40 protein-coding genes and 3 pseudogenes are annotated in these 50,766 nt (G+C 43.2%); 5 read left to right on the forward strand and 38 right to left on the reverse strand.

Translation table 11 applies throughout. From position 1 onward, the window contains the following. The first annotated feature begins 274 nt into the window (after window positions 1-274). A complete protein-coding gene (locus tag AB5170_RS15345) occupies window positions 275-523 on the forward strand; it encodes a helix-turn-helix domain-containing protein (protein ID WP_118579639.1) in 249 nt (82 codons plus the stop codon). A 37-nt stretch (window positions 524-560) separates the two neighbouring features. Here AB5170_RS15345 and AB5170_RS15350 read toward each other — a convergent pair whose 3' ends face one another. From AB5170_RS15350 to AB5170_RS15385, 8 genes are all read right to left on the reverse strand, one after another. After that, complete coding sequence (locus tag AB5170_RS15350) at window positions 561-1,025, reverse strand: signal peptidase II (protein ID WP_178090597.1); 465 nt, start codon at window positions 1,023-1,025, stop codon at window positions 561-563. Window positions 1,026-1,038: 13 nt separating this feature from the next. After that, entirely contained in the window at window positions 1,039-1,563 is a 525-nt protein-coding gene (locus AB5170_RS15355) for a zinc ribbon domain-containing protein (RefSeq protein WP_148461720.1), read from the reverse strand. 107 nt (window positions 1,564-1,670) lie between these two features. After that, window positions 1,671-3,104 (reverse strand): ATP-dependent Clp protease ATP-binding subunit ClpX, encoded by a 1,434-nt coding sequence (gene clpX, locus AB5170_RS15360; RefSeq protein ID WP_118579648.1) that lies wholly within the window; start codon window positions 3,102-3,104, stop codon window positions 1,671-1,673. Between the two features lie 164 nt (window positions 3,105-3,268). Further along, a complete protein-coding gene (locus AB5170_RS15365) occupies window positions 3,269-4,954 on the reverse strand; it encodes a S1C family serine protease (protein ID WP_173734900.1) in 1,686 nt (561 codons plus the stop codon). Between the two features lie 216 nt (window positions 4,955-5,170). Next, window positions 5,171-6,091, reverse strand: a complete 921-nt coding sequence (locus AB5170_RS15370) for a glycosyltransferase family 2 protein (protein WP_118579651.1) — start codon at window positions 6,089-6,091, stop codon at window positions 5,171-5,173. 153 nt (window positions 6,092-6,244) lie between these two features. Next, window positions 6,245-7,657, reverse strand: coding sequence for an LCP family protein (locus AB5170_RS15375; protein WP_118579654.1), 1,413 nt, complete (start codon window positions 7,655-7,657; stop codon window positions 6,245-6,247). A gap of 14 nt (window positions 7,658-7,671) precedes the next feature. Then, entirely contained in the window at window positions 7,672-9,075 is a 1,404-nt protein-coding gene (locus AB5170_RS15380) for an undecaprenyl-phosphate glucose phosphotransferase (RefSeq protein WP_173734901.1), read from the reverse strand. A gap of 94 nt (window positions 9,076-9,169) precedes the next feature. Next, window positions 9,170-9,310: a DUF6783 domain-containing protein gene (locus tag AB5170_RS15385; protein ID WP_306467763.1), complete on the reverse strand. Its 141-nt coding sequence runs from the start codon at window positions 9,308-9,310 to the stop codon at window positions 9,170-9,172. Between AB5170_RS15385 and AB5170_RS15390 the strand changes: the two are divergent. Continuing rightward, window positions 9,248-9,412: pseudogene (locus AB5170_RS15390) on the forward strand (DUF6783 domain-containing protein); the annotation flags it as partial. The gene AB5170_RS15385 and the pseudogene AB5170_RS15390 overlap by 63 nt on opposite strands. 65 nt (window positions 9,413-9,477) lie before the next feature. On the opposite strand, the gene AB5170_RS15395 reads toward AB5170_RS15390, so the two are convergent. Next, window positions 9,478-10,434: a glycosyltransferase family 2 protein gene (locus AB5170_RS15395; protein WP_148461724.1), complete on the reverse strand. Its 957-nt coding sequence runs from the start codon at window positions 10,432-10,434 to the stop codon at window positions 9,478-9,480. Between the two features lie 9 nt (window positions 10,435-10,443). Beyond that, window positions 10,444-12,312 carry a glycosyltransferase gene (locus tag AB5170_RS15400; RefSeq protein WP_173734902.1) on the reverse strand — a complete coding sequence of 623 codons (1,869 nt, stop codon included), beginning with the start codon at window positions 12,310-12,312 and terminating at the stop codon, window positions 10,444-10,446. A 262-nt stretch (window positions 12,313-12,574) separates the two neighbouring features. Between AB5170_RS15400 and AB5170_RS15405 the strand changes: the two genes are divergently transcribed. After that, window positions 12,575-13,828, forward strand: a complete 1,254-nt coding sequence (locus AB5170_RS15405; protein ID WP_148461726.1) for a D-alanyl-D-alanine carboxypeptidase family protein — start codon at window positions 12,575-12,577, stop codon at window positions 13,826-13,828. Between the two features lie 63 nt (window positions 13,829-13,891). Here AB5170_RS15405 and AB5170_RS15410 read toward each other — a convergent pair whose 3' ends face one another. The 22 genes and pseudogenes from AB5170_RS15410 to AB5170_RS15515 all read right to left on the reverse strand — a co-directional run bounded on the left by AB5170_RS15410 (window position 13,892) and on the right by AB5170_RS15515 (window position 42,390). Next, on the reverse strand, window positions 13,892-16,366 hold the full coding sequence (locus AB5170_RS15410) for a glycosyltransferase (RefSeq protein ID WP_243243764.1): 2,475 nt from the start codon (window positions 16,364-16,366) through the stop codon (window positions 13,892-13,894). A 1-nt stretch (window position 16,367) separates the two neighbouring features. Further along, entirely contained in the window at window positions 16,368-17,603 is a 1,236-nt protein-coding gene (locus tag AB5170_RS15415) for a hypothetical protein (protein ID WP_173734903.1), read from the reverse strand. Beyond that, window positions 17,600-18,529, reverse strand: a complete 930-nt coding sequence (locus AB5170_RS15420) for a class I SAM-dependent methyltransferase (protein ID WP_148461728.1) — start codon at window positions 18,527-18,529, stop codon at window positions 17,600-17,602. The genes AB5170_RS15415 and AB5170_RS15420 overlap by 4 nt, the downstream gene beginning before the upstream one ends. A 6-nt stretch (window positions 18,530-18,535) precedes the next feature. After that, window positions 18,536-19,819, reverse strand: coding sequence for an ABC transporter ATP-binding protein (locus AB5170_RS15425; RefSeq protein ID WP_226855032.1), 1,284 nt, complete (start codon window positions 19,817-19,819; stop codon window positions 18,536-18,538). Window positions 19,820-19,926: 107 nt separating this feature from the next. After that, a complete protein-coding gene (locus AB5170_RS15430) occupies window positions 19,927-20,742 on the reverse strand; it encodes an ABC transporter permease (protein ID WP_148461729.1) in 816 nt (271 codons plus the stop codon). Between the two features lie 10 nt (window positions 20,743-20,752). Then, entirely contained in the window at window positions 20,753-21,307 is a 555-nt protein-coding gene (gene rfbC, locus AB5170_RS15435; RefSeq protein ID WP_118579668.1) for a dTDP-4-dehydrorhamnose 3,5-epimerase, read from the reverse strand. 191 nt (window positions 21,308-21,498) lie between these two features. Continuing rightward, on the reverse strand, window positions 21,499-23,064 hold the full coding sequence (locus tag AB5170_RS15440; RefSeq protein ID WP_173734904.1) for a GH25 family lysozyme: 1,566 nt from the start codon (window positions 23,062-23,064) through the stop codon (window positions 21,499-21,501). Between the two features lie 260 nt (window positions 23,065-23,324). Next, complete coding sequence (locus AB5170_RS15445; protein WP_227198880.1) at window positions 23,325-25,910, reverse strand: L,D-transpeptidase family protein; 2,586 nt, start codon at window positions 25,908-25,910, stop codon at window positions 23,325-23,327. A gap of 32 nt (window positions 25,911-25,942) precedes the next feature. Beyond that, window positions 25,943-26,206 (reverse strand): HPr family phosphocarrier protein, encoded by a 264-nt coding sequence (locus tag AB5170_RS15450; RefSeq protein ID WP_118579680.1) that lies wholly within the window; start codon window positions 26,204-26,206, stop codon window positions 25,943-25,945. A gap of 77 nt (window positions 26,207-26,283) precedes the next feature. Further along, the gene (locus AB5170_RS15455; RefSeq protein WP_148461731.1) at window positions 26,284-27,579 is read right to left on the reverse strand and encodes a YbbR-like domain-containing protein; all 1,296 of its coding nucleotides are present in this window, start codon (window positions 27,577-27,579) and stop codon (window positions 26,284-26,286) included. After that, entirely contained in the window at window positions 27,557-28,444 is an 888-nt protein-coding gene (gene cdaA, locus AB5170_RS15460) for a diadenylate cyclase CdaA (protein WP_118579686.1), read from the reverse strand. The genes AB5170_RS15455 and cdaA overlap by 23 nt, the downstream gene beginning before the upstream one ends. Window positions 28,445-28,488: 44 nt before the next feature. Continuing rightward, a complete protein-coding gene (locus AB5170_RS15465; protein WP_118579689.1) occupies window positions 28,489-29,607 on the reverse strand; it encodes a hypothetical protein in 1,119 nt (372 codons plus the stop codon). After that, window positions 29,604-30,038 (reverse strand): hypothetical protein, encoded by a 435-nt coding sequence (locus AB5170_RS15470; protein WP_118579692.1) that lies wholly within the window; start codon window positions 30,036-30,038, stop codon window positions 29,604-29,606. Before AB5170_RS15470 ends, AB5170_RS15465 begins: the two co-directional genes overlap by 4 nt. Window positions 30,039-30,130: 92 nt before the next feature. After that, window positions 30,131-30,871 carry a ComF family protein gene (locus tag AB5170_RS15475; RefSeq protein ID WP_118579695.1) on the reverse strand — a complete coding sequence of 247 codons (741 nt, stop codon included), beginning with the start codon at window positions 30,869-30,871 and terminating at the stop codon, window positions 30,131-30,133. After that, window positions 30,768-33,044, reverse strand: coding sequence for an ATP-dependent RecD-like DNA helicase (locus AB5170_RS15480; RefSeq protein WP_195699130.1), 2,277 nt, complete (start codon window positions 33,042-33,044; stop codon window positions 30,768-30,770). Before AB5170_RS15480 ends, AB5170_RS15475 begins: the two co-directional genes overlap by 104 nt. Before the next feature lie 36 nt (window positions 33,045-33,080). Continuing rightward, window positions 33,081-33,137: pseudogene (locus AB5170_RS15485) on the reverse strand (DUF6783 domain-containing protein); the annotation flags it as partial. Window positions 33,138-33,263: 126 nt separating this feature from the next. Then, window positions 33,264-34,253, reverse strand: a complete 990-nt coding sequence (locus AB5170_RS15490; RefSeq protein ID WP_148461733.1) for a rod shape-determining protein — start codon at window positions 34,251-34,253, stop codon at window positions 33,264-33,266. Between the two features lie 210 nt (window positions 34,254-34,463). Then, window positions 34,464-37,301 (reverse strand): excinuclease ABC subunit UvrA, encoded by a 2,838-nt coding sequence (uvrA, locus tag AB5170_RS15495; protein ID WP_368361578.1) that lies wholly within the window; start codon window positions 37,299-37,301, stop codon window positions 34,464-34,466. Window positions 37,302-37,460: 159 nt separating this feature from the next. After that, window positions 37,461-38,597 (reverse strand): radical SAM family heme chaperone HemW, encoded by a 1,137-nt coding sequence (gene hemW, locus AB5170_RS15500; protein ID WP_173734907.1) that lies wholly within the window; start codon window positions 38,595-38,597, stop codon window positions 37,461-37,463. A gap of 56 nt (window positions 38,598-38,653) precedes the next feature. Continuing rightward, entirely contained in the window at window positions 38,654-39,085 is a 432-nt protein-coding gene (locus AB5170_RS15505) for a hypothetical protein (protein ID WP_173718896.1), read from the reverse strand. A gap of 101 nt (window positions 39,086-39,186) precedes the next feature. Beyond that, entirely contained in the window at window positions 39,187-40,995 is a 1,809-nt protein-coding gene (lepA, locus tag AB5170_RS15510; protein ID WP_330382770.1) for a translation elongation factor 4, read from the reverse strand. 147 nt (window positions 40,996-41,142) lie between these two features. Further along, on the reverse strand, window positions 41,143-42,390 hold the full coding sequence (locus AB5170_RS15515) for a stage II sporulation protein P (RefSeq protein ID WP_226815251.1): 1,248 nt from the start codon (window positions 42,388-42,390) through the stop codon (window positions 41,143-41,145). Window positions 42,391-42,508: 118 nt separating this feature from the next. Here AB5170_RS15515 and AB5170_RS15520 point away from each other — a divergent pair. Then, window positions 42,509-42,721: pseudogene (locus tag AB5170_RS15520) on the forward strand (DUF6783 domain-containing protein). Here AB5170_RS15520 and gpr read toward each other — a convergent pair. Further along, on the reverse strand, window positions 42,675-43,586 hold the full coding sequence (gene gpr, locus AB5170_RS15525; protein ID WP_118579888.1) for a GPR endopeptidase: 912 nt from the start codon (window positions 43,584-43,586) through the stop codon (window positions 42,675-42,677). The pseudogene AB5170_RS15520 and the gene gpr overlap by 47 nt on opposite strands. A 296-nt stretch (window positions 43,587-43,882) precedes the next feature. Here gpr and rpsT point away from each other — a divergent pair, with 296 nt between their 5' ends. Beyond that, a complete protein-coding gene (gene rpsT / locus AB5170_RS15530; RefSeq protein ID WP_330382769.1) occupies window positions 43,883-44,146 on the forward strand; it encodes a 30S ribosomal protein S20 in 264 nt (87 codons plus the stop codon). Between the two features lie 144 nt (window positions 44,147-44,290). Here the strand turns inward: rpsT and holA are convergent, their stop codons facing one another. The 5 genes from holA to AB5170_RS15555 all read right to left on the reverse strand — a co-directional run. Beyond that, a complete protein-coding gene (gene holA / locus AB5170_RS15535) occupies window positions 44,291-45,277 on the reverse strand; it encodes a DNA polymerase III subunit delta (protein ID WP_173771123.1) in 987 nt (328 codons plus the stop codon). A 169-nt stretch (window positions 45,278-45,446) separates the two neighbouring features. Next, window positions 45,447-47,825, reverse strand: a complete 2,379-nt coding sequence (locus AB5170_RS15540) for a ComEC/Rec2 family competence protein (protein WP_368361577.1) — start codon at window positions 47,823-47,825, stop codon at window positions 45,447-45,449. 61 nt (window positions 47,826-47,886) lie between these two features. After that, the gene (locus AB5170_RS15545) at window positions 47,887-48,825 is read right to left on the reverse strand and encodes a GerMN domain-containing protein (protein ID WP_173716154.1); all 939 of its coding nucleotides are present in this window, start codon (window positions 48,823-48,825) and stop codon (window positions 47,887-47,889) included. A gap of 10 nt (window positions 48,826-48,835) precedes the next feature. After that, window positions 48,836-50,263: a cell wall metabolism sensor histidine kinase WalK gene (locus tag AB5170_RS15550; protein WP_173771136.1), complete on the reverse strand. Its 1,428-nt coding sequence runs from the start codon at window positions 50,261-50,263 to the stop codon at window positions 48,836-48,838. 3 nt (window positions 50,264-50,266) lie between these two features. Further along, window positions 50,267-50,766, reverse strand: a 500-nt coding sequence (locus AB5170_RS15555) for a winged helix-turn-helix domain-containing protein (RefSeq protein WP_368365096.1), incomplete at its 5' end; no start/stop codon positions are given.

Consider the following 50,766-nt stretch of genomic DNA (forward strand, 5'->3'; position numbering starts at 1 on the left):
TCAATTTAACAAGCCCCAGCAAAAAGCCGGGGCTAATACTTCAATTATTTTAGGACATTTTCAAAAACGCTTGACACACTAATTTTCAAAAAAATTTGAAAAATTTAAAAAATATATTTTTGTATCTTTTAGGATTCCGGCATAGATTTGTTCTTAGTCCATTTTGGTCTTTTTAACTATTCCAAGGGAACCGCAATTTATAATGAAATCAACCGTTATCCACCTGTGGCTGACGGCTGATACTATTTATACTTTTACACCAGAGAAATGAAATATGACGTACAAAAGAATCAGAGAGCTGCGGGAAGATCATGATCTGACACAGAAATACATGGCTCACTATCTCAATGTGATCCAGCGTACCTACTCACGTTATGAACGAGGGGAAAGAATCATCCCTCCTGATGTCTTATGCAAAATTGCAGACTTCTATAATGTAAGTGTAGATTATCTGCTGGAACGCACAGATACAAAGCAGCCTTATCCTCCCTCACTGCTCTCCAGAAAAACAAAAGACACCTAGCGCACTGTGCCAGGTGTCTTTTGTTTTCTGTCTCAGATTATTTTTTCCTATATGAAAATAAATTTCCTGCTGCCCACAGAATGGTACCTGCAGCAATACATACGTCAGACAGATTAAATACGATCTTACGAATTTCTTTTTTCTTCACATTCAGGCTCACATAATCTGTAACATATCCTTTATTTCGACGGTCTGTGTAGTTGGCCATTCCACCACCCAGGATCATGGCAAGACCGACTCTGCTAAGCTTATTTCCGCCGTGGAGAAGCTGGTGCCAGTATTCCCCTGCCACACAGCCCATACCAGCTGCTGCAAGCTCCTGGCAATTCTCCCTGCCGATTTTTACCTTACCAAGAATCTTATCTTTATTGTGACAGTTCCGAAGGAGCAGTCTGCCTCCCAGTACTTCTTCTTTGCTTCCCTGAAGGCGGGTACTGTCAATATGTTCTTTTATCTTATAATCCAACAGAAAAATTCCGCCGGCAATTGTTAGCGAAAGCATAAATGCAGCCTCCTTATTTACCTGGAAAATCCTGACCACTTTCCTCAGTTTCTGTTGAGACCTTTTCTTCCTCTGTACCTGCCTCATTCTCTGCCTGCTTCTCTTCTGTCTCTTCTACAGGTTCTGCAGTCTCAGTGTCCACCACATCACCCTCAGCTTTCTCCGGTTCCGGAGTCGGGCATACAGAGCCACAATATGGACAAAAGGAGACACTTCTGTCTACAGATTTTCCACATGCCGGACAGATTTTCCGTCCCTTCATCTCCGCTGCTGCATCCTTATATCCATCAATAATATCCAGATGCTGCTCAATCTCTTCGCAGAACCCTTTAAGAGCTTCTTCTACTTCTGCACCTTCTTTGTACTTCTCAAAGATCACATTTCCAATGTCTGCTTTCAGTTTCTGTACCATCTGCTCTTCACTGGAAATCTTGCTTCTGATCTTCTGTGCCTCATAAAGCTGACCGGCTTTTTTTCCAAGATCCTTGGTTGTCCTTGTAATTGTGTCACTTAACTCGTCAAAAAAATCGCGTGCCATAATACCATCTCCCTTTCATATAAAAAGTGTTGTAACTATTCAGTACTTTTACGGCTAAAAGCTGTCTCCTGAACAGCTGCAAAATGATGAAACACCTGTTTCCCTGTCTACTGTGCCATCCCGATCAGGGGAATTTCCTGTCCGCGAAGCAGGATTCTCGGACCGCCTGTACCTTCAATATATTCTCTGGTAATGATCACCTGTCCAATACTGTCATCTTTCGGAATCTCATACATGATATCCAGCATATATTCCTCCAGAATGGCGCGAAGACCTCTGGCTCCAGTGTGTTTCTCCAGTGCCTTGGCCGCAATCGCGTGAAGCGCATCTTCCTCATAGTCCAGCTTCACCTCATCCAGGGCAAGGAGCTTCTGATATTGTTTCAGAATTGCATTCTTCGGTTCCTTCAGAATCTGCACTAACATATCCTCATTCAGTCCGTCCAGTGTATATATAATCGGCAGACGTCCGATAAATTCCGGAATCATACCAAATGCACGGATATCATCTACTGTCACCTTCTCCAGAATATGTGGATCATTGTCATATTTGTCCTTCAGGTCTGCGTAAAAGCCGATAGATGCCTGCTTATTCAGTCTCTCCTTGATAATATTCTCCAGATCCGGGAATGCCCCTCCACAGATAAACAGAATATTTCTGGTATTTACCGTTACCATAGGAACCATGGCATTTTTGCTGTTGGCTCCGACCGGCACCTCTACCTCGCTTCCCTCCAGAAGCTTCAAAAGTCCCTGCTGAACCGCTTCACCGCTTACATCACGCTGATTGGTGTTCTTTTTCTTGGCCAGCTTGTCAATCTCATCAATAAAGACAATCCCATGCTCTGCTTTCTCCACATCATTATCTGCTGCAGCAAGAAGCTTGGAGATCACACTCTCAATATCGTCACCAATATAGCCTGCCTCTGTAAGAGAAGTAGCATCTGCAATAGCCAGCGGCACGTCCAGAAGTCTGGCAAGAGTTTTTACCAGGTAGGTCTTTCCGCATCCGGTAGGTCCGATCATCAGCATATTGGACTTCTCTATCTCAATCTCATCCATAGTGTCTGTAGCCACACGCTTATAATGATTATAGACAGCAACAGACATTACTTTCTTGGCTCTCTCCTGACCAATTACATATTCGTCAAGGCTTGCCTTGATCTTATGTGGTGCCGGGATCTTCTTAAGATCAATCTCTGGCCTGGCATCTTCTTTTTTCTTCTTTACTTTCTTCGGACGAGGAATTGCATCCTGAATACTGCCAAGATTGATCATACTCACATTAGGCATATTAAGAAGATCGTTCAGATTCAGTCCGTTATTCATCTGCTGGGTCATGGTGTCAAAGCTTTTCTGCATACAATCATTACAGATATGTATATTGTTAGGAAGCTCGATCATTTTGCCTGCCTGGCTCTCCGGACGATGACAGAGAAAACAGAATTTCTCATAATCGCTGTCATCTTCGTGATCATCGTTCTTCTCTGTTATATCGCCATCGATGATTTCGTCTTTTTCATCGTCAAAATGTTCAGTCATATAATTATTTCCTTTCCTGCTGCTGTTATCAGGCTAACCAGCAGTCTTTCCTATCTTATGTAAAAATCATTTTTGTTTTCTTATTGTACCATACTTTTCTCTGATTTAGAAATTAACTTTTTATAAAATGTGAAAAGGGGAGCCTTATCAGCTCCCCTTGCATATTACTGATTACCATCCGGTCTTGCACTCAATGTAACAGTTACTGTCGATTCCTCATACTCTCCGTTATTTAACCGTGCCACCTCAATTTCGATTTCTTCACCAGCTGAATAATACTGAAGCTTATCGTTGATATCAGCCTTACTTGAAACCTTCTGGCCATCCAGCTTGGTAATAATATCACTTTTCTGGATTCCGGCATTATCTGCTGCCTCTCCCGGATACACATCCATAACAAATGCACCAGATGGCATATTATACATCTGGATTGCTTCTCTGGAAAGATCGGCGAATTTAACTCCCAGATAGCCAATCTGTGACTCATCTGAAACTTTATCCCTTGTCTTACGATTCATAAGTTCTTCCAGAATGGGCTGTGCCTTGGAAATCGGAATGGCATATCCGGTTCCCTCTATACTGCTTGATGCAATTTTGGCACAGTTAATTCCAATCAATTCTCCCTGCATATTTAAAAGGGCACCACCACTGTTGCCAGGATTAATTGCTGCATCTGTCTGGATCAGCTCCTCATAAGTATTGGAATCGGACTGAACAGTGCGATCCAGGGCACTTACCCAGCCAGATGTTACAGTCTGACCATAACCAAGTGCATTACCAATGGCAACCACCTGCTCACCAACAGCAAGATCATCCGAATTGCCAAGCTGGGCAATTTTAATCTGGCTCATGGTTTCTTCCGGAATGTCACTTTTTTCAACTGCAATCACCGCAAGGTCTGTATCCTCGTCAGTTCCTTTTATCTTTGCGGAAACTGCACCATCAATATTCAAGTCTCCATTTCCATTTATATAATTCTCAGTTTCCTGTTCTGCACTTACCACATCACTTCCGATAAAGCAGACACTCAGTGTAGTAGCGCCCTCCACTACATGATTGTTGGTAGCAATGAGAAGTTCATCATCATTCTCTCCGACAATAATACCAGAACCGCTTCCTGTACTGGGATATTCCATTCCATAGCCGAAAAAGCTGCGAATTTCCTGCATGCTTACTGAAGTGATTGCCACGACTGAGGGCATTGCAGCCTGGGCAACCCCTGCAACGGGACCTTTTTCATTTGCTACGATTTCTGCATTGATGCCTTCGCCTGCATCTGTGCTTTCTTCTGCCGTAGTACTGGCAGATGCTGAAGAAGTAAGTGTCTCTGCAGACCCTACTGCAGTCTGAGTTTCTTTCTTAAAATATTTATCCGACACCATATTCACTGCCTGAAATACCAGACCTGCCACCAGACCAAAAATCACAGCCAGCGTAATAGTATTTCCTGCTTTCCTTCCCAAACCGGAAGATGCTGCCTTATCATTATGAAGTCTGTGATGTCTTCCTTTCTTTTTTTCCTCAGGCTTCTTCTCCTGTTCATCAACCTGATAATGCGCATATCTGGGTTCCGAAGATTGGGACTCAAAACCGCTGTCTTTGGATGAATTTCCGGAAGTATCTGAATTATTGCTGGAAGCGTAATAATTTCCATTGTCTGTGCTTCCTGCACCATCTGAATTTCTGCTGCTGGTATATCTGTAATGATAAGTTACATTTTCATTCAATTCATCTTCGGGGGCCGCTGTCTGATCCGATGCAGCCGATCCGGATTCATCTGTATTCTCTGGCTGTTGGGAGCTGCCATCCGTTTTCTCTGGCTCCTGTCCCCAATTCCATTCATCACTCATTTTCTGCTCCCTTCTATGTTCATAAACAGTGCTGCTGTTCACGTTGGAATCTGCAGCATTCTGTAACATTTTCTTTTATTTATGATACAAGTTTAGCAAGCAATTGTGTTGAAAATGTGATAGATTCATTAAGAAAAGGTGACACGAAAAAAAGTGTCACCTTTCATAGCCACAGTCCCTATTCACGAAGTGCATAACTGTAAAAACACTGAACAGTTACTCGTTTTTCCAATATTCACGGTTCATAGTACAAAACAAAATCACCTTTTTCGGCAGCTTTTTATATCTTTTTCCAAGAAAATATCCCATATATTTGAAGCCACTTTGCCCTGCCAGCTTGGGAACCAGCCAGATATGCCCTGTTTTTATAAGATAAGCCAGGCTCTTTTTCACAAGGCGAAGTCCCTCTCCCTCTGATGGTACTCCCTCAAAAATCTCCGGATGATCTGCCTGGGAAACACCCAGATCAAAATTCCGGTGAAACTGCTGTCTGCATGAATAATTGTGTGAATGGATCACACAGGCATCTGCAGCATAGGCAATTCCATATCCCCGCTTTGCCATAGTTCCTGCATAGATCATGTCTTCATTAAAAATAGCTTTTTTTACAAAACCGCCAATTTCCTCATAAATACTTTTCTTATAAGCTGCACACACATTGGAGCAAAAATAAGTTTTTATTCCATATATGCCAGTATCTTTTTCCCATTTTATAGAAGAAGTTTCCGGATAATTAAATCTTCTGGTGTATTTTTCCAGGTAAGCACAGTCCTCCCGAGCCAGCTGTCTTGCGTAGGCAGCTCCAACTTTGGAATTTTCCTGCAGTGGACGGATCAGATTTCCAATCAGATTTCTGTCTGCCGGAACTGCATCCTGAGTCATAAATACCATAATATCTGAATCAGACAGTCTTGCTCCCCGGCATCTGGTTCCACCGTGGTCAAAATCCGCCTTTTTCAAATGTACCACGTCCACTTTTGGAAATTTTTTCTCCCAGGCCGTGTTCCAGAATTTCTCTTCTGTATTCATAACAAGAATTTTTTCCACTGGATAATTCTGTGTGGAAAGAGAATCCAACAACTTCTCAAATTCTTTTCCCGGACGGTATGCAGGAATAATTACGTCAACTGTTTCCATAGTATCTCTCCTCTTTCAGGTTCTGCACGAATAAATATACTTTCGCAATATGGTAACAATGCTGGCAGAGCGCACATCCTTTTCGCGAAAAAGGGACCACTTCCTTTCGGATGGTCCCTTTAAATTTTCAATCATGGAATATTTATCTACTGATCAATATCCGCTTCCATCTTCGAAACCGCCATCGCCGGAGCTGTCTCCACTATAATCTCCGCCGCTGTAGTCTCCTCCATTATCGTAACTGCTTCCAGAATCACTTCCACTGTCATAACTGCCATCGCTATAATCGCCGCTATCGTCTCCACTATAGTCGTTTCCGCTGTCATAGCTATTGTCGTAGCTGTTATCATAGCTGTTGTCGTAGCTGTTATCATAGCTATTGTCGTAATCGCTTCCACCATAATCGTTGTAATCATAGTTTCCGCTTCCGTCACCCTGCCATACAATATCAGAAGAATTTCCTGCTTCATTACTTGCAATCGGAGACTGGTCAACCAAGGTATCTGCACCGCCTACAAGCTCAATGATCCGGGCATTCGCCTCCACGATGTTCTGTGACGGCTGGTAATTCTCATCAGCACCATACAGAAACTTATGAAGTTCCTTTACATTATCCTCCAGCGTGTCTGCAACAACCATGCTGGCCTTCTTCACATCCGCAAATTTGTACTTGGCTGGGAAACCGGTAGTATCTGCAATGTTATACCCCATCAGCGTCGGAATCAGGTTCAGAATCTCAGTCTTCGTGATGGATGTGGAAATCATAGGAAATACCTCGTCCATAATATTGAAAATGGTGGTAATTCCTGCTGCCTTTGCTTTGTCAACCATCATTCCGATCACACGGCGCTGACGCTCAGTACGTCCCATATCCATGCTTGCAGTGTAACGGATACGACAGTAAGAAACTGACTGTACACCATTCAGATGGTATGTTCCAAGGATTTCCTCCTCGTTCTCCGGCTTGGGATCCGGCAGTTCTACTGGCGTGTAGCTTTTGCCGGTCTCCTGGGAAGTTTCTATACAATAGTCATTCATAAACACCATTTCCGCATAGGAAAGAGGAATATCAAGACCGCCAAGTGCATCTATTGCAGCTACCATTGCATTAAAATTAACAGTTACGTAATCCGTAATTTTCAGGTCAAGCATGGTATTCAGCATGGAAATGGCCTGTTCCGGACCACCATATGCGTAAGCAGCATTTGCCTTGGTATAAGTATCATTTCCAATATCCAGAAGAGTATCACGATATACGGAAGCAAGCTTCACCTCTTTGGTATCATTATTAATACTTGCAATGATAATGGTATCACTGTTCTGTGCATCAAGCGCAGCATTCTTGGAACGCTGGTCGATTCCGAAAAGTGCATAAGTTGTATAGCCAGACATCTGTGGTGCTGTCACATTCGTAACAATCTTGCTCTCATCCAGCTGAGGTGTCTCAATCTTGTTCAATCTGGAATCAATCTGTCCATATACATACAATCCGCCAATAAACAGCAAAAGACAGATAATTTCCACAATAAACAAAGCAGTCCTCTTTTTTCTACCAGGTCTTGCCATTTTTCTTTCCTTTCTCAATACGCATTCTTATTAATGAATCCTTTAAAGATCGTCATAAACATTATCTTGATATCAAGCCCTACAGTCCAGTTCTCGATATAGTAAAGATCACACTCAATCCTCTTGCGGATGGAAGTGTCACCTCTGTATCCGTTTACCTGTGCCCATCCGGTCAGCCCGGGTCTTACCTGGTGCTTCACCATATATCTCGGAATCTCTTCACGGAACTTTTCCACAAAAAATGGTCTCTCAGGTCTTGGCCCTACCAGACTCATATCTCCCTTTAAAATATTAAAAAGCTGGGGAAGTTCATCAAGGCTGGTTCTTCGCATAAATCTGCCGATTGCTGTAACCCTGGGATCATTTTTTACTGTCCAGGCTTTCTTCTCCTCTGCCTCCGGCTGAATCTCCATAGAACGGAATTTATACATCCAGAAAGTCTGATTATGGAGACCCACACGTTCCTGACGGTAGATCAGCGGTCCAGGAGAAGTGAGCTTTATCAGCGCACATAGTACCAGCATGATCGGCGACGCCACAATGATTCCAATAATGGAGCCACAGATATCCATTATTCTTTTTATCATGGCATTAAAAGTATTACTAAGAGGAACATACCGGATATTGATCACCGGAAGTCCCAGAATATCCTCTGTATATGGTTTCGTAGGAATAATCTTATTATAATCCGGAATAAATTTTGTATGCACTCCTGATTTCTCACAAAGCGCTACAATCTCCTCCAGTCGGTAATATTCACTTAATCCCAGTGTAATCGCAATCTCGTCAAGCCTGTTCTCCGGCAGGATCACGTTTAGATTGGCAATTCTTCCGATCACCTTGACGCCTTTATACATGGTACCTGCAGTAATATTGTCATCCAGAATGCCTCTTACCACATATCCCCACTGAGGGTTCTGCTGAATGCGATCAATATACTCTTCTGCTGCCCGGCTGTACCCAACCAGCACTACCTGTTTCTGGTTCAGTCCTTTCTTTCGCATTTTGCGCAGGCTGTAGAAAATGAACATTCTTGCTCCCCAGCTTGCCACAATGCAGATTCCGTAAAACATATACAGTACAGAACGGGAAATATCGCCTTCTTCAATGGTATACAAAATAAATGTAGTGATCAGAATACCAAGAGAATTGGCTTTCACAATATTAGACAGCACAAGACGTCTTCCCTGCATCCGCATTGGTTCATACAGCGAAAACGCATGATACAGCAGAATATACGCCGGCAGGATAAATACCAGTGCAGACATATACTGCTGGAAACTTCTGGCCCGGACAGCATTTGCTGCAAAAGGTCCGATAAATCTCAGCGCCCAGGCAAACATATAAGATAACGTAATTACACAGGCATCTATAACGACATGGAGCCGACTGAAGTTCTTCTGATTATCTTTAATCAATCTCTGCCACCTCTGCCCTTCTTCACATGTTGCCGGGTTTGTCACTCACAGCAACCTTCACAAACCTGTTCCTGCTGCGCGTTTCATCCACATCTTACGCTTTAGAGCGTGTTTGAAAAAGGCTTTCTGCAAGATGTGCGTCACAATTTGTGGGAGATTTTGTCCGGATGAGGGCGCCGTAGCGGGCTACGGCAACCGAATTCGGGCAAAATATACCGCAAAGTGGGGCGTGCAGATTGCGGGAATGCTTTTTCAAACAGGCTCTAAAGCCTTTTTCCAACACTCTCCGGTCTGTGACTTCCTCTATCTTATAATAGATAAAACAGAATTGCAATAAATTCTTCATACATTAACACGAAAAATAGTTACGAAATAATAACGAATCACTTCTGCACAAACTTTTTATACCATAAATCTGTAAATTATATTCCACCACAGTTCCAGCTGGATTCTGGCGTATCTTCCAAGATTTCTCATGTGGAACTTCACTTTTTTATTTCTATGACTGATCTGGAACCCATTTTTGATTCCTGCCACATACTCCCTGCCCATTCCCTTCTGGGAAAAAAACAGGATCTTCATGCCAAAGCCCGGCACCAGAAAAGGAAGATTCAAAATAATCTGAAGAACCGGCATATTTTTGTAGATCAGATAAATATTATTTCTTGAAGAATATCTGGTCTTAAACTGATTGTATCTGGATCCGCTTGTTCCGCTGCCTACATGATAGACCAGTGCAGCTGGCACATACCAGTTCTCATATCCAAAGATCCTGGCACGATAGCCCACATCAATATCTTCCAGATATGCAAAATGCTCTTCATCAAAATATCCGATTTTCTCAAAAACCTTCTTACGGTAAATAGCTGCGCCAGCGCATGAAGCAAATATCCGCCCTTCCTTCTCAAAGGAATGAATATCCTTTCCTTTGCCCCGGGCATATGCCCAGCCAAGAGCAGAATAATAATTTCCTGCATCATCCAGTTTATTCCGGTCATGATAACAGATCATCCTTGCACTGCAGGAGAAGGCCTTCTTATGACGCTTTATAGCTGCCAGCATTTCCCCCACAAAATTCTTATCTACTTCTGTATCGTTATTCAAAAGGAGCACATAAGGTGTCCGTGATGCATAAATCCCCTCATTTACAGCTCTTGAAAAGCCGAAATTATCTGGCAGCTCCACAATGTGTACCCAGGGAAAGTTCCCCATTACAAAGGCAACGCTTCCATCTGAGGATCCATTGTCCACCAGAATGGTCTCAAAATTCTGAAACGCCTGCTGCTCCAGGCTTGAAAGCACACCCTCCAGATATGCCATCCCATTATAATTGGGAATAATGACTGATACTTCCTGCATAATGTCTTCTTAGTCTTCCTCCTTTTTGCCGGTCATGCCCGGAAGTGGTCTTAAAGAATAATTCCACTTGGTCAGGGAAAGATTCTTATTATAATTGGGATCACCGTTCTTCAGAATATCGATCCAGTTACATCTCATATATTCGATTTCCCGCTGGAAACGTCTGACTTTCACCTCATTGTTCTCTGCTCCGCGGGTCTTGGATTCCATATGGTAAAGCCTTGCATAAGGATCATAAACCACCAGATAACCTGCTTTCGTAGTCTTCAGGCACAGATCCACATCGTTAAAGGCGACTGCAAGTTCTTCTGTGAAGCCGCCCACTTTGTCAAAAGCACTGCGCTTCATCATCATACAGGCTGCAGTTACAGCGCTCATATCCTGTAAAATAGACGCCTTGTGGAGATATCCGGTACGATCCGCAGGCATATCCACAAACATATGACCTGCAATTCCACCAATTCCGATCACACAGCCTGCGTGCTGGATGGTATTGTCCGGATAGATCAGTTTCACACCTACTGCTCCCACTTCTCTTCGCTGACACACCCCCAGCATTTCTCCCATCCAGTCCTCTGTAATGACCGTTACATCATTATTCAGAAAAAGGAGATATTCACCTCTGGCATTTTTAACCCCAAAGTTGTTGATCGCGGAATAGTTGAATTCCTTTTTCCAGCAGATCAGATGGATCCTGGGATCCTCTGAAATCTTCCTGTAATAATCAAAAATCTCATCTGTAGTGCTGTTATTCTCCACGATAATGATCTCATAATTGTCGTAGAGTGTGTTCTTCTTAATAGATTCCAGGCATTTCTCCAGAGTTTCCTTCTCGTCTTTATTGGGAATGATAATGGAAACAAGCGGATGTCCCTGTACCGGGTATTTCACTCTGTAAAATCCAAGATCCGGAGTATGGCTTACAGTGCCTTTTACTCCAGTCCTCTCAAGATGCGCCTCGATAGCACGTTTGCCTGCTTCAAAAGCGTACATCTTACTTGCAGGATTATCAGCAGTAGATGCCTTGTGGGTACGCCAATGGTACAAAATCTCCGGTACATGCACCACTTCCCTGGCTTTTTCCACACAACGGAAAATAAAATCATAGTCCTGTGCACCGTCAAATTCCCTGCGGAATCCGCCCACTTCTTCTACCAGCTGCCGCCGCACAACAAAAAAGTGACAAATATAGTTATTGGAACGAAGCAGATCAATATTAAAATCCGGCTTCAGATGCGGCTGAAAATGCTCGTCCAGTTCAGCAGTCACTTTATCCTCATCTGTGTATACTGCATCCCCGTGCTCATGCTGGTTCAGTGCATTCACAACCTCGTAAAGAGCATTTGGCGCAAGAAGATCATCATGATCCAGAAGCCCTACAAATTCTCCCTTTGCCATGGCAAATGCAGCATTGGTGTTCTCTGCAATCCCTTTATTCTCAGTGAGCTCCTGCCAGCGTACTCTCCTGTCCCTGCTGCTGTATTCTTCCAGCACTTTTCTCATAGACTGATCTTCCGGACTTCCATTGGCAATGCAAAGCTCCCAGCTCTCATAGGTCTGTGCTTCCAATGAATCAATCATCTGCCGCAAGAATAATTCCGGAGTACGATAAGCCGGAACTACCACGCTGATAAGAGGTGCGTAAGCAAATTTTTTCTTTCTTTGTTTGTCAAGGACCGTCTGGTCCGGCACATATGCCGCGTACCAGGGACCATAAGGGATCTCCTCCGGCTCAAAGCGCTCGTGCAGCCGTATCCAGAACTCCCTGGGACCATAATGCTTCAGATACAAAAGTCCCTTCTGGATCATGTAAGGAGATAATTTTTTGAAGAAACGAGACCACTGGATCCGTCCCTCTGATCCGTTTTTATCGCTCATATTAAAATCCTTTGCTTTTATAATGACCCTATTTTAACATTGAAGAAACAATTTTGCAAGGAAGCTGTAAAAGAAAGGTTGAATTGAACCACATTTTAGGATATGATTATATTTGTATTATATTTTTTTATTTTACAGGAAAAATATACTATATGTTATACTTGCAGCAGAATTGTATCTGCACTGTCAGAAAGAGTGTTACGATGCTGTTCACAGACATCACTGCAGATACCATTATTTTAATACAGGAGTTCATTATACTATGAAAAAGCGAAAGATAACCTCAGTTTTTCTGGCTCTTGGTCTTTTCGCATCTCTTCTTTTCCAGGTTCCCATATCTGCAGAAGAGGCAGACCAGAGTGCAGCAGTTGAAGCATCAAGTACCATATCTACCAATTCCATTTCCGGATGGCCCCAGGCTTCCGATATTTCTTCTGAAGCGGCTGTAGTCATGGAGAATACCACCAATACCATTCTCTATTCCAAGAATGCAGACGAAGTACTTTTCCCCGGAAGTACAGTCAAGATCATGACTTGTCTTCTGGCTCTTGAAAATACACAGCTCACAGATGAGGTTACCATGACCGCCACCGGAGTTTCCGGTGTCACAGACGGTGGTGCCAGTATTTCCTCACAGGTTGACGAAGTCTTCACTGTAGAGCAGTGCCTGTATGCCATTATGGTTGCCTCTGCCAATGATATTGCACTGCAGATTGCAGAGCATGTAGGCGGTTCTGTAGACGGCTTTGTCCAGCAGATGAATACCCGGGCACAGGAGCTTGGATGTACCAATACCGTATTCACGAATCCCACCGGACTTCCGGATGACAACCAGCACACTACAGCCCACGACATGGCGCTGATCATGCAAGCCGCCATCCAGAATGAGTCTTTCAGAACCATCGCAGCAGCCACCAGCTACACGATCCCTGCCACCAATAAAGCGGCAGCCCGTAACCTGACCAGCAAATTCACCATGACAGATACTGGCAGCACTGGATTTTACGAAGGATGTATCGGCGGTAAGGAAGGTTATACGGAAGCCTCCGGAAGTACACTGGTATGTGCAGCCCAACGAAATGGCATGACTCTGATCAGCGTAGTCCTGAAAGGTGCTTCCGGTCAGACAGCTCCTGATGCAGCCTCTATTCTCAATTATGGATTCGATCAGTTTGTAACTTTATCCCTTGGAGACAGCGATTTCAGCATTATCTCCGGCGGTGACGTAGTAGTTCCAGCCGGCACCGGTGCCGATAGCCTTACCACAGAAGATTCCCAGAACGGCGACCAGATTGACCGCACCTACCTTTTTAACGGCACTTCTGTGGGATCTGCAGTCCTTGAAGTTGTTCAGTCTGATGATACTGCTTCCGTCCAGGAAGGTCAGCAGCACATGCAGGCGGCCAAGGACTACTCCGATAATCACACTGAAATTCCGTATTTTGTAATTGCCGGTGTATTCTTACTTCTTCTGATTCTTTTGATCTGGAGGATCGTGAAAATTGTAAAATCCTAATAAAAAGCCCAGTCAGGACAGGGTATCTTCCTCTCCCGACTGGGTTTTTATATTAGTTCTGCATCAAACTATTTCATCCTTCTTCTCATACGCCATCCTGAATGCACAATCCCCTCTCACAATACTCAGATTCGGATTGTAATACGGATCACCCTTTTTCAGAAAATCTCCGTAACGTTCCCGGAAATGATCCACCTCTTTCTGAAGACGCGCCTTCTTCTCCGGCGTATTCTCCAGTCCGCGTGACTTAGATTCATAATGGTACAGGCAGGCCTCCGGAGTAAATACAACCAATTTACCAAGTGCCCTTGCCCTAAGACAGAAGTCAATATCATTCAGTCCCACTGCAAAGCTTTCATCCAGCCCATGAAGTTCCTCAAAAACGCTTCGCTTCACCATCAGACAGGCGCCTGTTACTGCACTCTCATCCTGTGTAGTTGCCAGTCTCCACAAATATCCTGTGGCATATCTGTCATATCCGGTAAGAATATGTCCTGCAAAACCTGCGATTCCTACCACGACACCAGCATGCTGAACCGTATTATCCGGGTAAAGGAGCTTGGCACCTACAATGCCCACATCCTCTCTCTGGCAATAGCCCATCATGTTCTCCAGCCACTCTGGAGTAATAACCTCTGTATCATTATTGAGCAGAAGGAAATAATCTCCATCCGCATATTTTGCACCAAAATTGTTGATTGCTGAATAGTTGAAGGGACCATCCCATGTAACCACTTTTACCTGAGGATACCGCTTCTCAAGTTTCTCATAATAGTGGAAGGTCTCTTCCCTCTCACTGTTATTCTCAATTACGATAATCTGGATATTTTTCCAGGTGCTCTTCTCCAGAATGGAAGTCACACATTTATTCAGATCCTCTGTATGATCCTTATTCGGAATCAGAATGGATACCTTCGGGTCACCCTCTATAACAAAACGGGTTCTGAAAACGACCGGGCATCCAGTGTATTCCACCTCTGCCTTAATTCCCATGCGCTCATAATGCCCTGCAAGTGCCTTTTCTCCTGCGATCACTGCATATGGCTTGTCATCCGGATTTCCCGCTGTGGAACCCTCATGGCTTCTCCAGTGATACAGAATTTTGGGAATATGGCGGATTTTCTCACTGTCTGTATGCTCCGTGCAGCGAAGCAGAAAATCAAAGTCCTGAGAACCGTCATATTCTGGCCGCAGAAGCCCTGTTCGGTCGAGAAGCGTTCTCTTTACAACCACCAGATGGCAGATATAATTTACGCAGCACAGATAATCAGGGTTAAAATCCGGCTTAAAATGAGGGAAAAGCCGATTTCCTCTTATATCAATAATATCCTCATCAGAATAAATAAGATCCGCCTCCGGATGCTGTGAAATCTCCTTTGCCATCTGATAAAAAGCTTCCTCTGCCAGGGTATCATCATGATCTGCAAATGCAATATAATTTCCAGTGGCAATTCCAATAGCAGCATTTGTATTGTCTGAAATCTGCAGCTGTTTGTCATTGAAAACAACTTTGATCCTTGGATCCTTTTTCTGATACTCTTCCAGAATACTGCGGATTGGAGAATCTGCTCCGCTTCCATCTGAAAGACAAAGTTCCCAGTTACTGTATGTCTGCGCCAGCACAGAATCCACAAGAGCCTTCAAAAGATACTTATCCGTCTTATAGAGAGGAACCACAAGGCTAAACTTAATGTTCTCCTGAAAAACAGTCTTTCTCTGCTGATTCAGTTCTTTCTTAGTAACCCTGTTCTCCTTCAGCCAGGTCTGGTAAAGACCGTCTCCCTTGCTCAACGCTTCCAGCTTGATCAGAGACTTCCGGATCACAGTATGAATACCATTGGAACGATAATTCTCCATTGCCTTTTTCGAATAAAGGCTGGCTTTTGCCTTAAAGCGTTCGCCCTTTGAAATACCAATCTGGTAGACTGCCTTTTTTCCGTTCTCATCCTTTGCAACAAGATAAGCCTTCTTTCCAGATACATTTTCTGCCTGGATATGGAATCCGCAATCCTTATTCACTTCGCATTCCCGAAACATTTCAGCCACGTCCATTCGGGTATTCCGCTTCAGGGTTATTTTCACAGGCTTTTTATTTTCATCATATACCTGCAGGGAAACCGGTGTGGTTCCTACTGCCCAGCCGGCAAGGATAACCTTCTTCTGTTCTCTGACTATAGATTCCCCATCTACAAAAAGCTGAGGTTTTCCCTGTTTTCTCATAAGATCCGGGGTTTTCATCTTATACCAGAGGAAACGCTCCTTTCCATTAACAGCGTACACCTCAAGTTTTTTGTAACTCTGCAGATTTTCAGGCAGGGTAACTAATACCTCCACCCATTTGCCTCCTGGATTTTTCGTCTCCACAGCCCTCATAAATCCGGTCATCACAGTAATCAGGTTTGCCTCAGAAAGAAGGCGGATACCATCCAGATAACACTCTATATCTGCTTCCTTTGAAACCCTTCCTGTGATCATATATTTGCAATTATCATTCAAAAGAAACCGTTCTTTTTCAACCAGCATTACCTTTTGATTCATTCTACTTTCCTTTCTTTGCAGAAGATTCCCGACCATTTTTCAGACGGTCCACTGCTTCTCTCGCCCGCTCTCCAAGCACTCCTTTAAGACTATGGCTTCTCACCTCAAGGGCACGGATCTCATTCAGCATATCTTCTTTTGCCTCATCAATCTCCAGGTTCAGTGTAAGATTCTTAGCACCTTCCGGAACCTCTATATCTACAATGCAGGGATCAAACCGTGAAAGGAAGGCCCAGCTGCCGCAGATTGTTCCATCGGGTGTCAGAACCCCATCCATGGAAGCAGGCATCCTGTCAAAGCGGATTGCTGCAAGATGTACCGTACACGGATGATCACCTGGATCAATTCTTATAAACCTGCAGCTTTTCGGCAGATTCAAGGTGCATTTTACCTTTCCGGCCATAATAGGCCTTTTTACAGAACTTGCTTCGGAATACATACCTCTTTGTTCCGCGAAATATACCTGCAGCGGTCCCAGATTACTCAGGGACAAATATTCCACCCCTGGAGTCATTGTGGCATACATCTCCCTCATAGGAACATGCGTGCCTGTGATATATACCTGAAAACCGCTTTCCATTCTGGAAAAACTGGTTCTCATCACTTCTGAAATACCAAATTTCTCATAAAATCCGGCTGCATTCAGCACTTCACGCACTTTATGCGTCTGTATATAGTAATGGATGATCCGATACAGTACAAATTCACAGGGAACAGGAAACTCAAATGTCCATTCATAGTCCAGAAGTGTATATGGACGGGTCATTACAACATTGTCACAGATCATATCAATATTCGTAACATCTGTACATGTCAGTCCGCCAGGCATAGGCACATCACCGAAAACATTTTTGAATTCCTCAGTTATTGTGAACGGCTTTTTGCTGTGAAGCTTCTGTACGTTTTCCAGATATTCCGTAAAAATTTTCTCAGCTTTTTCCTTTTCTCCCTTTCCCAGCAGATCATCCAGATATTCTGCAAGATTCTCCTGTTCCAGATACTCAAAATAAGCACAGTCTTCGCCTATCTCGCACTTGTTGCTCAGAAACGGAACTTCCCCATACATCTGATCAAGCTTCTGATTCCATTTTTTCATGCGAAGAACATGTTCTTTTCCTTCCGGATACAGCCATTTTTTCTCCAGCCATCTTTTCCCATCTTCTTCCACAATGTCAGTGCGAATTGCGAAGGAACGGCTTCTTTCATTGGAATATTTACTGAAAATAATCTCTTTCATTTGTTTTCCTTCCTTTCCACAATCACCAGGAATGAATTGGAAAATTCCTGAAAAAGTCCTGCATCAGTGAGGGAATCGTATACTTTTCCCTCATTGAACAATTGTATTCTGTTACGGTCAAAATTGCAGAAATTATCCCGAAGCTCGCCTTTCTTCGGCAGACGCTTGTCTGAATAAATAGTCATCGGGAATTTATAATCCGGATATGGATAATAGAAAGTGGTCTTAAATTCACCAGCCTGGTCAATAATATCAGACAGTTCCTTTCTGGAAAAAGTCCGCACACTTCTGGTATCCGGATAGTTCTCCAGTCCTTCAAAATATTTTCCCACATGATCTTCGGTGCAGCCGGCCCAGTATTTCAGGCCAAGTCGGTTCTCAATCGCGATCACGATTCTGCCTCCCAGTGCCAGATGGCGGGCAATGCGTCGGAGCATTTCCACATAAGGCTGTGCTGTCCCGATATAGCCCTGGGAATATTCAAACACACCGATCAGGGTAATGTAATCATATTTCTCAGTAAGGCTACTCTCCACATCCTGAAAATTTCCTACCATAATTTTCACATTATCACATTCGCGATTTCGATATGCATTGATGGTGCTGCGCATTTTTGACAGATCGATACAGGTGACACTTTTGGCTTTTCGCGCGAGAACTCCTGTGATCGGTCCACATCCGGACCCGATTTCCAGAACCTTCTGTTCTTTTGTGATAGGAAGCCACTCCAGAATATTCTGGCGAATATGTGAAAAATGATAAAGGACCGGCCAGCTGTTTCGCTCATAGATCAACTGGTTTAGTTCCTTCTCCTGATAATTTTTCGCAATTTCCAGAAGTTCTTCTTCCACAGGACCATCACTGTACAGATCCTCGCCTGGGTAATATTCATAATCTAATGTTACGTTTCCGATTTTTTCCTGCATATTTTATTATTCCTCTATCCACACTTTGGAATTCATATCGTAGAATCCAACTGTATTTTTGGAAGAAACCACAGTTATGTTGCATGCATCATATAAACGATGGAATACGGTAAAATCTCCATTCCGATAGCCGGTACAGCCAAAGGAGAGAAGATATTCCCCACCCTGCATATCCATTTTCTGCTCAAAAACCACTACACACTCATCCCCTGCGTCTGTGTGTTCCACATTCACACCTTCATACATAGTGTTGGTTCCTGTGATCTCAGTTCCCTGAATATTCTTGAATGTGAAAGCCATAATAGGCTGCTGAATGCTTTCATGAAAATGAATGCGCATTTTAATCTGAAATTTAGACCCCTTCTCGATCGTGTTGGTCTGAAGGCTCTTGGAATCCATTACAACGAAGTCTGTGATCTCAGCCTGTTTTTCCCCATACTCCAATGTGTTCGGGTTCACAAGGAATCCCTGTTTCCAGTCTTCTTTCTTTGTCTCTGAGCCTTCTGCCTGTTTCACCGGATCCTGATGTACCAAAAGCTGCTTATACATGTCTACCATAGCTTTAGGCGTACCCTCGTCCAGCATGACACCCTGATTCAAAAGAATAACACGATCGCAGTATTTGGAAATGCTTCCCAGGTCGTGACTTACAAACAAAATAGTTTTGCCCTGTTTCTTAAATTCCTCAAACTTATGATAGCATTTCGCCTGAAAAAATACATCACCTACAGAAAGTGCTTCATCCACTACCAGGATCTCCGGATCTATGTTGATAGCCACAGCAAAGGCCAGGCGTACAAACATACCACTGGAGTAGGTCTTTACCGGCTGATGGATAAAGTCACCAATATCTGCAAAACTGAGGATTTCATCCAGCCTTGCGTTGATTTCTTCTTCGGAAAAGCCTAACATGGTACCATTCAGGAAAATATTTTCCATACCAGAATATTCCGGATTAAATCCGGCTCCCAGTTCCAGAAGAGCCGAAATTCTTCCATTTACGGTTACGGTTCCAGCTGTAGGAGCCAGTACACCGGTAATAATTTTCAGAATAGTGGATTTTCCGGAGCCGTTTGTTCCAATAATACCAACGCATTCTCCTTCTCCAATATCAAAACTAACATCCTTAAGTGCATAATGCTCTTTATACAGCTTCTTACGACTAAGCCCCAGAGAATCCTTCAGGCGATCCAGTGGTCTGTTATAGAGCTTATACATCTTGGACAAATTTCTTATTTCAATGGCGTTTTTACTTTCCACGTTGTTTCCTTTCTTTTCTATCCGCATCATAACTGCTCAGTTCTTCTACAGTTCTGTACTTCATCGAACATGTCTCATGAGCCGTTACCTTTCCTCTTCGCTGAATACATTTCGATTCATAACTGCTTTTCTTCTTTTTACAGAACATCTGCAAAATGAACCCGAAGCCGCTTAAAAATCCAGTTTCCAAACAGGAAGCAGCAGATGGCAAATACCCAGAAATATAATGTCCAGACTGGTCTTTCGAAGAACCAGCGCTTGATAATAAATGCGTCACGATATCCTGATACAATATAAAATACAGGATTCAGCTGAAGAATTTTGTATAGAAGGCTGTTGGTACCGATCATGCTCTCTGACACCCACATAATAGGAGTCAACCATACTCCAACCTGTAATCCGATACCAATAATCTGGTTCAGATCGCGGAAAAGGACTGCAATTGCGCTGGTAGCATAGCAAAGTCCCAACACAAGAAAAAAGACGCATGCACTATAATACAATATCTGAAGGTAGTACCAGTCAGGAAATCTTCCGTTACATATATAAAGAATAATTGCCAGAAGTACAAAAAAGCCATGTACAAATAAAGCGGAAATTATTTTTACCACTGGAAGGACGCTAATGTTGAACACTACCTTTTTTACAAGGTAATTGTATTCCAGAAGCGAATTGGTACCTCCGGAAAGCGCATCAGAAAAGAAAAACCAGGGCACAATACCAGCTACCAGATAAAGCACAAAAGGGACTCCCAGTTCATCTGTGTTGGACCGGAACCCCACTGAAAATACAAACCAGTATACCAGAATTGTTACCACTGGCTGAACGAAAGCCCAGAAGGTTCCAAAATAAGAACCTGCATATCGGGTCTTGAAATCATTTTTTGCCAGTTTCATAACCAGCCGGCGGTTTTTATATAAATCCGCCGGCAGGGAAAAAATAGACTTAAGCATTTACAGTCTCCTATCTGTTAAGTTCCTTAAAGCTGCCCCATTTCTGATCCTTGTCAGAGAAGATCAGCTCCATACCTTCCGGAATCGGCCACTGTACATTGATGTCCGGATCATTCCAGATCAGACCGCCCTCATCGTTTGGATGATAAAAATCGGAGCATTTATAAGTAAACTCCGCATTCTCAGAAAGAACCAGGAAGCCATGTGCAAATCCTTTCGGAATAAAAAACTGTTTCTTATTCTCTGCTGAAAGAACAACTCCGTACCATTTTCCATAAGTTTTGGAGCCCTCTCTTAAATCTACAGCCACATCAAACACTTCTCCGTTTACTACGCGGACAAGTTTGTCCTGTGGATAATGAAGCTGGAAATGGAGACCGCGAAGAACACCATAACGTGAGCTGGACTGATTATCCTGTACGAATTCTACGTCAATTCCTGCCTCTTTGAAGTCATTGTAATTGTAAGTCTCCATAAAATAACCTCTGGAATCTCCAAATACGGTTGGCTCGATTACTTTTAATCCTTCAATATCATCACAATTTGTTACTTTAATTTTTCCCATTTTCTTTTCTCCTTATTTATCTTTCATTTTATATTCAGTCAAATTTACAGTCTTATCGACTTCTTGGAACGTGTTTAAAAAGGTTTTCTGCAAGATGTGCGTCACAATTTGTGGGAGATCTTTCAAACACGCTCTAATATACATGATTCCGTCTGATAAATCAAGATTATTGGTTACTGTTACTGGTCATCCTATCTGTATTGTTTGGTACATACACCATTTTTGTTAAATACGGAAACGAGTCCATCTGCACTGGTCAGGCTCAAGTTCTGCGCACGTACTCCTGCGCCAGCACCCGTTCCGCGGTAGAAATAATATTTTTTTCCTTTGATAGTGTACCAGCCCTTATAAGCCTTTCCATTTTTTCCAAAATAATAAGTATTCTTCCTGCCATTCTCTGTGAGGGTGATAAACTTGTTCTTTGCACGGTAACCTTTACTTCCAAAATAGTAAATGCTGCCGTTGGCTGCTACATATTTGTAATTCTTTTCCATGGCAAAGGATGTAGTGCTGAAATAATAATATTTCCTGCCCACCTTGCGCATACCTGTCAGGGCTTTGCCATCTGCTCCGAAATAGTAGGTCTTGCCTTTCTTTGTCACAACTTTATTTTCTACACGTACGCCGTTTTTGTCCACGTAATAAGCAGTGCCGTCTTTCTTGATCAGCTTGCTTTTATATAAGTGTCCGTCTACGGAACTAAAGCAGTAATACTTGCCATCAATTTCCAGCCAGCCTTTGGCCTTTTTATCATTTGTGTAGTAATATTTTCTGCCTTTAACAGTGGTCCAGCCATTCTTGTGAAGCTTGGGATCTGAATATAAAGGCTGTTTTGCAGGGGTATAGCCTTCCTGAGAATTCCATCTGGGAACAACCTTGGTTGTATAATCTACATAGCCAAAGTTCAGATCCACATTGTTCTCTTTTGGAACACCGCTGATCAGCTTCTTGGTACTGATCATACCTGGAACTTCATCACCAGCTGTGCACTGCCAGATGGTGTATTTGTATTTGCTGGCGCTCGGTGCAAGAATTGTATCTCCGTAGCTTGCAATCCAGACATCCAGACCGGAGCCTTCCAGAACGTTCCAGTCTACAAAATTATTATACCAATTCAGATTCATGTAGAGAATTGGTGTATATCCTGCCTTGCGGATCTCATCACAGAATGTGAGAGCAATCTGGGAAATTTCCTTTCTGGTCAAGGTTCCCAATGTAGCTTCATCTTCCAGGTCAAAAGCTACCGGATAGGAAACCTTATGTCCCTGCATCTGACGAATAGCCAGCTGCGCTTCAGCAAGTGCTTCTTTGTTTGTCTTGGCAAGACTGTATACATAAGTTCCCACCGGCACATCTGCTGCTTCTGCCTCAGTCATATTATAGTCATAATAATCATCCAGATGTCTGGTTCCATAGGAAATACGCACAAAGGCAAAATCCAGATCTTTCTTGGCTTCCTTCCAATTGATCTTTCCCTGCCATTCTGAGACATCCATGCCTCTGGTAATGGCTCCTTCTACTTTCTTTCCGCTTCCATTGTAGCAGACTCCGTCAATTTTGTGCCATGCCTTTGAGCTTGTCTTGGAAGAGGAATCTCCTACACTTGGTGCCAGATGCGCATCTGGTGAAACATTTTCAATATTATATGGCTTATTTCCTGCATTGGCACTTACATCTGCAGTTGGTCCTGCAATTATTGCAGTTCCAAGCATAGCTGTAAATAAACCGGCAGACAGCCATTTTTTCCATTTTCCCATATCTCCTCCTGATAAACAGTTTCAGGTTACGTTCCTTACCGGACCAGTAGTGTTTACCGTTTACCCTTATTCGCTTGTTTCTTACAAGATGTTAAAAATGTGTTACTTTGTTATTATACAGTTTCCATTTTCAAATTTCAATGTTATTCTCCAAAACAGTAAAAAGGTGCCTTAAAATCATCAAATCTGATAATTTTAAGACACTCTTTTTGGCTTTTTATGTCGTTTTTTTATCAACAACTATCTTTCAGAGTAAGCTATTAAGCTGCCGGATCGGTCGGATCGTAGTATCCGCCATTCTTAATTCCCCTCAGCGGTGTAATTGCGCGACGTCCCAGCGGTCCTTTGAATACCTCATCAGATTTATAGGTTCCATCGAAAATATAAATAGTGGAACCATTGCAGTTCTCATATACCCATTTTGCATCGGCAACACAGGTACGGATACAGCCATGGGAAGCTGGGCTTCCAAGCTTAAGATATGCACTAACCGGCAAATTATAGCTGTTTGCTGAGCCGCATGCAATAGAATGGACGAAAATTCCGCCCTGACCAGCACCATCTACATGAGTACCATACTGTCCCCAGGACGGTCCCATAAGCGCCTGCCATCTGCTGTATCTTGTCAGTTTATATCTACCTGTCGGAGTATCTGTTCCAGGATTGCCTACTGAAACACGAATGGTCTTAACCGGAATTGTACGGTTCGCATCTGCATAAATTGTCATAACACCATTTACACGATCCACTTCAACTGTATATCCGGATTTGTAAATATTTGTCACGTCATTGATTCTGTAACCATTCTTATCAAAGTAATACAGCTTGCCATCAATCCACTTGGATTCATTTTGTACAAAGCCCTTCTTATCCGGGTTAATGTAACGAACCAGATTCTGGGAATTGTCTACAACCACCCAGCCTGTAGTGAACTTACCAGTGGCATCTACATATCCGTATTTTTTGCCTTTCTTCACGAATGCATTCTTCACAAGACTCATATTCTTGAAGTAATACCAGTTTCCATCAATCTTCTGCCATCCGCTCTTGCGAAGTACACCCTTAGAGTCTGCAAAATATGTTTTTTTCTTGTAAACAAACATTTCATTCTTAACCATCTGGCCATTTCTTGTATTAGATGTAGATGGTTTAAAGAAATAACTCTTGCCATTGATTACGGTAACTCCGCTGGCAAGTCTTCCGTCAGCTTTGAAATAATATCCGTTTCTCAGTGTATTGGCGTAATGATTTCCTTTTTTATTGAACAGGAACCAGCCATAGAATTTCCCCTTAGAGGTGGTTACTTTCTGCCATCCGGTTTTCTTCACAATCCGGCCAGCAGTAGAACCAAAATAGTACATTCTGTTTCCAGCCCCAGGACAGCGGTGCCATACCTTTTTCCATGTTGCTCTTGCACCGGTTTCTGTTACATAATATTGTTTCTTTTTATAAGTGACAATACGATTCTTATAAATGCAACCATTCTTATCTGTCAGATAATATTTGCCATCTGTGGCTTTCTTCATAGTCTTCTTAAGAAGATAGCCATTCTTATCGATCAGATAGGAATTTTCCGCATCTTTATGTCCGTCAAGATCTGTTACAATAACGCCATGAACCATAAGCTGTCCAATCTTACTGCTGTCCAGCTCACCGGAATCATAATATTTCCACTGCTCACCGGCTGTTCCTGCAAAACTCTTCCATCCATCACGGTACATCTTTCCTGGAATTTCCTGATCTGTTTCTGCTGGCTGGAAGTAGTACTGTGCAGCTACTCCGTTTACTGTCAGAGTAACATCCCCTGTACGTGGTGTTCCATTCTCATCCAGACAATAATACTCATCATTGATCTTATAATATCCTGTATATGTATTATTTGCCTTGGCGGCTTCATCCAGCTGTGCGGTGGTTAATGCCTTACCATCTGCGCCATAATAATGGAAGTTTCTGCTTTCTTTGTTCCACAACCAGTAATCCTTCTTCATCTGACCAAGTGTGGTCTTCCACGGTACCAGTGCAGCACCCTGTCCATTATATTCTGTATATGCCTGTGCACTATCGGAAGCTGTAAAATAGAATTCACCAACAGCCCCATTTGCACTCTCCGTTCCAGCTAAAGTCTTAATGCCAGTAACCAGAAATCCATTGGCATCAAACAGATAACTTCCTGTATGAACTGCTCCAGCCTCGTTTCTTGTAGTAATCTCTACAATTCCATCTGCCGCAGTATAATATTCAGCCTGAGCAGTTGTTCCTTCAGCCTCTACACTTTCCGTACCTGCTGCTTCGCCATTCTCCTGGACTTCATCAAAAGCCTGAATCTCATCAGAACCAGCCACATTCTGAGCCTCAGCAGCTGCACTTACAGCTGATTTCTTCTTGCGAAGCTTAAAACCATCAGCTGTCTGCTCCCATTCTTTCCAGTCAAATACTCCGTCTGAATTATCTGCCTGTACTTCCTGAGTCCCATCCAATGTGCCTTCAGGAACAGCTTCAAATCCATCTACCGGAGCAGTACTTCCATTCTCCTCCACTGTTTCACCTGAAGTAAAGCCATCGAAAAAACCATCTGTACTTTCTCCTGAATTTTCGCTGTCTGTATGTTCTTCCTTGTCCTGGCTTTCCTGTACCTGCTGCTCCTCAGCTGCTGCCGTATCTGCAGGCACCTCTGTATCCTCAGACGGCTGTACTGCTTCGGCTCCGTCTTCTGTTTGCACATCTGCTGCCTGTTCAGATGTAAATCCGGATTCAAATCCGCTATCCAAAGCTGCGGCTGGAACTTCCAGACCCATGGACACACTTAACATAATCCCTAAAACTGCGGCTGCTACTCTCTTTTTCACTTTTATGCCTCCCTATTGTAACGTTGTAAATCTTATTCTCCTAAACCATTGTTGATAACAGTTACAAGATTTCTTAAAGCCTCTGTTTCGTCCTCGCCTTCGCAAAATATAGTAATCTCATCACCACATTTCACACACGCGCCCAGAACACTGAGCACGCTTTTGGCATTGGCAGACCCCTGACCATACTGAAATGTTATAAGAGATTTATATTTCATAGCTTCCTTACAAAGAATGCCTGCCGGTCGTAAATGAAGGCCGGAAGGATTGTTCACCCTTACTTTCTCACTTACCATAGTTTCTCTCCCTTATTGCTGCTGTTCTCTGGATCCATGGCAATATATTTCGCCAAACGTTATCCGTAAACAACAGCTCATTCATTATTAGTATCTGAATTGGAAACTTCTGATATAGTCACATCTGCAACCACATCATCCAGAAGTTCAAATCCCTTAGGCAGCTTCACAGTCACAGGAATCTGATAGCTTCCTACTTCCATATCCTTCAGATCAACAGAAGCTTTCACTTCGTCAAGATTAAAGTCATCAAGCTCTCCAGCTGTTGCTTTCACGCGGATTTCAATCTTATCTGTTCCAAATGTTACCAGAAGATTATCAGCAAGGTTATCTACCGTAACCTGATTGGAGGGAAGACCATATGAATGACTTCCAATAGGTAAAATACTTACCTTCACCCAAACGTCCTCACTGGTTCCGCTTGTCAGCTTCACATCCTCAGGAAGCACATCTTTCAGACTGACTTTCTTCTCAATATCAGTTGTCTCTCCTGTAATATCAATATCAGTACCGCCTATCCAGATCGTGTTGTCATTCTGCTTCAGAGTCTCCAATGCCTCATCTGTTCCCGCAATACTTACAGTATCCGGAACAGTAGTCACACTCTCCACCTGATAGCCATCTGCCGGCACACCTACATAGTCCGCACCAATATTAACGCCTGTGCGAATCTTCCAAAATTTAGTTGTAACAACAACTTTGGTATTATCTATGGTGAGATAAGCCATTCTTCCGGCAAGACTGTCCTGATTCTTATCAATAATATTCAGTTCTGCCTCTTCGGAAAAATCCTTTGTTCGGCCATCAACATCAACGGTCGCATTTACTTTATCAATTTTATTCACAAGAGATTTCGGACCTGTAATTTTAACTTTCTCCGGACTTGCAGTCTGGGAACCAACCTCGTAGCCCTTGCCCGGCTGGCTGGAACCGTAATTTACATTAACCAGAAACTCCTGTGTTACTTTTTCTTCCAGTCTGACACTGAGATACTGTGGTGTCACTTTAATATTCTCGGGGCTGATTCCCGGACAGGAGGCAGTGATCGGAACCATAACCGGATCTGTATCAAGGCTTCCTGCCTGCTGCAGATCTGCCGTCAAGGTTATATTGGTCTGAGTAATCCTGGAAAGAAGTCTTCTCTCTCCTGTGATTGTAACCCTTATAGGATCCGGATCATCATCCTGCATACACATCATGTTTGCACTATCCACATAAGCCGTATTCTGGAGTTCTACATTTTCTCCGGCAATGGTGATACTTTTACTGGATACCGGATTGTCCACATTTACCACAATAAACCAGATCAGAAATCCGATGAAAACAGACATGATCTTCAAGGTAAAATTCCTAGTCAGCTTTGTCTTCTTCATGTCTCATTCTTCCTTTCAACAGATGACGCAGTTTACTGTTAGTTACAACCTTTTTATTCTGAGCCTTGATCAATGCAGATCTCAGTTCAGCACTGGTAAGACCTCTGCTGAGCTGTCCGTTCTGGGCCATGGACACCTGCCCGGTTTCTTCTGAAACAATAATTGTCAGGGAATCACTTACTTCACTAATTCCCACACCAGCTCTGTGTCTGGTTCCAAGCTGTTTGCTCAGCTCCATATTATCGGAAAGAGGCAGATAACAGGTAGCTGCTACAATTCGATTGCCACGCACCAGGACAGCGCCATCATGGAGTGGTGTATTATGTTCAAAAATATTGATCAGGAGCTGACTTGTAAGAACTGCATCCACATTGATTCCTGTGCGCTCATATTCACTTAAGCGGATATTCTGCTCAATGACGATCAATGCGCCAGTTCTTACTTCTCCCATGTCAAAACATGCCTTCACAAGCTCATTGATTGTTTTATCTGTAAACCTTTCCTGTACCTCTTTGCCGGCATCCAAAGGGAAAATAGAAGCCATAAACTTCTTCTGTCCCAGCTGCTCCAGCATTTTCCGAAGTTCTGGCTGGAAAATAACAACAACACTGGTAAGAAGTATAGTAGAAAGATTCTTAATGATCCAGAGGATCGTATTCATTTTCAACACATATGCAAATAAAATAAAAAGGAGTACTATCAGAATTCCCTTCAACAGAGTATAAGCGCGGGTAAACTTGATCCACACCATAAACTGATAGATAAAGAAGGAAATCAGGGCAATCTCCAGTATGTCTGTTACTCCCAGACTGGGCAGGGAGAGTTTTGACAAATATCCTGATAATCTGACTGCCATATCCTGCATAGTGTACTCCTTTCTTTGTTACCATTCACTGCCAAGCAGTAACCTTAAAGATCTTTAAGAGATTCTTCAAGCTTTTTTTCAAAATCAATATCCTTAGCAGCAGGTTTCTCTGCCTGTCTTGGCTTTCTGTCTGCTGCTGGAGAAGCTTTCTTTCTTTTAGGCTTCTCATCCTGTCGGAAGATTGGATTGGCATAAGTACCAGAGTTGTCCTCTGCCTTGCGCTCTTCACGAACAGGTTCTGCATTTATTTTCTTAATACTTCTCTCGGAAGTTGCAACAGAAGCCTTGGGAACTGCTTTTACATAATAGAAGTACTCATCATCCTCATACTCCAGACGCTCTGCACGGCTGTAATCTCCTCCAAATGCAAAGAACTCAAGCACAAGTGCCAGGAGAACAGCTGCAATCGTACAGATCAGAAGCGGAACCATTGCAACAGTTGCATTCAGGTTCATTCCAAAACTTCCAACAAGCATTATAAACACATAGGCAACACCGCCTGTAATAATAGATATCCTCCATGCATGATCAAAAGAGCGGGTACGGATCAGATGTACCAGAAGGATAACTGCTACAAAAGCAACAACTGCAATCCACATTCCCCAGTTCTGTACCAGACCGTCAGCCATGATCTGCAGCTTATCTGTCATCTCCAGATCCGGATTCACAAGAATTGTTGACTGTGATCTTAAAAAACGGATAAAATAATACATAACCACACCGCAGCCAGCCGGAATTGCAGATAAACTGCTCTCCATAAGTCCGCTTCCAATAGGAAGTAATGCCGGAAGGCTGAATGCAAAGGAAAGCGGTGTAAATACAAATGTTACATTCTGTTCACCACTGAACCTCAGGAAAAAGATCATCATCAGAAGGATCAGAACAAGCATAAATGCCGCAATTTCAATTCCAAGTGCATAACTGTGAACAAGGATCAGCACAAAACCAATATACATCATAGCGGAAGACGGCAAAATGGAACAGATCAATGCCAGGATCAGTACTAAAAATACATTATTCAGGCGAGACATATATCCCATATTCGCATTGATCCACAGGAAATAAACCAGTGCAAGAACAAACTTCATTACAGGCAGGATATACATTTCATACTGTCCGTATATTTCTTTTATTTTCTGCTTTAACTCAAGTAATGCTGTCATTTTCTATATCCTCCTGACATTTCACGTCCTGCGAATTTCTTTTCTTCACGAGTATAGATTTTCTCTAATTTCGTCAGCTGAGTGTAATACTGTTTTACACTCTTCTTCGCCTTATGGTACTTCACAGTGTACTGGATATATGTCAGCACAGAATATAATACCAATATCCCTATATATCCCCCCAGGACTACAACTCCAAGAGAGATCAGATCCATCTTGTGCACATTATCCAGCAGATATTCCAAATTATACGCTGCAATCACAGCCAGTATCAATCCATATCCAATTGTTACAAGAAAGAAATTCTTAATCAGCGCCAGACCAATATAGTCACTCCTGTAGTACTTGCTTACTGGAAGATACTTTCTGCCTTCCTGTTTCTCATATACAGCAAGCCGGTCCATTATCTTTACTTTTTCTTCGTTTATCATAAATGGCTCCTTATGCGTTTCTTTTAAAGCTGAAAAGCTATACTCATACAGGATGATTGTATCATATATCCCATGCCATGAAAAGCATTTTTTTACCTGTTGTTTCCAATACACAGCGTGAGAAAATATACATGGGATGCTCCCTTTTCCAGCAGAAGCTTTGCCAGCACATCCATGGTACTTCCAGTAGTATATACATCATCAATAAGCAAGATACGCATTCCTGCAGGATTTCCTACAACCTGAAAAGCTTTTTGAAGATTCTTCTTTCTTTCAGCCGCATCCAGTTTTTTCTGTGATCGGGTAGCGTGGCACTTTTTTAGAATAGCAGTATCTACAGGAATCCCAGCATAACGGGACAGTTCTTTCGCCAGAAGTTCAGCTTGATTAAACCCTCTTATGCGCTGCTTTCTTCTATGAAGCGGAACCGGAATGATTATCTGCGGCTTCCATAATGCAAGCATATCTTTTCCGTAGATATACAATGCTTTTCCATAAAAGCGGCTGTATTCCTGACAACCAAAATATTTATATTTCATTATAGAGTATCTCATCCGGTCATCATAGAGAAAAATCCCGCGTCCCTGGTCAAAAGCGCCTGGATGGGCGCCGCAGTCCCTGCAGTATTCTTCATCTCCATTTACCGGTTTTCCGCATTTGTAACACCGTGGCCCCGATACAGGTCTTAAATCTCCGGCACAGTCCAGACAGATCAACTGATGGCTGTTCCTAAGAATCCTGTGACACAGAGGACACCGTCTTGGATACAACAGATCCAGAAAGTTCCTGTATCCTTGCCCAAAGAGAGCTGTAACGTTTCTGCTGCTTCTCATTGCGGATCATCTCCCCGAAAGTCTCCTCACTTCCAACTACAGTAACACATTTCCTGGCTCTTGTAACACCTGTATACAAAAGATTGCGGTTCATCAGCATCTTGGGGCCGGAAAGGAGCGGCAGAATAACTGCCGGATATTCTGAGCCCTGGGATTTATGTATGGTTATAGCATAGGCAAGTTCCAATTCTTCCAGCTGCTTAAAAGAATAGTCAGCGAAACGGCCATCCTCAAATTCCACAGTGGCAGTCTCTGCAAATTCATTGATTTCCTTCAGAATGCCAGTATCTCCATTAAATACGCCCACTCCTTCTTCTACAGGAATTCCGTATTTCCCCCGGACTTCCCATTCCAGCTGATAGTTGTTCCGAATCTGCATAACCTTGTCTCCCTCACGGAAAAGCCGGTCTCCAATTTCTTTCTCTTTTTTACCTGATTCTGGTGGATTCAAGTATCTCTGTAAGATCTGGTTCATCCTCTCTACGCCCAGAAGCCCCTTTCGCATTGGAGTCAGAACCTGTATTTCAAAAGGTCTTGCATCCACATACTTCGGCAGTTTCTCCTGAATCAGTGCGATGACCACGCGGATAATAATATCGGCATCATATCTCTTCAGGAAAAAGAAATCGCGGCTTTTGTTATCAAGGGAAACCTGCTCTCCGTTATGGATCTTGTGTGCATTTACTACAATATCACTGTGAGAGGCCTGCCTGAAAATTTTCTTCAGTTCTACTACTGGAAAAACGCCGCTTTGAATAATATCCCGCAGCACATTTCCAGGACCTACACTTGGCAGCTGGTTCTCATCTCCTACCAGAATGATCCTGGTTCCCGCAGTCACCGCAAGAAGCAGTGAATGCATAAGAAAAATATCCACCATAGACATCTCATCAATAATGATTACATCTGTATCCAGCGGATTCTCTGCATTCCGTTCAAAATGAACACCCTGAGACTCTCTGCCATCCTCATCCGGCACACCGTTCAATTCCAGAAGCCGATGTATTGTCTGTGCTTCATAACCTGTAGCTTCTGTCATTCGCTTGGCTGCGCGTCCTGTAGGTGCTGCCAGACGAAGAGTTGCGCCTTCGCCCTCGAAAAAACGAATAATTGCATTGATCGTGGTAGTTTTACCGGTACCTGGTCCTCCTGTAAGTACAAAAAGGCCATTTCCAGCAGCCTCTACAACAGCCTTCTTCTGCATTTCCTCCAAAACAGTACCTGTTTCTTTCTCAATCTGGGCAATTCTTCGCTCCATCATCTGCTCATTCTGTGGATAACGGATATTTAATTCAGTGAGCATTCTTGCTGTATTCAGTTCCAAGCGGTAATACTGGCTTGGATAAACCAGTACCTCTCTGTCATTCTCTTTTAAAACAACTTTCCGGTCAATTGCCATATCCATCAGATGTTTCTCCATATAAGAAACATCTACCTGAAGCAGCTGGGAAGCTCTGTCAAACAGTTCGTCCTTCGGAAGATATACATGTCCTTCCCCTGAAGCCTGGAGAAGAGTATACATCATACCGCTGCGGATCCTGTAATCTGAATCTGCATGTATACCAATACGTGACGCAATGGTGTCTGCAATTTTAAAGCCAACTCCCGAGATATCATCTGCCAGACGATAGGGATTCTCCTGAAGCACACTGTATACGGACTGACCATATTTCTGATATATCTTTGCTCCAAGATTCAGGGAAATGCCATATTTCTGCAGAAACATCATGGCTTTTCGCATATCTGCCTTCTCAGTCACCTGTACTGCAATCTCTCTGGCTTTCTTCTCACTGATTCCCTTGACTTCCGCCAGCCTTTCCGGTTCTTCTTCCACTATTCTAAGGGTATCCTCGCCAAAACACCGCACAATTCTGGCAGCAAGTGCTGCACCTACCCCTTTAATCGCTCCGGAACCCAGATAACGTTCCATAGCCTGGGTGTCCTCTGGTGCCTTTTCCGCATAAGACTGGATATTAAATTGTCTGCCGTATATATGGTGCTGGGAAAACTGTCCCTCAGCTTCAATGGTCACACCCTGTGTAACGTCAGGAAATGTTCCTACACAAGTCAGCTCTTCCTCTGAATCCGCGGTCTTAAGAACCATAACTGTATATCCATTTTCATCATTGCGGAATATGACATGATCTATATAGCCTGTAACTTTCTCACTCATTTGTTCTTCTCCTGCCGCCAGCACTAACCAAAGGGCACTGCTAGAATGTGTTTGAAAAAGTATTCCCGCAATCTGCACGCCCCACTTTGCAGAAAGCCTTTTTCAAACACGCTCTAGAACGCAGTACCCTTTTCATTATAGTTTACATAATATTTTATCTTTTGCAAAACAGAATAGCCAAATTATATGTTACTGTTTACGCTTTTCAAAGCAATCAGATTATTCTTCCATCCTGGTAATTACTTCCGCATATTTACCGGTTCCCACCACAACCGCAGACATAGCATCCTGCACAGTAAGAGTGCTTACGCCGGTCTTCTGCTCAATGAGGGTGTCCATTCCATGGAGCAATGCTCCGCCACCTGTGAGAACAATTCCTCTGTCTACAATATCTGCAGCCAGTTCCGGCGGAGTTTTCTCAAGCACTCCGTGCACAGTCTCCACAATCTGATTGGTAGCATCCCTCAATGCAATACGGATTTCTTCTGAAGTCAGAGTTACAACCTTGGGAAGTCCGGTGATCACATTTCTGCCTTTTACCTCCAGCATCCGCGGAGATGCTTCCTGGCAGGCAGTTCCGATTTTTATTTTTATGTTCTCAGCGGCCTCTTCCCCAATAAAAAGGCTGTGATTTTTTCTCACATAGCTCATGATTGCCTGGTCGAAATTATCTCCGGCAACCTTTACGGAAGCAGACACAACAGAGCCAGCCATGGAAATCACGGCAACATCAGTGGTTCCGCCTCCTATATCCACGATCAGATTACCAAAAGGCTTCGTCACATCTACTCCGGCACCAATTGCAGCTGCAATCGGCTCTTCCACAAGAAACACTTCCCTTGCTCCAGCCTGATAAGTAGCTTCCTCTACTGCCTTTCTTTCAATCTCTGTGGTTCCGCTGGGGATACAGATACTGATTCTAGGCTTTCGAAAGGCATGGCGACCCATTGCCTTGGAAATGAAATACTTCAGCATCTTCTCCATAACCGTATAATCTACAATCACTCCCTGGCGGATTGGCCGGATTACTTCCATATTTGATGAAACATGTCCGGTCATCTGTCTGGCTTCCTCACCGATTGCTTTTATTTTCTCTGAGTTCTTATCATAAACCACTACAGACGGCTCACTGACTACCAGCCCCCGTCCAGTGGAATATACCTGACTGTTTCTGGTTCCCAGGTCAATTCCAATATCACTGGCAGGCATTAAATTCCCCTTTCTCTCAAAACACTTTGTCACACTTTCTCTGCAAGAATTGTGCAATAAATGATTACCATTCATATTCCGAACTGTAATCATAAACACCACATTCTGCAGATGTGACTTTATAATTGTCTCATAGATTTTTCATAATTAATAGTCTTCGTACCATTATAAACAAAAATGCTTCAATTGGAAAGAGGTTTATTATCAGAATCACTTCAAATATTTCGCAACATAACGTCCTGTATAAGAAGCTGGATTCTTCGCCACTTCTTCAGGTGTTCCCTTGGCAACAACTGTTCCCCCGCCATCTCCGCCTTCCGGTCCGATATCAATTATATAATCAGCGGTCTTGATCACGTCCAGATTGTGTTCAATTACAACAACCGTATTTCCACCATCCGAAAGTCGACGCAAAATCTCCACCAGTTTCTGAACATCTGCAAAATGCAATCCAGTGGTAGGCTCATCCAGAATATAAATAGTCTTACCTGTACTGCGCTTACTCAGCTCTGCAGCCAGCTTAATACGCTGTGCTTCTCCGCCGGAAAGAGTGGTGGAAGGCTGTCCGAGACGAATATAGGAAAGACCGACATCATATAAGGTCTCTATCTTCCTTCTGATGGATGGAACGTTCTCAAAGAACGTCATTGCCTCCTCAACTGTCATATTCAGTACATCGTAGATGCTCTTATCCTTATACTTCACTTCCAGAGTTTCCCGATTATAGCGCTTCCCCTTGCAAACTTCACAAGGGACATAAACATCTGGCAGGAAGTGCATTTCAATTTTAATAATACCATCACCACTGCAGGCTTCACAGCGTCCGCCTTTTACATTAAAGCTGAAGCGCCCTTTCTTATACCCCTTTGCCTTGGCATCTGCTGTAGCAGCAAAAAGATCTCTGATCTGGTCAAATACGCCTGTATAAGTAGCAGGATTAGATCTTGGTGTACGGCCAATTGGAGACTGGTCAATGGCAATTACCTTATCCAACTGGTCTATTCCAATAATATCATCATGCTTTCCCGGGATCACGCGGGCCCTGTTCAGATCCCTTGCAAGATGTTTATAAAGGATTTCATTGATCAGAGAACTCTTTCCTGACCCGGAAACACCTGTAATGCAGGTCATAATTCCAAGAGGAATATCCACGTCTATATGTTTGAGATTATTCTCTGCCGCCCCCTTAATAGTCAGATAACCGGTAGGTTCCTTTCGTACTTCCGGAACCGGGATTTTCAGTTTTCCGCTGAGATATGCTCCTGTAATGGACTTCGGATTCTGCATAAGTTCCTCAGCAGTGCCCATTCCAACAAGCTGTCCACCATGTTCTCCTGCGCCGGGTCCGATATCTACAATACAGTCCGCTGCGCGCATGGTATCCTCATCATGTTCAACCACTATAAGACTGTTTCCCAGGTCTCTTAAGTGCATCAAAGCACCAAGAAGTTTATCATTATCCCTCTGATGCAGACCAATACTTGGCTCATCCAGAATATAGGCAACCCCGACAAGGCCGGAACCGATCTGGGTAGCAAGACGGATTCTCTGTGCCTCTCCGCCAGACAGAGTACCAGTGGCACGTGCCAGGGAAAGGTACTCCAGACCTACATCTGCCAGGAACCCCACTCTGGCTCTGATCTCCTTTAGTATCTGCTTTCCAATAAGCTGCTGCTGCGGAGACAGCTGCATTTCTGCCAGAAATCTCTTCAGCTTATCAATGGACATATTGGTAATTTCATAAATATTCTTATCCGCTACCGTAACCGCAAGTGACTCCTTCTTCAGTCGCTGACCCTTACATGCTTTACATGGAGTGATCTGCATAAAGCTCTCGTATTCCTGTTTCATAGATTCAGAGCCAGTCTCTTTATAGCGCTGTTCCACATTCCTTATAAGGCCTGGAAAAGCCACATCATAAACACCCTCTCCGCGCTGTCCCTTATAATAAACCTTCACAGAATGTCCGCCTGTGCCGTATAGAATAATATCCTGTATCTTCTTGGGATAATCTTTAAAAGGTGTATCCAGATCAAAACCGTATTCCCTGCAAAGGGCATTCAGAATAGCATTGGTAAAACTGCTCTTATCTGTGCAAGACTGCCAGCCCATCACTACAATAGCCCCTTCAGAAATGCTCAGAGACTTATCCGGGATCATAAGATCCGGGTCAAATTCCATCTTATAACCAAGGCCAAGACACTCCGGGCAGGCCCCAAATGGGTTATTAAATGAAAAACTTCTTGGCTCGATCTCATCAATACTGACTCCACAATCCGGACAGGAAAAGCTCTGGCTGAAATTCATATAATTTCCGTCCATTGTATCCACCACAGCCAATCCGTCAGCCAGATTCAATACTGTCTCAAGAGAATCTGTAAGTCTTTTCTCAATTCCAGGCTTCACGATCAGACGGTCTACAATAATGGCAATCGTATGTTTAATATTCTTATCCAGGGTAATCTCCTCAGAAAGTTCATACACATTTCCATCGATTTCCGCACGTACATAACCGCTGCGTCTGGCCTGATCCAGTAATTTCGCATGGGTACCCTTGCGTCCTCGTACTACCGGTGCAAGAAGCTGGATCCTGGTGCGCTCCGGCAATTCCATAATCTGATCCACCATCTGGTCTACTGTCTGCTTGGCGATCACCTTGCCGCATTTCGGACAATGTGGAATACCAACACGGGCGTATAAAAGACGGAAATAATCATAAATTTCTGTCACCGTTCCTACTGTGGATCTGGGATTGCGGTTAGTAGACTTCTGGTCAATAGAAATAGCCGGTGGAAGTCCCTCTATGCTCTCCACATCTGGCTTCTCCATCTGGCCAAGGAACTGTCTGGCATAGGAAGACAGAGATTCCATATATCTTCTCTGCCCTTCTGCATAGATCGTATCAAATGCCAGTGAAGACTTTCCTGATCCGCTTAAGCCGGTAAGAACTACAAACTTATCTCTGGGAATATCCACACTGAGATTCTTCAGGTTATTCTCATTGGCTCCTCTGATTCTGATAAACTGTTTCTTATTCTCTGCTGCCATCTGTTCCTCCATTTCTTAACCGGAAAGCACCGGCTGTAACTCCCTGTATCCTGATCTGATCCGGAATCCTCCGGCTCAGACATTTCTTAATGTGTTCTTCAAGAATATCACAGGAACATTTGTTCGTCAACCATTTCTAAATTCTTTTTCCACCAAAACTTACAGCAAAAAATCTGCCATCACTGCATTACTCACATGAACGCCTTCTCTTGATAAAAATATCCTGCCGCTTTCTTCCAACAGCAGTCCCTGTTTCTTATATTTTTTCAGAACTTCTCCATATATATTCTCTATTGCAGTGCCAAAATACTCCTGAAATTCCTTTTTGGACACGCCCTGTGTCATACGAAGTCCAAGAAACATAAACTCTGCCATCTCATCTTCTCTTGTAAGAAGTTCCCTGTTTTTTCGAATTTTTTCTGGTGCACTGCTGTTTTTCAGATATTCCTGCATATCGGAAGTATTGGAAAAACGTTCCTTTCCCAATAAGGAAGCCGCTCCAAGCCCAAGCCCCAGATAATCCTTTCTCTGCCAGTATCCTTCATTATGTCTGCATTCACACCCTGCTTTTGCATAGTTGGAAATCTCATACTGATGATAGCCATACTCTTTCAGAACTACAGCAACATCTTCATACATGCGGTACTCCGTATCTTCATCAGGCAAATCCAGCTTTTTTCTGGAAAAAGGGGTGCCCTCTTCAATAATAAGACTGTATGCCGAAATGTGCTCCGGGCCAAGTGCCGCCACCATCCGAAGGTTCTCTATCCAACCTTCATAACACTGTCCCGGAATGGCAAACATCAGATCCACATTTATATTGGAAAAGCCAGCCTCTCTTGCCATCTGAAAGCTTTCCAGAAACTGTGCATAATTATGAATTCTTCCAAGCATAGCCAGTTCCTTATTGTTTGGCGACTGTAAGCCAATGCTGATCCGGTTAATTCCGTATTTTCTGTAAATAGAAAGTTTCTCAGGCGTCAATGTTCCAGGATTTGCTTCAATCGTTACCTCCGCATCCGCCGAAAACAAAAAATAATCTCTCAGCCCCTGTAAAAGCTTTTCCATTACATCACATTCCGGCACAGAAGGTGTTCCCCCGCCAATGAAAACTGTATCTACCGGACGTTTTTTCAGATTCTTTGAAACCGTCTCCATTTCCCGTAAAAGTGCATAAATATAAGCTTCCTGCCCGGCCCTGGTAGAGGGACCTGACAGGAAGTCACAATAATCACATTTCTTTATGCAAAACGGGATGTGAAGGTACAATTCCAAACCATTCTTCTTTGTTCCCATTCTGATTTTCTCCACATTGTTTATTTTCTTCTGTTTACAATGCTGTTTCTGTAAAATTAATCTCCACTACCGGTCTCAGTTTCTTCATCTGTTGAATTTCCAGTAGCATCACTGCCGCTGTCAGACGAATCTGCAGCAGTCTGCTCTTCTGAAGAGCCGCTCTTACTGCTGCCTGCAGCCTTTCCCTCTTCTTTTTGAACCAGATACTCATTCACCATAGTCACGCTTCCGCTTTGCGCTACCGCATCTTTATTTACCTGGCGAGGTACCGGCGTAGGTGTTGCTGTAGGAATCGGCGTGATCTTCATTACGCCCTGCGACTCTGCGTCTGGTGCTTTCACCGTTTTCTTCCCACATGCACAGCTGCCTGCAAAAATTACGATCACCAGCAGGATCACTGTCAAAATCCCGCCCTTGATCCACTGTTCCCTGTCTTTTTTATAACTTCTCTTTATTCTTCTTGTCAGAATACGTATCTTAGCTTTCATCGGATACCTCCGCGTCTGATGCCAGCTGGCATATATCTTATGTCAATCAGTCACACTCAGACACCTTTATTTATTGCTTTTCACCACAGGATTGACAACAATTAATTTTCATCCAGTTTCAGTACGCTCATAAATGCTTTCTGCGGAATCTCTACGTTTCCAACCTGGCGCATTCTCTTCTTACCTTCCTTCTGTTTTTCCAGAAGTTTCTTCTTACGAGAAATATCACCGCCGTAGCACTTGGCAAGAACATCTTTACGCATAGCCTTAACCGTCTCTCTGGCAATGATTTTGCTTCCGATTGCGGCCTGGATCGGAATTTCAAAGAGCTGACGCGGAATCTCATCTTTCAGCTTCTCGCACATCTTGCGGCCTCTTTCATAAGAAGTATCTGCATGCACAATAAAAGAAAGGGCATCCACTTCTTCTTTATTTACCAGAATATCCAGTTTCACAAGCTCACTTCTCTCATAACCACAAAGTTCGTAATCCAGAGACGCATATCCTCTGGAACGAGATTTCAAGGCATCAAAGAAATCGTAAATAATCTCATTCAATGGAAGCTTATATTTCAGAAGAGCTCGTGTCTCTTCCATATATTCCATGCCAAGATACTGACCACGGCGCTCCTGGCAAAGATCCATAATGGCACCGATAAATTCTGTAGTTACCATAATCTCAGCATTCACGATTGGCTCTTCCATATATTCGATCTCAGATGGATCTGGAAGATTGGTCGGATTTGTCAGATCAATCACTTCGCCGTTTGTCTTGTGTACTTTGTAAATAACGCTTGGAGCTGTAGTAACAAGATCCAGGTCATATTCACGTTCCAGACGTTCCTGAATGATTTCCAGATGAAGCAATCCAAGAAATCCGCAGCGGAAACCAAATCCAAGAGCAACAGATGTCTCCGGCTCATAGAATAAAGAGGCGTCATTTAACTGCAGTTTCTCCAAAGCATCACGAAGATCCCCGTATTTCGCTCCGTCAGCCGGATAAAGGCCGCAGTAAACCATTGGATTTACTTTCTTATATCCAGGCAAAGCCTCCTCACATGGACGGTTATTGTCCGTAATAGTATCACCAACACGAGTGTCTCTTACGTTCTTAATGCTGGCGGTAATATAACCTACCATTCCAGCTGTCAGTTCCTCACATGGAATAAACTGCCCAGCTCCAAAATACCCAACTTCCACAACTTCTGCCACAAATCCAGTGGCCATCATACGGATGGTTGTGCCTTTGCGGACTTTTCCATCTACCATTCGGCAGAAAACAATGGCACCCTTATAAGAATCATAAATGGAGTCAAAAATAAGCGCCTTCAGCGGTGCATCCGGATTTCCTGCAGGTGCCGGGATCTTAGCCACTACCTGCTCCAGAACCTGATCTACATTCAGACCTGTTTTTGCAGAAATCTGCGGTGCGTCCTGGGCTTCAAGTCCAATCACATCCTCAATTTCATTGATAACACGCTCTGGCTCTGCACTTGGAAGATCAACCTTATTGATTACTGGAATAACCTCAAGATCATGATCCAGTGCCATATAAACATTTGCCAGCGTCTGCGCTTCAATTCCCTGTGCAGCGTCAACTACAAGGATGGCACCGTCGCAGGCTGCAAGGCTTCGTGAAACTTCATAGTTAAAATCCACATGTCCAGGTGTATCGATCAGATTGAAAATATACTCTTCTCCATCTTTTCCATGATATACCGTGCGGACAGCCTGGGATTTGATGGTAATTCCACGTTCTCTCTCCAGTTCCATATTATCCAGAACCTGGGCCTGCATTTCCCTCTCAGTCAAAAGTCCTGTCATCTCTATAATTCTGTCGGCCAGTGTAGATTTACCGTGGTCAATATGTGCAATAATACAAAAATTTCGAATTTTACTCTGGTCTGTCATTCCAGACATTCCTCCTCTGGTTATACTATACTGTTTATTCTATCAAGAGATTATAGCACAGATTAAATCTGTTTGTCACTTCCTTTTATATGGTTCCTGTTCACTCCGTTCACAGTAACGTTCTTGACGGGATAAATTATATTATTTTTATCCTGTTCCGCAGCCCTTTAACACTCTGTTCAAAATGTCTGCAAAGGGTTCCATGGCGTTTTTTACTTCCTGCACCGTATTTGTCTGGGCACCGGCTTCCAGAAGCAGGGCTCTTTTTCGTAAATGAAGATTGTAGCGCAAGCCCGCCAGGTAAATCCCTCTGTAAAAATCAGGATAATACAACGCCGCCTGATATTCCAGCTGAAAAGAAAAAGCAAGATTGTCCTGTATGTAAGGATTGGGCAAATAAGAAACCTTCCCCTGGGCATTCGTGTAGCTAAGGCCATTATAAAAAAGAATCTGCGCAGTATCTTTTCCGTTTATTTCAGTTACCAGCCGTCTGTCTTCATCGATGCCATCTCTGTGCAGATCAATAACCACCTCCACAGACGGATTTTCTTCCAAAACCTTTTCTACGTAATCACAAGCATAATTATAGGCCTTATTCCGATCCAGTTCTCCGCTCATCATATCAAAAGCTTCTTTTATATGGATCACCTGATAACCATATTTTTCTGACAGCAAACTGGTCAGATAATTTCCAACACCCACAATCGTATCTTCCTCTTCTCCTTCCCTGGAATCGGAAAACGTTTCCTGGGAGTGACTGTGATAAATTAGAATCTGCGGCTCCAACGGTCCATGACTCAAGGAAAAATCCTCTGCCAGAAATTCAGCAGCATTTATTTTTACGGCAGATGCATCTGTGTTCTCATCTACAATGTAAAAATTGTTCATTAGATAATCGTAATCCGACAGCTTGTCTCTGGACAGATCCAGAATTGGATGCGGGAGAACGATGTTAGACTGAGGAAGGGTATTTGCAGGCTGAGTTTCTGAATTTAAGTGATTTTCACTATTTTCTATGATTTCTGACATCTCAGAGTTATCTTTATTTTCTATTTTATCTGTATTATTTATTTTTTTACTTTCCTCAGAAACACTGCTGTTTTTTTCCAGATTGGCTTCCTTGGATTTCTTTGCATTTTCCTCTCGCAAATTACGCTCATTCTCTGCAACTTCTTCTAAATATGCTCCATTTCTCTTCTCAATCTCAGCCAGAGTTTCCCCATCCATTTCCATCCAGGTTTCCTGTGCTTTTTCCTCTGTAAAATAATAGAACGGAAACTGCCTGTACACATTATGCACAATTTCCCGCATGGAAAAAGGTCCTGGCAGCATAGCCAGAACCGCAAAAAAACACAGACAAAGAAACACGCAGAAAACCTTCTGGACTTTTGTCACGAAATCACCTCTTTAAGGTTATCCTATGACAGATTTTTCCTCCGTATGTTTCTTTTTTTAGGCTAACTTTCCATATTTTCAGTATTTTTCCACAGTTCACCACCTTTACATCAGCTTCATGCGCCAGAGCGTGTTTGAAAAATCATTCCCGCAATCTGCACGCCCACTTTGCTGGAGATTTCACCCGAATTCGGTTGCCGTAGCCCGCTACGATGCCCTCATCTAGGCAAAATCTCCCACAAATTGTGACGCACATCTTGCAGAAAGCCTTTTTCAAACACGCTCTAATAGATCTCTGCAAAAGTCATATTTAATCCTTCTGAAATCGTAAAACTCAGATATTTTATGGTCTCGTCCACATCTTTCGGCGTCACAAACATTCCATGAAGATGTGGGGAAATCATTTCTTCCAAAAATTCTTTCTGTTCGGCCTCGTCCAGTGTCTCAAGCAAATGAGCCATAGAATCATGAACAATAGTCGCCGCATCCACCACCGTAGGCACTCCGATCCCAATCACTTTTACATTCAGATTTTCTTCTGTAAGACCATTTCTGTGGTTTCCCACTCCTGATCCCGGAGTAATTCCTGTATCCGTGATTTGAATGGTCCGATTAAGGCGCCTGGTATTTCTTGCGGCAAGAGCATCCACAGCGATCACTACATCTGGCCGTGTTATTTCCACCACGCCCTCCACGATTTCCGAAGTTTCCATTCCAGTCTGCCCCATTACTCCTGGAACAATTCCGCTGATTGCATGAAGAATCTGCTTTTCTGTACTTTTCAGTCCATACTCGCGGATCAGATGGCGTGTCATATGAAGATTCCCAATTACTTCCGGTCCCAATGAATCCGCCGTAATACCCGGATTTCCAAGCCCAACAATAAGCACGGACTTTTCCTTTTCCAGACCGATCAGCTGGCGTAAATGTCTGGAAAGTTCTTCAGACACTTCCCTGTGATAGTCCTCATCTGGCGCTGAAAGCCCTTCCGATTCAATTGTAATATATGTCCCCTGAGGTCTCCCCATCGCCCTGGCACCATTTTCCGTGGTTATTTTCACCACAGTGGTTCGAATGTCTTTTTCCTCATTATAATCTTCCTGAACCTCCACCCCGCGCACTTCTACATTGTCCTCTGTAAAGCGTTCTCTTGCCTCTACCGCCAAATCGGTTCTGATCTTATAAGTTCCCAGCATATCAGTTCCTCCATACTTTCCCAAATTCTCCCATATCACCGGCTCCGCCCTGCTGTTTTCTATGTGCAAAATGTATTTCTCATTGCAATTCATACCTTTCACAGCCACACCTTTCGATTTTTATATAATCTCCCCACTTTTTTGCAAAAATATGTATGTCAAGCATTTTTGTAAAAATATGTATTGACAATCCAAGGTAATTATTATAAACTATATAAGCATGTTCATAGGAACGCCCGTGTCTGTTCTTATGATGCAAAAAATTAATCATCATTCACGAATTGGAGGTGTACGAATTGGCTAACATCAAATCTGCAAAAAAGAGAATTTTAGTTAACAGAACAAAAGCTGCGAGAAACAAATCCATCCGTTCTGCTGTTAAGACTTCCATCAGAAAAGTTGACGCGGCAGTAGCAAACAACGATAAGGCAGCAGCAGAGGTTGCATTAAAAGAGGCTATCTCTACAATCAGCAAAGCAACTTCCAAAGGTGTTTATCACAAAAACAACTGCGCAAGAAAAGTTTCCCGTTTATCCAAAGCCGTTAACAGCATTGGCTAATAGATATCTGAATTTTTAGTTATAAGCTTATAAGTGAAAATTAAGGCAGTCGAACCGTCATCGACTGCCTTTTTTCTGTATTTTTTTGCATTCCTGTTCAGCCCACTGCCTATTTTTGCAAACATCATAGCCTGCACCAAAACGTCATCTTCTGGCTGAACTATACTTCACGATCAGTAATTCCACACTAAGCACATCCTGCAATCTGCCTGTCTTCACAGCTTCCTCTGCATCCACAAAATCCGTCACTGCCTGACGAAGTTCACTGATTCTATAGGATCTTGCACAGACTACAATATTTTTCACCACAAAAGACGGCACTCCCAGTCTTGATGCCATCACCGGCTGAGGGATTCCTTCTTCTGCATATTCTTTTACCAGAAGCAGCTGGCGAAACTGTTTCGCCAAAAGAAAAAGGATTCTCATCGGGGGCTCCTTCAGCGTGAGAAGATCATAATACAGATCCAGTGCTCTCTTCTGATTTTTCTCCGTTACTGCCCGGACCATATCAAAAATCTTATTCTGGGTCTGAGTGGTACAAACCTGCTGAATATCCTCTCCCGTTACCACATCCCGGTCACCGGTATAGGAAATTATCTTTTCCAGTTCCATCCGCAGGTTTCCCATGTCCACGCCAGTCATGGTAAGAAGGAGTTCCATATCCCGCTGGGTGATCATCTTGCCTTCTTTTTTCAGAAGCCCGGCAGCCCAGCGCATTAGCGTTTTCTCATCCTGCTGCACAAATTCTCCGATTCTACCTGCTGCCTTTACGGCTTTATACATACGGTTTCTTTTATCCACCTCATTTTCTACAAAAATAAGGCAAAGATAGTCTGGCAGTTCTTTCATATAATCAGCCAGTTCATCACATTTATTCTTAAAAAAGCCGGTATCTTCCAACAAAACCACCCTACGGTCTGCAAAAAAAGGCATGGTCTCACAAAGGTCGATCAGTTCCTTCACATCAATGTTCCGACCCTCATAATGATTAAAATTCATGGTGTCATCTTCTGGATTCAGCGCCTGCACCAGTTTATGTTTATACTGCTGTTTCAGGTAAGCTTCCTCACCATACAGCAAATACGCCTGTTTAAAATTGCCCGTCTTTATATCTTCCTGGATATTCTTCAAAATATACGCTCCTGTCATCTTCTTGTCGGTCAGGACATTCCCCAAAGGTTACTATTCACGATCTGACCAGTAGCCCCCCAGACTCTTTCAGCCAGGGTGATAGAGCTGTACTCGACATTCTACTAAACCATACCACAAATTGTGTCTTTATAAAAGTGCCTTTTTCGCTCTACATACTATTTCCCTTTTCCAAAAATTTCTTAATCCTTATCCCCTCTTTCTCCCAGCAAACTTTCACAGCACCGCTCTCCATAGTAAAACTGGTCTGGCACCCGGTTTCTTCCAGGCGTTTCGTAATTTCCGGTGACGGGTGGCCATAGGTATTGGTAGAAGAGCAGGAAATCACAGCATATTCCGGGCGCACTGTATCAAGAAACTGTTGACAGGTAGAGTAATGGGAGCCATGGTGTCCCACCTTCAAAAAGTCCACATCTTCCAACACTCCCAATTCCAGCAATTTCTTTTCCGTTTCTTCCCCGATATCACCTGTCAAAAGGCCAAGAAACTCCTCATATTTTACTTTAATCACCATACCATCTTCATTTACGTCTGCGCCAGAAGCGCTGACAGCAGGAGCAATTATCTGCAATTGCAATTTACCTGCATTCAGGCAGTCTCCTTCCTTCAAGGTTCTCACTGGAATTCCGGCCGCTTTTGCTGTCTGTTTCAGTTTTTCCCATGCAGCAGGAGGATTTTCCCACTCAGGCAGATACAAGCATCCCAATTTTACTGAATTCAGTTTTTTTACAGCCATCTCCAATATTTCCTGTACACCACTGATATGATCCTGATCTGTATGAGATATAAAAATTCCATCAATCTGAGAAATCCCCTGATTTTTCAGATACGGTAAAACCTGATATTGTCCCACACCTGATTTGTTTGTGCTTCCACCATCCACCAGAAAGCAATTCCCTTCCGGCGTCCGCAGCACAAGCCCGTCGCCCTGTCCCACATCCAGACAGCTGACAGAAAATGGTTCCGGCTCACGCCATATAAGAATAGACATGGCCAGGCATACAACTACGAAAGCAATTATTTTTCTCTCCCTCTTCCCTTTCTGTGTAAGTATCCAGACTGCTCCTGCAAACAAAATATAATATACAGCCACCTGCCACAGCTTTGGTTGTCCTGTGATCCAGATGCCAAAAGGCAGATTCCCAGATAGTTTACATAACTCTTCATAAATTCCAGCAAGAACCTTTCCAGGCAAAATCACAACACGCCCAACGGAAAAGCTTACACACCCAGCAAGCAATCCAATAACTCCGCTTCCCAGAACAACTCCTACTGTAGGAAGCACCAGCAAATTTAAAAAAATTCCAACCAGTGAAACTTCTCCGAAAAAATATAAGGAAACAGGAAGCATGGTCAGCTGTATTCCTATAGATGCGCCTAAAGCCAGATTTGCTTTGCAAAAACCTCCGGCAAATTTTTCATATATTTGCCCTGTATGTTTTCCTAAAATCATACAGCAAATATTTTTAAACTTTTTTCCAGCATGTCTTTTCCATGCACTCTTTTTTCTCCGCACATTTTCCCCTTTTTCAATACGGGATAAATCCATACTCTTTGTTAATGCAGGAACCACTACGCCAGCTCCTGCTACCGCGCTAAATGACAAAAGGAACCCACTGTTATATAAATATGCTCCTGAATCTCCAAGAATTAACATAGCCGAAACAGCCAGCGCCGTTGGCAGATCATAAATCCTTCCGGTTATTTTCGCCCCTACAGATATCAAAAACATACAGACTGCACGCATAGTAGACACACTTCCACCAGTCATCACGCCGTATTGAAGCAAAATCAACAGGGCAATTATCCCAGACGGCCAGATTCCCATTCCAGTCTTCATCAGAAGATTATAAATTCCCATCCCAATCACACTGATATGCAGCCCCGAAATTGCCAGAACATGCACAATACCAGCCATCTGGTAGCGAAGCTTTACTTCCTCATCCAGACTGCTTTTATCCCCGAGAACAATTGCCTGAAAAACCCCGGCTTCTTTTCCACCAATTCCATTCAGAACTTTACTGAGATATTTCCTTAGATCATTCATACCTTGTCGATAAGCAGAATAATTTTCCGATTTTTTTAACAATTCCGCCTTTTTCATAAAATAGAAAATATGCTGGCTGGCATAATACTGTCTGGCATCAAATTCTCCTGGATTTCGCATCTCACCTACTCTCTCCAGATTTCCAGACACCAAAACAACAGTTCCTGCCGGAACATCTTCTTTTTTCTTTAAAAATACTTTTACATTTTCAATAGATATTTTCTTCGGTTGATTTTCCTTTGATTGATTCTTCTTTGGTTGATAAATCAGATATGTATTGCTAAGATAAACAGATTGTGAAAATTCATTTTCTGTGGTCTGTGTCACTTCTCCGCAGATTGTGACCTTGGGATGTTCCCGGATCCAGGAGTCCACATTTTCCGGAACAGGATTTCCTCTGATCAGTGGAAATCCTGCCCGGTCGGCCACACACATAAGGAGCATCAAGACCAGACACACCATGCAAAGCGGTCTTTTCGTCATTTATAAACTCCTTTAGTATTTCATTTTATAAGCGTTATTGATTGATTTTTTCAAACACGCTCTAATTCTCTTTCAGGATCAGATCTGTATTTTTACTGAAAAGACTGTACAAAGATGTTCCATCACTTAACTTAGCCTCTGTATCACCTTCGATTGAAATCTGCACTTTATCAGCAGATGTCGTATCCAGAAGAGAATTTACCACGGAATAGATCATGGTGTTCACCGGGATATCAATTCCTGAATCTGAAAAAGCGGAACTAAAATCCACATAGCACACATTATCAGACACCTCTATTCCCAGAATATCCGTATTCTGCGGAATTGTTGGATAATGCCCTTTCACCATCGGTCCTTTGGCAAGCTGTTCCAGTATTACTCTCTCTCTTGGCAGAATTCTCTTATAATATACATTTCTCTGTTCTGCCACAAGATGCTCTCCTGTCTTGTCTGTAAAATACAGAGTAAAAGTATCATACCGATACGCATCTTTATCAGAGCCCCACATTTCTACAAAAGTGTTGCCGTCAAGCAAGCCTACAGCCTGTCCCTTGGAATCGGTAAGCTCCTGATTTCCTATAAAAATCTTTATGCCGGTGATTCCTGGAATCTGAAGAAAAGTTCTTGCCACACCTGCGCGCACCAGAATCTCCCTGGTTCGGGAAATATTACTGTAATCAGCATTAAACTCCAATTCCAGAAGGGATTCATTTAAGCGGTAAGTCACCAGCTGAACTCCTGCTGGAAGCAAAGGCAGGTTCTCTCCGCTGCTCTCCTGTCCATTCAGGATTCCCATTAAATCCTGGAGCATAAATTCTGCACTTTCCTGCTCCGGATAATATCTTGTCTTTGTTACTTTCGTTTCATCTTTGTTCAAGTAATATAGATAGTACTGATTGCTGACACTTTCAGTCTTCTCTCCCTGGCTTTCCACCGAGCATCCGGTAAGAAGGCCAATGATCAGAACCAGAGCCATCGCTGTACTCAACAATTTCTTCATCTGGCACCTCCTACGGAATATATGATAAAGGAATGCGGACAGTAAAGGTAGTTCCCTCGCCTTCCTTACTTGCCACCTGAATAGTTCCATGATGCATGGTCACAGCACTTCTGGTAATCGCAAGTCCAAGACCTGTGCCGCCAATTTCTTTGGAATGGGATTTGTCCACACGGTAAAAACGTTCAAAAATTCTTCCGATGGACTCCTCCGGAATGCCCATTCCGGAATCTGAAACCTTCACATAGAAATATTTATGGTCAGCGTCAAGGGTTACACGAACCCAGCCATCATCCACATTGTATTTAATACCATTCTCAACCAGATTGCTCACGGCAAGAGTAAACTTTACCTCATCCACATCTGCTTCAACAGGGCGGAAACTGTCCAGGATCAGATCAATGTGCCTCTTATCTGCAATTGGACGGAGTCTCTTCAGGATATCCTCCAGAAGCTGATTGATATTCAGGTGCTCCACATTCAGATCAGCTGCTTTCTTATCCATTTTTACAAGAGAAAGCAGGTCTGTGATGATCTTATTCTCCCGATCAATCTCTGCAGTGATATCGCCCATAAACTCCTGATACAGCTCCTCCGGCACCCCTTCCTGGCCCACCAGTGAATCGGCAAGTACCTTCATGGAGGTAAGCGGTGTCTTCAGCTCATGGGACACATTGGAAACAAACTCATTTCTGGACTCATCCAGAATCTTCATTCTGGAAAGCATTTTGTTGAACGCATCCGTAATAAGTGCTGTCTCTGTATAATCCGGGACAGAAATCTCCTCATTCTGGTATCCATCTGTCAAATCCTCAATGGACTTGGTAACTCTGGCAAACGGCTTTACAAGAACCGTAGAAAGCACATATCCAAGAAGGACCGCCAGCACAATAATGATTCCTGTGATCAGAAGACTCTTTTGTTCCAGTTCCAGAATATTCTCTGCAATTTCATTGGAGGAAAAGCTGATCAGCATAGCCCCCTGAAGCTGCTTCACCTCCGGGCTTTTCACAGGGAGGGCCATCTCAATCTTCTGTGTCTTACTATTATAGCGGCTGGCTTCCTCACCTTTGAAGCATTTGATCACCATAGTGGAGATCAAAGTTTTTCCCTCATCTACGCCATAGGTATCCTTGATAATCCTGTAATCCCTGTCAACTAACAGAATTCTGCCGTCATACACATTAGACAACAACTCCAGCTTGCTGTTTACATCCTGCGAGCTGGAGTCATTCATATAATTCTCTTTAATTAACAGGTTACACAGAATGTCACACTGCTTCTCAACAGTCTGCTTACGAACAGCCACAGCCTTGCTCTCATAGGCTGCCACCATCACATGAGCAACAATGACACTTGGTACGATTCCCAGAATGACCAGAATGATCAGAATACGAAAACGCAGACTTTTTAAAAAGCTGGGTTTCTTTTTCTCTGGCATGGCTTATGCCTGGAAATAATATCCCACACCCCATTTGGTGTGTACATATTTCGGCTCACTGGGATTCGCCTCAATTTTTTCACGTAAACGACGGATATGTACATCCACTGTACGAACATCACCAGGATATTCATATCCCCATACAATATTCAGCAGGTTCTCACGGCTGTAAACTTTATTTGGATTGAACACCAGAAGTTCCAACACGTCGAATTCTTTGGCAGTCAGATTGATTTCCTTACCAGCAATAAACACGCGGCGGCTCTCACAATCCATTTTCAGGTCACCAGCCTCTATTGTCTTCGCCTTGTCTTTTTCTTCCTGATTGCTGCCAGCACGGCGCATAATGGCCTTGATTCTTGCCTTTACTTCAAGAATATTAAATGGTTTGGTGATATAGTCGTCCGCGCCATACTCAAGACCGAGGATCTTATCCATATCCTCACCTTTCGCTGTAAGCATTACAATAGGAACATTTGAAAATTCCCTGATCTGCTGGCATA

Origin of the sequence: Ruminococcus sp. RTP21484sp1_RTP21281st1_A8_RTP21281_210402, from assembly GCF_040914025.1 — a bacterium.
Lineage (GTDB): Bacteria > Bacillota > Clostridia > Lachnospirales > Lachnospiraceae > Blautia_A > Blautia_A faecis.

Coding starts and splice junctions, on each gene's coding strand:
- AB5170_RS15345 (WP_118579639.1), top strand. CDS start 275: ATGACGTACAAAAGAATCAGAGAGCTGCGGGAAGATCATGATCTGACA.
- AB5170_RS15350 (WP_178090597.1), bottom strand. CDS start 1,025: ATGCTTTCGCTAACAATTGCCGGCGGAATTTTTCTGTTGGATTATAAG.
- AB5170_RS15355 (WP_148461720.1), bottom strand. CDS start 1,563: ATGGCACGCGATTTTTTTGACGAGTTAAGTGACACAATTACAAGGACA.
- clpX (WP_118579648.1), bottom strand. CDS start 3,104: ATGACTGAACATTTTGACGATGAAAAAGACGAAATCATCGATGGCGAT.
- AB5170_RS15365 (WP_173734900.1), bottom strand. CDS start 4,954: ATGAGTGATGAATGGAATTGGGGACAGGAGCCAGAGAAAACGGATGGC.
- AB5170_RS15370 (WP_118579651.1), bottom strand. CDS start 6,091: ATGGAAACAGTTGACGTAATTATTCCTGCATACCGTCCGGGAAAAGAA.
- AB5170_RS15375 (WP_118579654.1), bottom strand. CDS start 7,657: ATGGCAAGACCTGGTAGAAAAAAGAGGACTGCTTTGTTTATTGTGGAA.
- AB5170_RS15395 (WP_148461724.1), bottom strand. CDS start 10,434: ATGCAGGAAGTATCAGTCATTATTCCCAATTATAATGGGATGGCATAT.
- AB5170_RS15400 (WP_173734902.1), bottom strand. CDS start 12,312: ATGAGCGATAAAAACGGATCAGAGGGACGGATCCAGTGGTCTCGTTTC.
- AB5170_RS15405 (WP_148461726.1), top strand. CDS start 12,575: ATGAAAAAGCGAAAGATAACCTCAGTTTTTCTGGCTCTTGGTCTTTTC.
- AB5170_RS15410 (WP_243243764.1), bottom strand. CDS start 16,366: ATGAATCAAAAGGTAATGCTGGTTGAAAAAGAACGGTTTCTTTTGAAT.
- AB5170_RS15415 (WP_173734903.1), bottom strand. CDS start 17,603: ATGAAAGAGATTATTTTCAGTAAATATTCCAATGAAAGAAGCCGTTCC.
- AB5170_RS15420 (WP_148461728.1), bottom strand. CDS start 18,529: ATGCAGGAAAAAATCGGAAACGTAACATTAGATTATGAATATTACCCA.
- AB5170_RS15425 (WP_226855032.1), bottom strand. CDS start 19,819: ATGATGCGGATAGAAAAGAAAGGAAACAACGTGGAAAGTAAAAACGCC.
- AB5170_RS15430 (WP_148461729.1), bottom strand. CDS start 20,742: ATGCTTAAGTCTATTTTTTCCCTGCCGGCGGATTTATATAAAAACCGC.
- rfbC (WP_118579668.1), bottom strand. CDS start 21,307: ATGGGAAAAATTAAAGTAACAAATTGTGATGATATTGAAGGATTAAAA.
- AB5170_RS15440 (WP_173734904.1), bottom strand. CDS start 23,064: ATGGGAAAATGGAAAAAATGGCTGTCTGCCGGTTTATTTACAGCTATG.
- AB5170_RS15450 (WP_118579680.1), bottom strand. CDS start 26,206: ATGGTAAGTGAGAAAGTAAGGGTGAACAATCCTTCCGGCCTTCATTTA.
- AB5170_RS15455 (WP_148461731.1), bottom strand. CDS start 27,579: ATGAAGAAGACAAAGCTGACTAGGAATTTTACCTTGAAGATCATGTCT.
- cdaA (WP_118579686.1), bottom strand. CDS start 28,444: ATGCAGGATATGGCAGTCAGATTATCAGGATATTTGTCAAAACTCTCC.
- AB5170_RS15465 (WP_118579689.1), bottom strand. CDS start 29,607: ATGACAGCATTACTTGAGTTAAAGCAGAAAATAAAAGAAATATACGGA.
- AB5170_RS15470 (WP_118579692.1), bottom strand. CDS start 30,038: ATGATAAACGAAGAAAAAGTAAAGATAATGGACCGGCTTGCTGTATAT.
- AB5170_RS15475 (WP_118579695.1), bottom strand. CDS start 30,871: ATGAGAAGCAGCAGAAACGTTACAGCTCTCTTTGGGCAAGGATACAGG.
- AB5170_RS15480 (WP_195699130.1), bottom strand. CDS start 33,044: ATGAGTGAGAAAGTTACAGGCTATATAGATCATGTCATATTCCGCAAT.
- AB5170_RS15490 (WP_148461733.1), bottom strand. CDS start 34,253: ATGCCTGCCAGTGATATTGGAATTGACCTGGGAACCAGAAACAGTCAG.
- uvrA (WP_368361578.1), bottom strand. CDS start 37,301: ATGGCAGCAGAGAATAAGAAACAGTTTATCAGAATCAGAGGAGCCAAT.
- hemW (WP_173734907.1), bottom strand. CDS start 38,597: ATGGGAACAAAGAAGAATGGTTTGGAATTGTACCTTCACATCCCGTTT.
- AB5170_RS15505 (WP_173718896.1), bottom strand. CDS start 39,085: ATGAAAGCTAAGATACGTATTCTGACAAGAAGAATAAAGAGAAGTTAT.
- lepA (WP_330382770.1), bottom strand. CDS start 40,995: ATGACAGACCAGAGTAAAATTCGAAATTTTTGTATTATTGCACATATT.
- gpr (WP_118579888.1), bottom strand. CDS start 43,586: ATGCTGGGAACTTATAAGATCAGAACCGATTTGGCGGTAGAGGCAAGA.
- AB5170_RS15540 (WP_368361577.1), bottom strand. CDS start 47,825: ATGACGAAAAGACCGCTTTGCATGGTGTGTCTGGTCTTGATGCTCCTT.
- AB5170_RS15545 (WP_173716154.1), bottom strand. CDS start 48,825: ATGAAGAAATTGTTGAGTACAGCGATGGCTCTGGTTCTGATCATTGGC.
- AB5170_RS15550 (WP_173771136.1), bottom strand. CDS start 50,263: ATGCCAGAGAAAAAGAAACCCAGCTTTTTAAAAAGTCTGCGTTTTCGT.